This window comes from Lentzea miocenica (genome assembly GCF_033949945.1).
Classification (GTDB): domain Bacteria; phylum Actinomycetota; class Actinomycetes; order Mycobacteriales; family Pseudonocardiaceae; genus Lentzea; species Lentzea miocenica.
Window position 1 is genome coordinate 1 of record NZ_JAXAVW010000026.1, and the last position, 57671, is coordinate 57671.

Sequence of the window (57671 nt, forward strand, 5' to 3'; positions counted from 1 at the left end):
GCCTGGTTGCAGCAAGTGCTGAGGCACGACTCGTGACGGGGACCCGCCCGGAGCGCTGTTTCAAGCTAAGGACGCCTCGGCTTCGCCTTTGGGTCGGCTCGGCTTCGCCGTCGTTGCTTGCCTTTGGCTTCGCGGATGGTCAAGGCGCTGTTCGTGGCCAGGTTCGGCATGATGGGGGCGTGGCCGAGTGCCGGTCAGCGGACGCACACGGTGGTGCGGTGGAAGGTGGACCGGATCTGTGACCACGCGCCGGGTGTTCGGGGCGGTGCTGGTGTTCGTCGCGGCTGGGTTGGCGGTGGCGGCGTCGTTTTTGGCTGCTTATGCCGTGCAGGCTGAGTTGCAGGGGCGGACGTTGCGGTTCGAGGCCACTTCTTGGGTGGTTGAGCGGGATGACTTTCGTGGGGCCCTGTTGCTCGGGCCGATTGAGTACGGCGAGGCTGCTGTGGGGGCGGCGTTGGTGATGGCGTTGTCCGCCGTGCTGGCGTTTCGGGTGCCTGCGGCGCGGGTGGGGTCGTTGCTCGGGGCTGGGTTGCTGGCTGGGGTTGCCTGGTCTGCCGTTGGCAGTGTGCAGGGGGTTGTGAAGAAGCTCGCGCTGCTTGAGGCGCCGGTGCCGTTCGACGTGGAGCAAGGGCAGGGGATCACCTTGCTGGTCGTCGCGGCCGGGGTTGCTGTGGTGTCGGCGGTGTTGCATCAGGAGTTGCCGCGGCGCGAGCCGGAGCCGGAGGGGGACGGTGCGGTGATTCACCAGGTTGAGGCGGACGACAGTGATACGCCGCCTTATGGATTTCCGGTTGTTGTGGAGCCGAAGAGTGATTGATCGTCGGAAGATCGCGCCGGTCCTGCTGGTGCTGGGGGCGGGGCTGGCGGCGGCAGGGAGCTTTCAGCCCACCTATCGCACGTATTATCCGGGGTACGGCGGGCCTGATCAGCGGTTGACCACCACGTTGTGGATCGTGATCTCGGAACCGCCGCACGGCCCGGAACAGGACGCGTACAACGCCGCTGGGTGGCCGGTGATCATCGCCGCTTTGTGCATGGTGGTCGCGGCGGTGCTCGTCGTGAGGGAGCGGACGTCGTTCGTCGGGTCGCCCGTGGCGATGGGGGCCGCGGGTGCGCTGGCGGGGATCGTGTTCCTGTACGTGCTTCAGGTGCGGCGCGAGAAGGAAGTCATGGCCGCGTGGCCGGTGGAGGACGGGCAGCGACCTGAGCTGAGTTTTCTCGGCGGCACGTACCTGTTGGCGGTGGCGGCGGTGATTGGGCTCGTTGGTGCTGTGCTGGCCCAACGGAAGCGACAGGCTGAGGAACCAGACGAAGTCGACAAAGAAGCGGTGGTCGTGCATCAGCTGGACAGCGATGACGACACACCGCCGTTCGGCATTGCCATCCCCGGTGAAGAGCAGCAGGAGACGCGGTGATCGGAAGACCGACGGCGGTGGCGTTGATCGCGGCCGGGGTGGTGCTGACCGCTACGGCGATGGTGTTGCCGTGGTACTCGACCGCGTACGCCGGTGGCGTCGAGGTCGTGGTCCGGGCGTGGGGTACGGAGGTCGTGAACAAGCCTGGCGACTGGCCCGCGGGTGATCTCTCGCCCTGGTACGGCCTGCCCGTCGCCGTCACGGCCGCGCTGCTCGTCGCCGGGATCTGGATCGACCGGGCCGCGCTGGCCGGAGCCGCGGCGCAACTGGGCGCCGTCGGCATCACCACGGCGCTCCTGGTGTCGGAACGCGGTCACGCGATCGAGCAGCAGGGCGACTTCGCGATCGGGTTCGGGCTCGTGTTCCTCGTGATCGGCACGCTGACCGCCCTCGTCGGTGCCATCGCGGTGCAGCGGGAGGCGGTGGCGTGAAGCTTCTCAGCGCTGCGCTCCTGGCCGTCGCCGCCGCGGCAGCGGTCGCGGCGACGTTCCTGCCGCTCTCGGAACTGCTGATCCGCCTGGCCCCCGACCAGCCGCAGACCGCCTACGTCACCACGGGCTGGGCCACGCACTTCGGTGGCACGAAAGACGAGCACGGCCCGCTCTTCGGCGTTCCCACCGTCGTGGCCGCCGCGGTGATCCTCGCCGGCATCCGGTGGCGGAAAGTCGCTTTCGCCGGAGCGGCGGCGCTCGCCGGAGTCACCGGAATGTTGTTCGTGTATTTGCTGAACGCGATCAGCTTTCACAAGGCGGGCAACATCGCCATCGATCCGGGCCTGGAAGCGGGCTTCGGCAACGGGATCTGGGTGCTGATAGCCGCGGTGGTTCTCGCGTTTGGAGCCGTAGTAGTTCACCCCGACGACTGACCAGCGAGAAATGCCCGGCGTGCCTCACCTGTCGCGTGCGCACCGTGGGTCACTATCGGCGCATGAAGCTTTCCGGGCTGCTGAGCCGTACCAACCACGAACTTCCCGGTGTCACGGGCGTCGCGCGGGTTGATCGGCGCGTAGGCGACCTGGTGCGGCGCGTCAGTCCCGGTGACGTCGCCGTTTTCGACCTCGTCGACCTCGACCGGCGGACCGCGGAAGCGCTTGTCTCGGCCGAGGTGGTGGGCGTCGTGAACGCCTCGCCGTCGATTTCCGGCCGCTTTCCCAACCTCGGCCCGGAACTGCTGATCGAGGCCGGCATTCCGCTGATCGACAACGTCGGCGCCGTCGCGCTGCGGGAGATCAAGGAAGGCACGAAGATCCGGCTGCACGAAGGTGTCGTGTACGCCGGGGAACGCGAGCTCGCCAAGGGGATCGAGCAGAACGCCGAAAGCATCGCCGACGCGATGATCGAGGCGAAGGCCGGCATGTCGGCGCAGCTGGAAGCCTTCTCCGCCAACACCATCGAGTTCCTGCGCCGCGAACGCGCGTTGGTGCTCGACGGTGTCGGCGTGCCCGAGGTGTACGTGCCGATGCGCGACCGGCAGGTGCTCGTCGTCGCGGGCGGGCCGTCGCACGCCGAGGAGCTGCGCAAGCTCCGCAAGTACATCCGCGAGTACCGGCCGGTGCTGATCGGCGTCGACACCGGCGCGGACACGCTGCACGACGCCGGGTACAAGCCGGACATCATCGTCGGCGACCCCGACGGCATCGGCACCGCGTCACTGCGCGCGGCCGCCGAGGTGGTCGTGCCCGCGCAGACCGACGGCCACGCGCCAGGTCTGCAGCGGATCCAGGACCTCGGCATCGGCGCGGTGACGTTCCCCGCGTCGGGCAACGCGGAGGACCTCGCGTTGCTGCTCGCCGAGGCGCACGGGGCGTCGCTGGTCGTCACGGTGGGACTGCGGGCGACGCTGCGCGAGTTCCTCGACCGCGGGCACTCCGGTTCCAACCCCTCCACGTTCCTCACCCGGCTCAAGCTCGGCAGCAAGCTCGTCGACGGGGAGGCCGTCGCGACGTTGCACCGCAGCCGGGTCTCGTTGGGCGTGATCGTTCTGCTGGTGACCGCCGCGATCGCTGCCATGGCGGCGGCCCTCGCGGTGTCCGGCGTCGGTCACGTCTACGTCGACATCGTGGTCGACGGCTGGCAATCCGTCGTCAACTGGTTCAGGGGGTTCTTCTCGTGATCACGCTGCGCTACCACATAGTTTCGATCACCGCCGTGTTCCTCGCGCTGGCGGTCGGTGTCGTGCTGGGGTCGACCGCGATCAGCGGGCGGCTGTTGTCCGGGTTGAGCGACGAGAAGAACTCGTTGGCACAGCAGGTGAACGACCTGCAGAACGACCGCAACGCGTTGAACGCCAAGCTGACCGAGGCGGACAAGTTCGCCGCGTCCGTCGGGCCGCTCGCGGTCAAGGACCGGCTCACCGAACGCACGGTCGTGCTGGTGACCACGTCGGACGCGCGTCCGTCCGATCGGGACGCGCTGTCGGGTCTGCTGAAGTCCGCCGGCGCCACCGTCACCGGCGAGATCCAGCTGACCGACGCGTTCGCCGACCCGTCCCGCGGCGACCAGCTGCGCGACCTGGTGGCACGGCTGCAGCCCGCGGGTTCGCAGCTGCCCACGGCCGCTGACCCCGGCACCCGCGCGGGTGGTCTGTTCGGGACGTTGCTGCTGCTCAACCCGTCCAACAACGAGCCGCAGGCCACCGCGGACGAGGCGGCCTCCGCGCTCTCCGGGCTGTCCAACGCCGGGTTCGTGAAGGCGACCTCGGGCGTGAAGCCCGCGCAGCTCGCGATCGTGCTGACCGGCGGCGCCGCGATCGGTGACTCGGCCGCCGACCGCGCCTCCACCATCGCGCGCTTCGCCACCCAGCTCGACCGGGCCGGTGCGGGCGTCGTGCTGGCCGGGGCGAACGGGTCGGCGAACGGCACCGGCGCGATCGGTGTGGTCCGCGCGGACACCAACGCGACGTCCATCCTGTCCACGGTGGACAACTCCGACACCCCGGCCGGTCAGGTCGTCTCGGTGATGGCGTTGCGCGAACAGCTGGAGGGCCGCTCCGGTCGTTACGGCGTGGCCGGCAACGCCGAGGCGTCGTCGCCGGGCACCGCCGGCTAGTAGTCCGTCGTCCAGTCGCCGGGGAGCTGTTCGACCAGCAGCTCCAACGCTTCCGGCGTGCGGGCGCGGGCCCACAGCCACTGGCCGTCGTCCTCGCGCACGATCACGTCGTCCGCGACGAACCAGCGGGTGCCGGGACTGCGCAGCGGCAACAGCGCGAAGTTGTCCTGGAGCAGGGAGATGTCCGCCTCGGACGTCTCCCTGTCCGCTGTCTCGGCCCCGTCGCGGAACAACGCCTCCGACAGCACCATCTCCACGCAGGCGACCGAGAACCTGGGCAGCCACCGGTCCCAGTGCTCCTCCGCCTTGTTCAGCAGGTCGAGCTTGATCAGGACCTCGGGGTCGTCCCCGGCGAACGTCGTTCCCCAGGCGGCGACCGACTGGTTCTCGTCGCGGAACACCAGGACGTCGCCGTCGAGGCGCAGTTCCGACGGGGTGAGCAGGCGGTCCTGGTTGCTGGTGAGGTCGGGGCGCTTGCCGAACAACGACAGCGCCTCCTTCACCGACTCCGGCAGCCGCACGCCGAGCTGGTCCTCGGTGGCCGCGAGATCGGCCCGGTTCCAGCCGTCCCGCGCCTCGATCGGCTCCGCCCACCCGGCGGCGAATCCCTCGATGAAACGCCACGCCGCGGAGCGGTCGAGCACGGCTCTGGCGGCCTCGCCTGCCACGTCGAAGGTCACGTGACAACCATTCCTGATGCCGGCCCGTGCCGGGCGCGGATCGGGGAAACCCCTCACTGCGCCGATCGGGTGATGTGATCTGCCGGGTCGTGGTGCGCTGAGTGACCGTCGGCGTGTTAGCGTTATGGCCCGTGGATAGGGGGATTCGGCCCCCACGATTTTCACGGGAGCCCCGTTGGTGCAGCAGGCACGTACGACCAAGCACGTCTTCGTCACGGGGGGCGTCGCGTCCTCCTTGGGCAAGGGGCTCACCGCCTCCAGCCTCGGCCAGTTGCTCACTTCGCGCGGCCTGCGGGTAACGATGCAGAAGCTCGACCCGTACCTGAACGTGGACCCCGGCACGATGAACCCGTTCCAGCACGGCGAGGTCTTCGTGACCGACGACGGTGCCGAGACGGACCTCGACATCGGCCACTACGAGCGGTTCCTCGCGCGGGATCTGAGCGGCGACGCGAACGTCACCACCGGCCAGGTGTACTCCGAGGTCATCGCCAAGGAGCGGCGTGGTGAGTACCTGGGCGACACGGTCCAGGTCATCCCGCACATCACCGACGAGATCAAGCGCCGCATCAGGGCGATGGCCGAGCCGGACGCCGACGGCGTCACCCCGGACGTGGTCATCACCGAGGTCGGCGGCACCGTCGGTGACATCGAGTCGCTGCCGTTCCTCGAGGCGTGCCGCCAGGTCCGCCACGACGTCGGCCGCGACAACGTCTTCTTCCTGCACGTCAGCCTGGTGCCGTACCTGGCGCCGAGCGGCGAGCTGAAGACCAAGCCGACGCAGCACTCCGTCGCGGCGCTGCGGAACATCGGCATCCAGCCGGACGCGATCGTGTGCCGCGCGGACCGGGAGATCCCGGACGCGCTCAAGCGCAAGATCGGCCTGATGTGCGACGTCGACACCGACGCCGTCGTCGCGGCCGTGGACGCGCCGTCGATCTACGACATCCCGAAGGTCCTGCACGCCGAGGGCCTCGACGCGTACGTGGTGCGCCGCCTCGACCTGCCGTTCCGCGACGTCGACTGGACGGTGTGGGGCGACCTGCTGGACCGGGTGCACAACCCGTCGGAGACGGTGAAGATCGCGCTGGTCGGCAAGTACGTCGACCTGCCGGACGCCTACCTGTCGGTCACCGAGGCGCTGCGTGCGGGCGGTTTCGCGCACCACGCCAAGGTCGAGATCAAGTGGGTGCCGTCGGACGAGTGTCAGACGCCGGAGGGCGCGGCACGGGCGTTGTCGGGCATGGACGGGGTGCTGATCCCCGGCGGGTTCGGCGTGCGCGGCATCGAGGGCAAGCTCGGCGCGCTGAAGTACAGCCGCACGCGGGGTGTGCCGACGCTGGGCCTGTGCCTCGGCCTGCAGTGCATGGTGATCGAGGCCGCGCGCAACCTCGCGGGCATCGAGGACGCGAACTCCAGCGAGTTCGAAGAGGGCGGCACGCCGGTCATCTCCACGATGGCCGACCAGCAGGACGTCGTGGCCGGTCAGCGCGACATGGGCGGCACGATGCGCCTCGGCGCGTACATCGCCAAGCTCACGCCGGGGTCGGTCGTCGCTCAGGCGTACGGCGCGACCGAGGTGTCCGAGCGGCACCGCCACCGCTACGAGGTCAACAACGCGCACCGGGGCAAGCTCACCGAGGCCGGTCTGGTGTTCTCCGGCCTCTCGCCGGACGGCCGCCTGGTCGAGTTCGTCGAGCTGCCGTCGGACGTGCACCCGTTCTACGCGGGCACGCAGGCGCACCCGGAGCTCAAGTCGCGTCCCACGAAGCCGCACCCGCTGTTCGCGGCGTTCGTGAAGGCCGCGATCGAGTACCGGGTGGCTGACCGCCTCCCTTTGAAGACGGCCGCGGGAGCGTCACAGTGACGTCTTCTGGGACGTCCAGGCACGACTTCCGCACGGTCTCCAGCGAGGACGTGCACGTCGGACGTGTGGTCGCGCTGCGGATCGACGAGGTCGAGATGCCCGGTGGCGGCACGGCCAAGCGCGAGATCGTCGAGCACATGGGCGCGGTCGCGGTCGTGGCCGTCGACGACGCGGGCGAGGTCGTGCTGATCCACCAGTACCGGCACGCGCTCGGCAGGCACCTCTGGGAGCTGCCGGCCGGGCTGCTCGACCACGACGCGGAGGAGCCGGTCGTCGGCGCGCGCCGGGAGCTGGCCGAGGAGGTCGGGCTCGACGCGGCACGCTGGGACACGCTGGTCGACGAGGCCGCGTCACCCGGTTTCACCGACGAGGTCGTGCGCGTGTTCCTGGCGCGCGACCTGTCCGAAGTGGATCGTGAGGTGCAGGGCGAGGAGGAGGCGGATCTGGAGATCCACCGCTTCCCGCTCGACGAGGCCGTGCGGATGGTGTTCTCGGGCGAGATCGTGAACTCCTCGGCGGTCGCCGGGCTGATCGCGGCGCGTGAGGTGCTGGAGGGACGCGCTGAGCCGCGTCCGGCCGACGCACCGTTTCGCGACAAGCCGACCCGGTTCGCCGCGCGCAAGAAGTAAGTTGGGCTGATGCAGACGTTGAAGGGTGCCTTCGCACGACTGAAGGCACCCTTTGCCGTTCTCGCGCTGGGTGGCGCCGGTGCGGTGCTGTTGCTGTTCGTCGACCCGAACAAGCCGGGCAACCTGCTGCCGAAGTGCCCGTTCAACTGGCTCACCGGGCTCGACTGCCCCGGCTGCGGTGCCACGCGCATGGTGCACGCGTTGCTGCACGGCGATGTCGTCAGCGCGTTCCACTACAACGCTGTGCTGCTCGCGTTGGGCGTGCCTCTGGCCGTGTGGCTGTTCGGGCGTTGGACGAAAGATCGTTGGACTGGCGAACGGCGATCCGTGCCGAAGTCGGTCGGTGTCGCCGTTCTCGTCGTTGCCGCTGTGTGGGGCGTGGGGCGAAACCTCGCGGGGATCTAGTCGCGGAGCTTGCGGCCTTCCGCGTCCGTGCCGCCGTTGACCAGGATGATGATCCCGTCGATCAACGACCAGATGCCGCAACCACCGCAGGTCAGCAGCTGGGCGACGGCGATGCCGACGTGGCCGGTGTAGAAGCGGCCGATGCCCAGGTTGCCCAGGAACAGCTGGAGCACGCCCGCGGCGATCTTCGACTTGTCCGACAGCGGCACGCCGGTGATCGGGTCGAAGCCGTACGGGGCGGCGGGGTTCGCGTAGCCCATGCCGGGAGGAACCGCGCCGTGCGGCGGGAAGCCGGGAGGCGGCGGCGGGGCGTACTGCGGCTGCGGGCCGGTGGGCGGCGGGTAGTACGGCTGCGTGGGCTGGGGCGCGAAACCCGGTGGCGGCGGGGGCACGGCGGCGAACGGCACCGATGGCGGCGCGAGGAACGGCGGGTGCGGCTGCGGGAGGTCGCGGAACAGCTCTGCCAGCTCGACGTAGGTCTGCGCGACGGACGCGCGGTTCACCCGCTCCTGGTATTCGGAGATGTCGAGCCGTGCCAGCGCGAAGTGGTCGTTGAGCGCGGTGATCGCCTCTTCGCGCTGCTGGTTGCCGATGCGCTGCTGTTCTGGCCCGAATGCTTCTGACACGGCTCAGCACGTTATCCGATGCAGGAGATCGATATCGGGAATACGCTGCGACGATGCTGGTCGGTGTCCCAAAGGAGATCAAGAACCACGAGTACCGCGTCGCGATCACGCCCGCGGGTGTGGTCGAGCTGGTGCGCCGCGGGCACGAGGTCGTCATCGAGCACGACGCCGGGGCGGGCTCGTCGTTCCCCGACCACGAGTACACGGCGGCGGGCGCGCGCATCGCCGCGACGGCCGACGAGGTGTGGGGTCTCGCGGACCTGGTGCTGAAGGTCAAGGAGCCGATCGAGCCCGAGTACCACCGGATGCGCCGGGATCAGGTGCTCTTCACGTACCTGCACCTGGCGGCGAGCCCGGAGTGCACCAAGGCGATCGCGGACGCCGGCATCACCGCCATCGCCTACGAGACCGTGCAGCTGCCGGACGGGTCGCTGCCGTTGCTGGCGCCGATGAGCGAGATCGCCGGGCGGATGGCGGCCCAGGTGGGCGCGCACTGCCTGGAACGGGCGCAGGGCGGTCGCGGAGTGCTGCTGGGTGGTGCGCCCGGAGTCGCGGCGGGCAAGGTCGCGGTGATCGGCGCGGGCGTGGCGGGGATGAACGCGGCGACGATGGCCGTCGGCATGCAGGCCGAGGTGGTCGTGCTGGACAAGAACGTCAACCGGTTGCGGCAGATCGACTTCACCTACCGCGGGCACCTTCAGACGATCGCGTCGAACGCTTATGAGGTCGAGAAGGCCTGCCGCTGGGCCGATCTGGTGATCGGCGCGGTGCTGGTGCCGGGAGCGAAGGCGCCGAAGCTCGTCAGCGACGATCTGGTGTCCCAGATGCGGTCCGGAAGCGTGCTGGTCGACATCGCCGTTGACCAAGGTGGATGTTTCGAAAACACTCGGCCGACTACGCACGACGATCCGACGTACCGAGTGCACGACTCCGTGTTCTACTGCGTCGCCAACATGCCTGGTGCGGTACCGAACACATCGACGTACGCACTGACGAACGTGACTTTGCCGTACGTCATCGCGTTGGCTGACAAGGGTTTCGAACGTGCTGTGATGGAAGATCTCGCGCTGGCGAAGGGCGTCAACGCGCGCGATGGAGAGATTGTGCTGGAAGGGCTGGCGTGATCCCAGAACTGGTGGCGAGCTATCTCGACCACCTTGCCGTGGAACGCGGCACGGCCCGCAACACTCTCGACTCCTACACCCGTGATCTGCGCAGATACTCCGAGCACCTGGAATCCGTCGGCGTGACGGATCTGGGCGCCGTGACCGAGTTGCACGTGAGCGAGTTCCTGGCTGTGTTGCGGGAAAGTGGGCTCGCGGCGTCGTCAGCTGCACGGACGTTGGTCGCAGTGCGGGGATTGCATCGCTTCGCGCATCGTGAAGGCGTGGTGCCACATGACGTCGCGCGCGCCGTGCACCCGCCGTCACCGCCCAAGAGGCTGCCGAAAGCATTGCCCGTCAATGATGTTCTGACGTTGCTCGACACCGTCGTGAACCTGCGGGACAAGGCGTTGCTGGAGTTGCTGTACTCGACGGGTGCGCGCATCTCCGAGGTCGTCGGGCTGGACATCGATGACATCGATGCAGGTGAGCGCACCGTGCTGCTGGACGGAAAGGGTGGCAAGCAACGGCTTGTCCCGGTGGGACGGCCGGCGTTGGCCGCTGTCGACGCGTACCTGGTGCGTGCGCGTCCGGCGTTGGCGGCCAAGGGGCGTGGGACGCCTGCATTGTTCTTGAATGCACGCGGTGGACGGCTTTCCCGGCAGAGCGCGTGGACCGTTCTGAAGACCGCCGCGGAGGACGCCGGAATCACCGCCGTGGTGTCTCCACACACGTTGCGGCATTCGTTCGCCACCCATCTGTTGGAAGGGGGTGCTGACGTTCGGGTGGTTCAGGAACTCCTCGGGCACGCATCGGTTACGACCACTCAGGTGTACACACTGGTAACCGTTACGACTTTGAGGGAGGTCTACGCAACTGCTCACCCTCGAGCCACTGGAACATGAGGCTTCCACGGGTACGGTGGTCAGGTGCCGAACTTGGACGAGCCGTCCCCACAGGCCATTGATCTAGCCGCTGTGCTGCACGCGCTGAGCGACCCGACGAGGCTCGCGGTCGTGCGCCAGATCCAGTCGAGCGGGGAGAGGCTGTGCGGGGCTTTCGAGGTTGACGTAGCGAAGTCGACCCTTTCCCAGCACCTGCGCGTGTTGCGCGAAGCTGGCATCACCCGAACACGCTGCCGCGGCAACCAACGCTGGGTGTCACTGCGCCGGGACGACCTGGACCTTCTCTTCCCAGGCCTTCTCGACGTGGTCCTTTCCGCCGCTGATCGACGTACACGAGCGGATGTTCTGGCCTAACAAAGTCTTGACAAACACCGGCGAGGCGCGTTGCCGCTCGCACGGGTGCGGCCTAGGCTGCGCCCGGAGAGACGACTACGAGCAGTGAGGGAACGCCAGCCATGTCGACACCGGAGCACGCTTTCGCGCCCCGTGCCGATCTGAACCTGGCCCCGCACGCCGCGCCGGTGGACGATGTCGCTCACGAGCAGGTCGACGGCATCGGTCCGACCGGCCGCCCGCGCCGCCACATCCCGGATCCGCCGCCGCTGCTGCACCACGGCCCGGCGAAGATCCTCGCGGTGTGCAACCAGAAGGGCGGCGTCGGCAAGACGACGACGACCATCAACCTGGGCGCGGCGCTGGCCGAGTACGGCCGGCGGGTGCTGCTCGTCGACTTCGACCCGCAGGGCGCGCTCTCGGTGGGCCTCGGCGTGCACCCGCACCAGCTGGAAACCACGATCTACAACGTCATCATGGAGAACGACACCGCCGTCCCCGACGTCATCCGCAAGACCATGGTCGAGGACATGGACCTGCTGCCGAGCAACATCGACCTGTCGGCGGCCGAGATCCAGCTGGTGTCCGAGGTAGGTCGCGAACACACGCTCGTGCGCACCCTTCGTCCCGTGATCGACCACTACGACTACGTGCTGGTCGACTGCCAGCCCTCGCTCGGCCTGCTCACGGTGAACGCCCTCGCGGCCGCGGACGGAGTGCTGATCCCGCTGGAGTGCGAGTTCTTCTCGCTGCGCGGGGTGGCGCTGCTCATCGACACCATCGAGAAGGTCAAGGAACGGTTGAACCCCAAGCTCAACATCACCGGCATCCTCGCGACGATGTACGACCCGCGCACGCTGCACTCGCGTGAGGTCATGGCACGCGTCGTGGAGGCGTTCGGCGAGATCGTGTTCGACTCGGTCATCAACCGCACGGTGCGCTTCCCGGAGACCACCGTGGCGGGCGAGCCGATCACCCGCTGGGCGCCGCGATCCGCCGGCGCCAACGCCTACCGCGGGCTGGCTCGCGAGGTGATCGCCCGGTGAACCGTCGCCCTTCACTGCCGGGGGCGGCGGAGCTTTTCCGGCTGACCGCGGCTGCTCCCGTTCCCGAGGCTGCTCCGGAGGCCGTTGATCCGCCGGTTCAGCGCCGCGGGTCCGGGCGCACGAAGCACACCACGAAGATCACGGTGTACGTGTCCGACGAGGAGCTGATGGCTCTGGAGCAGGCGCGGCTGTCGTTGCGCGGCTCGCACGGGCTCGGCGTGGACCGCGGGCGCGTGGTGCGTGAGGCGATCGCGATCGTGCTGGACGACCTCGAGACGCACGGTGACGCATCGCTGCTGGTACGCAGGTTGCGCGACCAGTGACCGAGGAACCTCCCGCTGAAGTCGCTGCTGAAGTTGCCGCTGAAGTCGCCGCTCCGGACGATGGCAAGTTCAAGGTCAGGCTCACGAACTTCGAGGGCCCCTTCGACCTGCTGCTGCAGCTGATCTCGCAGCACACCCTCGACGTGACCGAGGTGGCGCTGCACACGGTCACCGACGACTTCATCGCGCACCTGCGCGGCATGGGCGAGGCGTGGGACCTCGACGAGACCACCGAGTTCCTGGTGATCGCGGCGACCCTGCTGGATCTGAAGGCCGCCCGGCTGCTGCCGACCGGCGACGTCGAGGACGAGGACGACCTGGCGCTGCTGGAAGCACGCGACCTGCTGTTCGCGCGGCTGTTGCAGTACCGGGCCTACAAGCAGGTCGCGGCGCTGTTCGCCGAACTGGAACAGGGTGCGTTCCGCCGGTATCCGCGGTCGGTGTCGCTGGAGCCGCGCTTCGAGGGACTGCTGCCCGAGGTGATGCTCGGCGTGACGCCCGGCAAGTTCGCCCTGATCGCCGCCGCCGCGTTCCGGCCGAAGCAGAAGCGGACCCTGTCGGTCGAGCACATCCACCAGCACCGGGTGTCGATCCGCGAGACGGCGGACAAGCTGCGGACCTTCCTGGTCGAGCGCGGCACGGCGTCGTTCACGGAGATCGTCGCCGACTGCACCGAGACGATGGAGGTCGTGGCGCGCTTCTTGGCGCTGCTGGAGCTGTACCGGGAGAAGTCGCTGGCCTTCGAGCAGGAGGACCCGCTCGGGCCGCTGCGGGTGACGTGGGTCGGCGGGACGTTGGAGGAAGCGCAGGCGCAGGTGCACGCCGGCCACGAGGATGAGGACTACGGCTGATGAGCGAGCCACTGGTGGGGCCGGACGCGGCGGAGATCGAGAACTCGGGACCGGCGTTCGACAACGACGGCGACAACGACACCGCCGGCGTGCCGGAATCCGCTGCGCCGACCGGCGCCGAGCCCGAGGCTGCCCAACCTGGCACCGCGGAGCCCGAACCTCTCGCCGAGCCGGCACCCGCTGCTGAGCCCGCCGACCCCGAACCTGACCTCCAGGCCGCCGCGCCCACCGAGGCCGACCCGGAGCCTCCGGCCGCCGACCCCGCGGACGCCGCCGACGCCGCCACCCTCGAGGCCCAGCTCCTCGCCGCCGCCCCCGAGGAAGCCATCGAGGACAGCGGTCTCCCGGACCTCACGAACGACCAGGAATTCGAGGCGGCGATCGAGTCCGTGCTGCTCGTGGTCGACAGCCCGATCGCCGAAGACCAGCTCAGCAGTGCCCTTGAGCAGCCGGTTAAGCGAATCAAGGAAGCACTCCGTAGACTCTCCACCCGGTACACCGAGTCCGGCAGCGGGATCGACCTGCGCAGGGCGGGGGACGGCTGGCGGTTCTACACGCGGGACCGGTACGCCCCGTTCGTGGAGAAGCTGCTGCTCGACGGCCAGCGCGCGAAACTCACCCGCGCGGCCCTGGAGACGCTCGCGGTGATCGCCTACCGGCAGCCCGTGACGAGGGCGCGGATCGCGGCGGTCCGTGGCGTCAACGTGGACGGTGTGATCCGGACCCTGGTCGCGCGGGGGCTCATCGAGGAGACGGGCACGGACAGCGACACGGGTGGGATCCTGTACCGCACGACCGAACTGTTCCTGGAGCGGTTGGGGCTGTCGTCGCTCGCCGACCTGCCCGCAATCGCGCCGCTGCTGCCCGAAGTGGATGCGATCGACGATGTCTGAGAACGAAGGCGTGCGCCTGCAGAAGGTGCTCGCGCAGGCGGGGGTCGCCTCGCGCCGTGCTTCCGAGGAACTGATCGAGCAAGGGCGGGTGTCGGTCGACGGCAAGGTCGTGCGCGAGCAGGGCCGGCGCATCGATCCCGAGACCGCCGTGGTGCACGTCGACGGCGTGCGGGTGCAGATCCGCGAGGACGTCGTCACCATCGCGCTGAACAAGCCGTTCGGCATGCTCTCCACGATGGAGGACGACCTGGGCCGGCCGTGCGTGGGCGACCTGGTGCGCAACCGCGCGGAGCGGCTGTTCCACGTCGGGCGCCTCGACGCCGAGACCGAGGGCCTGCTGCTGCTCACGAACGACGGCGAGCTCGCACATCGGCTGATGCACCCGAGCTACAACGTCAAGAAGACCTACCTCGCCGAGGTGCCCGGCCCGGTCGAGAAGGGTCTCAACAAGAAGCTGAAGGCCGGCATCGAGCTCGATGACGGCCCGGTCAAGGTCGACTCCTTCAAGCTCATCAGCGCCGTCCCCGGCAAGGCGCTCGTCGAGGTCGTGCTGCACGAGGGCCGCAAGCACATCGTGCGCCGCCTGCTCGAGCACGTCGGCTACCCGGTGCAGTCGCTGGTGCGCGTCGCGGTCGGTGACGTGTCGCTCGGCAACCAGCGTCCCGGCTCGATGCGCGTCCTGAACCGCCAGGAAGTCGGCGGCCTTTACAAGCTCGTCGGTCTCTGATCAGAATCTGAACCCGCTCGCCCCTCCGGCCCCGAGTCCGGAGGGGCGACCTGCGGTGAACCCCCATTCACCTTGCAACCGGAACGCTACGGCGATGACGTTGTAAGGGGTCGGCCATGCACTTTGAACAACACGGTGTAGACAATCGGTCACGGGGGGAGACCGACATGCCACGCACCGAACGTCCGTTGGACAGCGTTGACAGCGAACTCGGCGGTTTCGCCGCCGACCTCCGCAAGCTGAGGGACAAGGCGGGCAAACCGTCCTACCGGGCCCTCGCTTCACGCGCGCATTACTCGGCGGCGACGCTCTCCGACGCTGCCGGAGGCAAGAAACTCCCGTCGCTCGCCGTCACGCTGGCCTACGTCAAGGCCTGCGACGGCGACGTGCGGGAGTGGGAACAACGATGGCGTGCGATCGCCGCCCCGCCGGACCCGACCGGTGAAGCGCCGTACGTCGGACTCAAGGCGTTCCAGAAGGAAGACGCCGACCGGTTCTTCGGCCGCGAGAAGCTCACCGCGAAACTCGTCGAACTCACCAGCGCACGCCCGTTCGTCGGCGTTTTCGGGGCGAGCGGCTCTGGCAAGTCATCCCTGCTGCGCGCCGGCCTGCTCCCGCGCCTGACCAACTCCCTGATCTTCACGCCGGGCGTGCAGCCGCTCGACGAGTGCGCCGTCCGCCTCGCCCAGCTGACCGGGCACTCCGCCGTGGTCCTGCGCGCCGAACTCGCCGATCCGCTGGCACTGGGCCTGCTGGTCAGGCAGTACTACGAGGACCTCGTCCTGGTGATCGACCAGTTCGAGGAGGTCTTCACCGTCTGCGGCCCCGAGCAACGCGACTGGTTCGTCCAAGCCCTGGTCAACGCCCCGCACGTGGTCATCGGGGTCCGCGCCGACTTCTTCGGCCACATCGGCCGCCACCCCGAACTCGTCGAGGCACTCGACGGCGCACAGCTGCTCGTCGGCCCGATGAGCACCGACGAGCTGCGCCGCGCCATCACCGAACCGGCCCAGCACGTCGGTGCCGCCGTCGAAACGGCCCTGGTCACGCGGCTGGTGGCCGATGTCGCGGGCCAGCCGGCCGCGCTGCCGCTCGTCCAGCACGCCCTCGTCGAGACCTGGCACCGCCGGCGCGGCATGACGCTCTCGCTGGTCGGCTACGAGGAGGCCGGCGGCGTCGAGCACGCCATCGCCCGCACTGCCGAGGTCGTGTACGACCAGCTCACCGAGGACCAGCGGCACACCGCCAGGATGATCTTCCTGCGTCTGATCGCACTCGGTGAGGGCACTGAGGACACCAAACGCCGCACCACCCGCGACGGCCTCGACGCCGAGGTTCTGGAACACCTCGCGAACGCGCGTCTCGTCACCGTCACCGAGCAGCACGCCGAACTCACCCACGAAGCGTTGATCCGCTCCTGGCCACGCCTGCGCGACTGGATCGCAGAGGACCGCGAAGCGCTGCGCGTCCACCACCAGCTCACCGAGGCCGCCGCCGGGTGGGACGGCGACCGCGACCTGCTCTACAAGGGCGTTCGCCTCGCTCAGGCGGGGGAGCTCGACCCGGCGTCGCTGACCGAACCCGAGCGCGCCTTCCTCACCGCGAGCCAGGCCGACGGCCGCCGCCGCGCGCGCCGCGCCAAGATCGTGGTGAGCGCGCTGTCCGTGCTGGTGCTGCTGCTGGCCGGCACCGTCGTCTTCGCGATGGACAAGGCGCGGGAGGTGTCGCGGCAGCGAGATCTCGCCGTGGCAGGGGTGGCGGCGGCCGACGCCCGCCGGCTCGCGCTGCTGTCGACCGACACCGGCGAGGCGATCCGGCTGGCCCTCGCCGCCTACCGGGTGGCGCCCGACAACACGACCCGCGACCACCTGCTCAGCGTCGACGCCTCCGCCCGGCGGGACCGCTTCCTGCAAGGGGTGTCGTTCTCACCTCTGCTCAAGACCCGCGGTGGCCGGTTCTTCATGGACTCCGACCGCATGGTGTTCGCCACGAACCTGTGGGACCTGCGCAACCGCGAGGTCGTCCCGCGGCTGCGTCTCACCGGAAGGGTGGAGGCGGTCAGCGACGACGACCGGCGCGTGGTCGCCACCACCGAGGAAGGGGTGGTGCTGCTGGACACGAGCGATCCCGCACAGCCGCGCAAGCTCGCCCTGATCTCTTCGACGCCCATCCACGTCACGGCGGACAGCACTCTGTCCAGGTTCGTCGGAGTCGTCTCCATCCGGCCCGGCGTGCCGACGGTCTGGACCTACGACGGTTCCGGCGGCATGCGCGCGACCGAGGTCCCGGGCGAAGGACAGGTGAAGGACATGCGTCTCTCGCCGGACGGCAGGACCCTCGTGGTGCAGCGGTTCGGCCCGGGCGTCGTGGAGTTGTGGCGGTTCGACGGGGAGACGCTCCGCCGCGCGGGCGAGAACACGATCCCCGGCCTCTGGGACGACAGCTACTTCAGCCCGGACAACAGGTTTCTCCTGCTGATCGACACCGCGACGGGAACCGCGCGGGTGTGGGACGTCGCGGATCCCGCGCAGCCGGTCGACTGGGCCGAGTTCCCCGTGCCGCCGCGCACCGGCCTCACCGTCACCTTCGCCCAGGACAGCAGCCAGGTGTTGATCGGCACGGACCGGTCCGCGCACGTGCGGAGCCTGAAGAACCGGCACGAACCCGTGTCGCTCGCCGCGTTCGAGAACTTCCCGCAGGACGTCTCGGCTTTCGACTACTGGCCGGCGAAGGAGGGGTTCGTCGCGGTGACCGCGGACGCGGTGTGGCCGTTGCGCACGGACGTCGAGAAGGTGGCCAAGGCCCTGTGTCTCGGCGGGCCGCAGCTGTCCGACGAGGACTGGGCGAAGCACTTCCCGGACATCGAACGCGTGCCCGTGTGCTGATCCGGAGTTGAGGGGTGCTGAGCCGTGGGTGGCCACCTGGGGCTCGGCCACCCACGGCCACACCGGCGCCGGTTCGGGGCGCGAGCACCGGGCCTTCCCCGCAGTGTTGACGCGTTCCTGGCGACGTTAGGGCGAACGGGTTGTTCACGGTCAGGCGTTGGCCGCTGAACAAAGTTCTCTGAACAATGGCGGGATGCCGAGACGGGAACGCCCTCTCGACGAGGGCGAGAGCGGTGTGCTGCGGTTCGCGGCGGATCTGCGCCGGCTGCGGGAGCGTGCGGGCAGCCCCACCTATCGGGAGCTGAGCCGGCGGGCGCACTACTCGGCCGCGGCGCTGTCGGAGGCCGCCGGTGGGCGGAAGTTGCCGAGTCTCGCGGTGACCAAGGCCTATGCCAAGGCTTGCGACGCTGATCCGGAGGAGTGGGCGCGGCGGTGGCGGGAGGTCGCCGGGTCCGAACCGCACGCGGGCGGTGACAGTCCTTATGTGGGACTGGCGATGTTCCAGCCCGGTGACGCGCCGAAGTTCTTCGGGCGTGAGCGGTTGACGGCCGAGTTGCTGACCACGAGGAACCGCTTCACCGGGGTGTTCGGGCCGTCCGGGGTGGGGAAGTCGTCGTTGCTGCGGGCCGGGTTGATCGCCCGCACCCGCGAGCCCGTCCTGTTGTTCACGCCCGGCGCGAACCCGGTGGAGGAGTGCGCGGTCGCGCTCGCCCGGCTCACCGGTCAGGACGCGGTCGAGCTCGCCGACGAGCTGAAGGACGTGGAGGAGCTCGGCAGGAGGCACGGGCACCTCGTGGTCGTGGACCAGTTCGAGGAGCTGTTCACGTTGTGCCGCAGCGAGGAGCTGAGAACGTGGCTCATCGCGGCGCTCACGAGGTGCGCGAAGGTCGTCATCGGTGTGCGGGCCGACTACTACGGGCACTGCGCGCAACACCCCGAGTTGGTGGAGGCTCTCGCCGGCAGCCAGGTCATGGTCGGCGCGATGTCGCCGGACGAGCTGCGCCTCGCCATCACCGAACCCGCCGCGGTCGTGGGTGCCAAGGTCGAGACGGCGTTGCTGGCCAGGCTGATGGCGGACGCCGTGGGGCAGGCCGCGGTGTTGCCGTTGCTGTCGCACGCGCTCGCGGAGACGTGGCAGCACCGCCGCGGCATGACGTTGACCATCGCCGGTTACGAGGAGGTCGGCGGTCTCGAACACGCCGTCGCCCGCACCGCGCAGGAACTCTTCGACGGCTTCACCACCCGGCAACAGGCGCACGCGAAACGGATCCTGCTGCGGCTCGTGACCGCCGAGGAAACCAAACGCCGCGCGCACCCCGACGAGCTGGAAGCCGACGAGGAAGTGTTGTGGGCGCTGGCAGCGGCCCGGCTCGTGGTGATCGACCGGGACGGTGTCGAGCTCGCGCACGAGGCGTTGATCCGCGGCTGGCCGGAGTTCCAGGGCTGGGTCGAGGAGGACCGCGAGAACATCAAGGCACAGCGCGAACTCACCGAAGCCACGCAGACCTGGGAGTCGCTCGACCGGGACGCGGGCGCGCTGTTCCGGGGACGCCGGCTGGCGAACGTTCCCGAAGGCCTGTCCCTGAACGCGAGGGAGCGCGCGTTCCTCGCCGCGAGCCTGGCCGCAGAGGAAGAGGTCTCGGTGAGCGCCCGAAGACGCACCCGCCGCCAGCGCCAGCTGCTCGCCGCGCTCGCGGCCCTGATCGTCGTCGCCGCCAGCACGACCGCCTTCGCCTTGCAGGCCGGCAGAACCGCCGAGGAACAACGCGCCGCCGCGGCCGTGCTGAAGGCGGTCGGCGAGGCACAGGCGTTGCGTTCCACGAACCCCGCGCTGGCCCAGCAGGTCGCGCTGGCCGCCTACCAGCTCGTGCCGTTGTCCCAGGCGCGCAACGGTTTGCGCCAGGAGGACGTGCCCTCCCAGGTGCTCCGCGAAGCCCAGTCAGAGGTGACCGCGCTGGTGGTGGGCCCGACCCAGCAACAGGTCGCCACCGGCCACCGCGACGGCACGGTGGTGCTGACCGACCTCGCCGACCTGCCGTCCCCGCGCACCTCCCACGAGGCCGCCAGGCACGCCGGCGCCGTCACCGCACTGGCGATGGACTCGACCGGCGGCCTGGTCGCCTCCGCGGGTGAGGACGGCGCCGTCCACGTCGTCGACGTCTCCCTCGGCAAACCCCGCGAACTGGCCGTGCTCCCGGTGCGCGCCTCGGCGATCGCCTGGCAGGGCACCACTCTCGTCACCACCGATCACGACGGCGCCCTGAGCTTCTGGACCGACCTCCGCCGCGAACGCCCGCGACTGCTGGTCAGCACCCAGCTGGGCCTGGGTCCGTTGGCGGGCATGGCGTTCCGCTCCGACGGCCGGATCCTCGCCGCCGTCACCACCGGCCGCGCCGTCCATCTCGTCGACGTGGCCGACCCGCGCGACGCCAAGCTGCTGTCGCTGACCAAGGAGTTCGCCGGCGGCGCCCAGTTCGCGGGCGACGACCTGCTGATGACCACCGCCGACAACGCCGTCCACCTCTGGGACGCCACCGACCCGCGCGACCCGGTCCTGCGCGCCGAGATCCCGTCCGGCGGCGGCGACATCACCTCGGCGTGGCTCGGCGCCGACAGCGTCGCGATCGCCACCAACGACGGCCTGGTACGCCTGTGGCAGCTTCCTGACCAGGGCGAACCGGTCGAGCAGGCGTTGCTGCGCGGTCATGCGGGGCCGGTGGCGGCGGTGGGGCTCACGCCCAAGGGTGACGAGGTCGTGACGGGTGGCGCGGATCGGGCGGTGCGGCTGTGGGACGTGGACCCGCGTGATCCGGCGGTGCGGATCTGCGAGCAGGCGATTCCGCGGATGAGCCGGCAGGAGTGGGAGCGGTACTTCGGGGACATCGCGTTCACTCCGCCGTGCCGCGACTGAGCCGCACGTCCACATAGGTGGAACGATCACGAAGCAGGCGTCCGGATGGTGACCGATTAGCGGGGTGTTAGACGGCGGGCAAACCTCTGGTGGACAATCCGGCCAGGAGGCGGCATGCCACGAGGGGAACGACCGCTGGGTCCGGAGGACACCGCGTTGCTGCGGTTCGCCGGTGACCTGCGGAGACTGCGCGATCAGGCGGGCAAACCGAGCTACCGCGAGCTGGCCAGGCGGGCCAACTACTCGCCCACCGCGTTGTCCGACGCGGCCGGTGGGCGGAAGCTGCCGTCGCTGGCCCTGACGCTGGCGTTCGTCCGGGCGTGTGAAGGCGATGCCACGCCGTGGACGAAGCGCTGGCGTGAGCTGGCTGCCGAACACGCGCTGCCCCTGCACCCGAACGCGCCGTATCCCGGTGGTGTGCCGTTCACCGAGCACGATTCCAAGCGGTTCTTCGGGCGTGAGTGTCTGGTCGAGCAGGTCGTCGAGTCGGTCAAGGCGAAGCCGCTCACCGTTGTCGTCGGGCCCTCCGGATCGGGGCGGACGTCGCTGCTCCAGGCCGGCCTCCTGCCCGCCCTCGACGACGCCGTGGTGATCACGCCCGCGAAGAACGCCCTCGAGGACCTGGCACGCGTCCTCACCGAGGTTTTCGACGACGTGACCGAGGAGCAGCTCGCCGACGAGTTCCGGCAGGATCCCGACCACCTCCGGCTGCGCGTCCGGCAACACCGGCCCGGCCTCGTGCTGCTCGTCGACGACTTCGAGAAGGCGCTGGACCAGGACGACTTCGTCGCCGCCCTCGCCCGCTGCCCCCACGTGGTGCTCGCGGTCCGCGCGGACCACCGCGACCGGTTGCTCGAGAAGAGCCTGGGCGGCACCGAGATCACCATCGAGCCGATGAGCGCGGACCAGCTGCGCCGCGCGATCACCGAGCCCGCCGCCAAGATCGGCGCCACCGTCGAGACCGCCGTCATCGCCCGGCTGGTCGCCGATGCCGCGAACCAGCACGCGCTGCCGTTGGTGCAGCAGGCGCTCGTCGAGACGTGGCGGCGCAAGCGCGGTATGACGCTGTCGCTGGCGGGCTTCGAAGAGTCCGGCGGCATCGAGCACGTCGTCGCGCGGGCGGCGGAAGCCTTCTTCGAGACCCTCACCGACGACGACCGAAGAGCGGTCAGGCGCGTCTTCCTCAGGCTGGTCTCGGTGCAGCGCAACGGAAACGCGCAACGACGGAACCGCAGGCTGGACGTCGACCCTCCGCTGCTGGACCTGCTCGCCAAGGCCAGGCTGGTGACGCTCACCGAGGACGGCATCGAGCTCGCCCACGACGTGGTGCTGCGCTGGCCGCAGCTCGCCGCGTGGATCGAGGAGGAGGGCGAGAACCTCCGCACGCACCAGCAGCTCGTCACCGCGATCGAGCTGTGGGAGGCGAGCGACCGCGACCCGCTGGCGCTCTACCGGGGTGCCCGGCTGCGCAAGGCCAAGGATCTCGGCGACTTCCTGACGGTCCAGGAACGCAGGTTCGTCGACAAGAGCGTCAAACGCGAGACGCGGCGGTCGACGGCGTTGATCGCGGTGATGGCCGTGTTGCTCGCACTGGTGCCCGGCACCGTCGTCTACGCGCTGGCCAACGAGCGCAAGCTCACCGAGGCGCACGACCGGGAGCTCGGCGGCAAGGCGATCTCCGAGTCCGAGGCGTTGATGGAACAGCGCCGGCCGTACGCGGACAAGTACGCGCTGGTCGGTTACAAGGTCTACCCGTCGGCCGAGGCCGAGAAGGTGCTGCGGCTGGCGAACGCGGTCGCGCGCGGCATCCCGTTCACCGGCACGCCGAAGGACGACGCCGACGTGCTGGTCGGGCCGCGCGGTGAGCTGGCGGCGGTGACCGACGAGGACGGCACCGACCGGATGTGGGGCCTCGACGAGGACCGCGCGGTGCCCGGCAAGAGGTTCGCCGAGCACCACCGGGTCGTGAAGCTCGCCGAACGCCGTGCCGTCACGAAGGACGCCACCGGCCGGCAGCACCTGTGGTCGGTCAACGACGCGAACGACATCAACTACCTCGCACCGCTGCCCGACCGGTTCCAGGTCCTCGACATCAGCGCGGACGGCTCGCGGGTCGTCGGCAAGATCGGCGGGGCGGTCGAGCTCGGCCTGCCGACGCCGGACACCTCCGAGCGCGGGGTGCTGCTCGACCTGGGCGACCCCCGCCGGCCGCGGGAGCTGCCGATCCCGGTGCGCGACGCCGAGACCGTCGCGCTGAGCCAGGACGGCCGTGAGCTCGCGACCGCCGCCTGGGACGCGGCGGCGGGCGTCACGACGATCGAGTTCTGGAGCATCGGCGGAACTTTCGAACGTGCCGCGCCACCGTTGCTCCAGCCGGTCTACGTCCGCGGCATCACCTACAGCGGTGACGGCCGATGGCTCGCCGTCGAGCACTCACCCGAGTCGGTCGTCGAGGTGTGGCAGCGCGTGCCCAGCGGAACGCCCGTGCTGCGCGCCAAGCTCGACAGCGCGTTGCGGTACGGCGCTCGTGTCTCGTTCTCCGACGACGACCGCGTGGCCGTGGTCCGCGACAACATCTTCGAAGTGCAGCAGCTTTACACCACCGACCGCCGAGCGGACCGGCTCGTGTACGTCGTCGGGCACGGCAACTCGACGCGGGCGGTGTACCGGCCGCAGTTCCACGACTTCCTGGTGCGCGGCGGGGGCCAGGATCCGGAGCTGCTGCCGTACCAGCTCGACAGCGGCCAGATCATCAAGAAGATGTGTGAAAAAGACGGCGCACGGCTGACGGACTCCGAATGGGTGAAGAGCTTCGGCGAAGTGGAGCGCGTCAAGGTCTGCTGAAGCGCCCCGCCGGCGGGAAACAAGCCGGAGTTGAGCAAGCACGCATTGTGAAGGAGAGATCCACTCTCTAGGGTGACCGAGTGCGTGCGTTCACAAGGGGACTCCTCGGCATCGCCGGGTTTCTCGTGCTCTGGGAGCTCTTAGGACGCTCTCCGTTCATCCCTGCACACGCGCTCCCACCACCGTCCGTCGTTTTCGGTGAGCTGGTCACGCAACTGACCTCGCCGGAGTTCATGACCCATGTCGTGGCAACGGTCCTGGCGGTGCTGATCGCCATCGTGATCGCCGTCGCCATCGCGGTGCCGAGTGGACTCGTGCTCGGCAGCGTCCCCGCCGTACGCCACGCGACCCGCGCGATCATCGAGTTCCTGCGCCCGATCCCTTCTGTGGCACTGATTCCGCTCGCGCTGGTGATGCTGGGCTTCGGCCCGGAAACCAAGATCACGCTCGCCGTCTACGCGGCACTGTGGCCGATCCTGTTCAACACCATTTACGCGCTCGACGAACTGGATCCGTTGCTCGTCGACACCGCAAGGGTTTTCGGCACCCGCAGGCTGGGTGTGCTGTTCCGGGTGGCACTGCCGAGCGCGTTGCCGTTCGTCCTCACCGGAATCCGGCTCGCTGCGACGACAGCTCTGATCGTGATGGTGAGTGTGGAGCTCATGGCGGGCAGCCAGGTGGGCCTGGGGTACTTCATCATGGAGGCCCGCAGCGGGCCTGGCCGGATGGACCAGGTGCTGGTCGGCACCGTGGTCGCGGGCGCGATCGGCGTCCTGCTGAACAACGGCCTCGAGCGTGTCCGCCGGCGTTGGGTGGCCTGGTGACCAAGTTCTTTCAACGGTGGACCGTGTTCGCCGGGCTCGTCGCCGTGTGGCAGTTGCTCGGCTGGCTGGCGGACGACCCGTTCTTCCCTCCACCGTCGGAGATCCTTTCGGCGGCGTGGGAGTGGTGGGTCCTCGAGCCGCAGAACTTCACCGAGCACGTGATGCCGTCGATCGGGCGGCTGCTGCTGGGCTGGGCGATCGCGTCGGTGATCGGCGTGGCTCTCGGCCTGCTGCTGGGCCGCTCCGACCGGGCGATGGAGTACGCGGGACCACTGCTGGTGTTCCTGCGCTCGATCCCGCCGCCCGCGCTGGTGCCGGTGTTCCTGTTGCTGTTCAAGGCAGGTACGTCGATGCAGCTCGCGACGATCGTCTTCGGCGTGATCTGGCCGGTGCTGCTCAACAGCGTGGACGGTGCTCGTTCCGTCGACGTGACCAAAGTGGACACTTCCGCGGTCTTCCGGATCCCGCGCTGGCAGTGGGTTCTCGGAGTGGTGCTGCCGGCGGCCTCGCCCAAGATCTTCGCCGGCCTGCGGGTCTCTCTGTCGCTTTCGCTGGTGCTGATGGTCATCTCCGAGCTCGTGGGCACGGACAACGGCATCGGCTCACAACTCATGCAGGCACAGCGCGAGTTCGACTACACGCGCATGTGGGCGGGGATCGTCCTGTTGGGCGTCCTCGGCTACGGACTCAACACCGCACTTCTGGCGGTGGAACGCAGAGCGTTGGCGTGGCAACCGAGGAGTCGGGATGAGCAACATGCTTGAGGTGGCCGACCTAGGCCACACCTACGGCGACTATGAGGCCATCGGTGGCCTCACATTCACCGTGCGCGCCGGCGAGCTGGTGTGCGTGGTGGGTCCGTCGGGGTGTGGCAAGTCGACACTGCTGCGCACGATCTCCGGGCTCGTCGCGCCATCGCGCGGCGACGTGTCCCTCAACGGGTCCCACCTCGCGGTGGTGTTCCAGGACTACTCCCGCTCGCTGTTCCCCTGGCTCTCGGTGCAGGGCAACGTCGAGTTCCCGCTTCAGTCCCTGCCGCGCGCCGAGCGTCGTGCGCGCGCCGCGGAGGCGTTGGAATGGGTCGGTCTCGGTGCGGCCGCCCGCAAGCGGCCTGCCCAGCTTTCCGGTGGCATGCAACAGCGTGTGGCGATCGCGCGTGCTCTGGCGTACCGGCCCGCGCTGTTGTTGATGGACGAGCCGTTCGCCTCGGTGGACGCGCAGACGCGGTTCGAGCTGGAGGACCTGTTGCTGCGCGTGCGTCGTGAGCACGACACGACCGTTCTAGTGGTCACGCACGACATCGACGAGTCGGTGTACCTGGGAGACCGGATCCTCGTCCTGAGCGGCTCTCCTGCCCGGCTGGTGGCCGATCTGGAGGTGCCGTTGCCCGCCGAGCGGAACCAGGTGACGACGCGGACCGACGACGCCTTCGTGGCGCTGCGGTCCAAGGTGGCACGGCTGCTGAACGTCGGCGGGAAGCCCGCCATGGACGTCGACAAGTGGGCCGCCGCCGAGCGCGAGTCGCTCAGCGAGACCGTCTCTTCCTGACGGACCGTGACCGAAGTCCCGCTCTGACTGGGAAATCTGGGAAGAACTGGGAAAAAGATCAAGGCGCAGTTGAGCCCCGGACCGCCGTCGCGGTCCGGGGCTCAACTGCGTTCTGCGCGCCTGGCCTCGCAGGAGGGAGGAGGAGGCCAGACACAGCGGGAAGGTCGTGCAAAAGCCTTTCAGGGCCCGGTGACACAGCGGGCGCCCCGCGCTCGGGGGCAGAGCTCAGGGCGCCCGCCGGCCGTTCCCCCGTGAACCGCCAGGAACGTTCGAGAACTCAGAAGTGGATGTCCACGTTGTTGCCGTTGCCGACGCCACCGTCGAGCACGTCGATGTCGCCGACGTTGACGTCACCGATGACCTGGCCGAGGTCGTGGTGCACGTCGCCGACCTGCGCGACGTTCTGGACCACGTTGTCGGTCACGTCAACCACGTCCGCGACGTCCACGTGACCGGCGTCGACCGAGCCGATGACGTCCTTGACCAGCACGTCGGTGTCCACGACGTCCTTCACTAGGACGTCGGTGTCGATGTCCTTGACCAGCACGTCGGCGACGTCGTGCACGTTGCCGAGACCGTCGATGCCGTCGATGCCCGCGATGTCGGTGACCTTGGTGACGACCGCGTTGTCGGAGGCGATGTCCGAGACGTTCGAGATGTTCGGGACGACGTCGGTGGCCTGCGAAAGCGTGGCGTCGAGGGTGCTCGACACGTCGCCCAGGCCGGAGAAGTCGGAGACCAGCGCGGTGAGAGCGGAGGGGGCCGCGATGTCGGCGACGCCGGCGGCGCCTTCCGCGTTGCCCGCGATCTGCAGCAGGCTGTCGACGGCGGGCAGCTCGCTGCCGCCGAGGACGTCTTCGAGGACGTCGACGTTCGGGACGGAGGCGGCGTCGAGGACCAGCGGCAGGATGTCGTGCACGTCGTCGGCGGTGATGTCGCTGAGACCCGCGGCCTCGAGGCAGCCCAGCGGGTCCTGCTGGAACGCCTCACGTGCGTCCAGGTCGGTCAGCAGGCCGAGGGTGAAGTCGTGCAGGGTGGTCGGCTCAGCTGCCTGCACCGTGGTGCCGCCGGTCTCGACGGTGGTGTCACCGGCCTGCGCCGTGGTCGGGCCGGTCTGCACGGTGGTGGTCTCGGTCTGCTGCATGGAACTCGAGCTCCTGGGTGGATCGGGGGATGTCGTGTTGAACCGTATGGATGAACGACATCCCCCTGCATCGGGAGTTGGCCCCAGATCGTGACGAAATGAGATCCCTAGGGGGTCCGCTTCACTCGTTAGGGGAGCGGGGGACTCACCCCACAGGGGGAGATATTTGCCCTCACGGTCCGACGTAGTTCTCCGCGAAGGTGGCGCGGTAAGCCGGTGACTCGGCCAGGTGCTCCAGCCGGGCCTGGGCCAACCGTCCGAAGAACGGCGAGCTCACGTCGGTGTGGATCATGTTCACCATCCACTGGGAGAACTCCTGTGCCCGCCAGACCCGGCGCAGGCAGTCGTCGGAGTAGGTCTTGAGCCCGGTCTCGGATCCGGTCGCGTAGAAGTCCGTCAGTGCACGTCCGAACGTTGCGGCGTCGTTCATCGCGAGGTTCATGCCCTTGGCGCCGACCGGAGTGATGATGTGGGCTGCGTCACCCAGCAGGTACAGCCGGCCGTAGGACATCGGCTCCACCACGTGGCTGCGCATGTCGAGCACGCGCTTTTCGATGATCTTCCCCTCGGTCAGGGACCACGTGGAGTCGTGCAGTGCGAAGCGCTTGTGCAGTGCCTCCCAGACCTGTTCGTCGGACCAGTCTGACGAATTGGTTCCCACCGGCACCTGGAGGTAGAAGCGAGAAATGGAAGGTGATCGCAACATGTGGCCGGCGAAGCCGTCCTCGTGCAGCGCGTAAATGATGGCTTTAGTCGACGGAGGGGCCTCCGCGAGAATGGCGAGCCACTCAATTCCGTGCTGGTGCGAGAATTCCGTCAGCACCCCCTCGGGAATGGCCGGCCGGCACACGCCGTGGAACCCGTCACACCCGGCGACGAAGTCGCTCGTGACAGTCTCGCGAACCCCATCGGCGCTGGTGAAGGCCACGGACGGCGTAGAAGACGTCAGATCCCGCAACTCCACGTCGCTGACCGAGAACCGGATGTCACCCCCGGCGTCCAGGAATGCCCCGATGAGGTCCTTGACGACTTCCTGCTGGGGGTAGACGTAGTGCTGGCGGTCGCCATACAGGTCGCTGTAGGCCACCTGGAACGCCTGGCCGCTCACGCGGAATTCACACGTTCCGTGACGGTCTGCTTCCATCAGCAAACGATCTGCCAGACCGAGTGACTCCAACATGGTTACAGAGCGATGCTCCAGGACTCCTGCCCGTGGTCGTGTTTCCACATGGGTGCGACTAGCTTTTTCCAGCACGACACAGTCGATACCTGACTGCTGGATCAAGTTTGCCAAGGTCAGACCGGCCGGCCCCGCGCCGACGATCGTTACAGCGCTCTTCAACTGGGTTCTCCTAGCCCTAGGCCTGCTGTGCTTAGATGCTCACCGCAGGTAGTGGACTGGAACCTGCTCGTGTCGGTCAACTGGGGTCTTTTGGAGCAGCATCACTACTCTGAGTGGTTGACCGTCGCGATCTCCCCGCAACGACGACACCGCTCCGACAGGAGAGTGCTCCCGATGACTCGAAGAGTCCGCCGCATCGCCGTCCGTGGCATCGCCCTTGCCACGCTGCTCGCCACCGTGGCGAGTTGTGGCCTGCTCGGCGGCAAAGAGACCCCGCCCGCCGCCGACGCGAACGGCAACGGCCAGGTCGAGAAGGCCAAGATCACCCTGGGGGTTCTGCCGATCCTCGACGTGGCATCCGTCCACGTGGCGATCAAGAAGGGCTACTTCAAGGCCGAGGGTCTCGAGGTCGACCTCAAGGTGATCCAGGGTGGCGCTCAGGCGATCCCCGGCCTGATCGCCAAGGAGCTGGACTTCACGTTCGGCAACTGGGTCTCGTTCTTCGCCGCCCAGTCGAAGGACGCGGCCAAGGCGGTCGACGGCATCAAGCTCATCGCCGATGGCTACCAGGCGAAACCCGACATGTTCCTGATCTTGGCGGCCGGTGACTCCGCCATCAAGGGCCCCGCGGACCTGGCGGGCAAGACCATCGCGATCAACACGTTCAAGAACATCGCCGAGCTGACCGCGAAGGCGACGCTCGAGGCCGCGAACGTGGACGTGAACTCGGTCAAGTTCAAGGAGATGCCGTTCCCGGACATGCAGGCGGCGGTCCAGAACAAGACCGTTGACGCGGCCTTCATGGTCGAGCCGTTCATCACCCGCGCGCAGCGGGTCGCCGGCCAGATCAAGGTGCTGGACGCGGCGTCGGGCCCGACCGACAACATCCCGATCGCGGGCTACGCGACCAGCGGCCAGTTCGCCAAGAACAACCCCAAGACGGTGGCCGCCTTCCAGCGCGCGATGGCCAAGGGTCAGGCCGACGCCGCGGATCGCCCCACGGTCGAGCCGCTGCTCGTCGAGTACGCCAAGGTCGACAAGGAAACCGCAGGTCTTGTCCACTTCGGTGCCTTCCCGACCACGCTGGACCAGACGCGGCTGCAGCGTGTCGTCCAGCTGATGCAGCGGTACGGGATGCTGGACAAGGAGCTCGACGTCAAGCCGATGCTCATCCAGCCCTCCGGTAGTTGACGAACAGCGCGGGCAACTGTGATCGCGCCGTGATCGCGGTTGCCCGCGCTCGTCGTTTCCACCAGATGAATTATCGCTTAGGGGCCGTTTAGCGGCGCAGGTCAAAGTTGTTGATTCTCGAACCAGCTGTTTTGTCGTCCGAACGGCGGTATGAGAACAGCGCGTTTTACTCCAAGATCCACCAGGTTTGCAGCTATTAAACGGGGCGGGGAGTGTTGACGGTGCGCGGTCGTGAGGACCAGCGAGGCATCGACCGGTTCCGCCTACGCAACTGGCGGCTGCGGAGCAAGCTCGCGGTGGTGTTGTTGGTTCCGGCGCTGAGCACCGCGACTCTCGCGGGTCTGCGCCTGAACACCCAGCTCGACGACGTCGAACTCTTCGGCACCGTCCAGCGCGAACTTGCGGTGAGCCACCAGGCGGCGAAGGTGGAGAACGCGCTTCAGGTAGAGCGCGACTGGGCGGTTCAGTGTGTGGCTGCAGGCAGGCAGAACGCGTGTCCCGAACACGCCGCCCGCACCGGCCTCACGGACAACGAACTCGGCAAGTACCGAGACGCGGGCGCGACGGCCACGGCCCTGAGCGCGCCCCTCAACGAGGCGTTCACCAAGTCGCTGCAGTCCATGGACGGTCTGGCGGCCCTGCGCGTCACGTTGCTGAGCACCAAGTACCCCGACATCGCCGTGGTCGGTGCGTACAACCAGATCATCGCGTCGCTCAGCCAGGTGCACCGCGCCGCGATCTCCAGCCTGAGCGAGCCCGAGATCGTTCCGCTGGCCACCGCCGCGGAGGCGCTCTACGTCGCGCAGGAAGAACTCGGGCAGCAGAACGCGCTCCTCACGTCCACCGCGCTGCGCAAGGGTTTCGCGCCCGGTGCCGCGGACGAGCTGCGGGCAGCGCAGTCCCGGTTGGACGCGGCGTTCAACGAGTTCAACGACGTGGCCTCACCGGCGAACCGGCAGAAGTTCCAGGACGTCGTGTCCGGTGCGTCCGTGGACGGTCGCAACCGGCTGGTGAAGCTCGCGCTCGCGCAGGACGCCGAGCGCAAGCCGGTGTCCATCACGGACGCCGAGGTCCTCAAGATCGGTGAGGACACCGCGAACCTGGTCCGCGAGGTCGCGACCGAGCTGGAGAGCCAGGCCGACGCGACGACCACTCGCCTCGCGGGTCAGGCTCGTTCGGACGCCTGGCGTGACGCGGCACTGGTCGCGATCTCGCTGCTGATCGCGTTCGGTCTGATGGCGATGGTCGCGCAGTCGATGCTGCGCCCGCTGCGCATCCTGCGCCGCAGCGCCCTCGACGTGGCGCGCAACCAGCTGCCCGACGCGATTCGCCGCATTCGTTCGCACCGCGAGCCGGAACGTGCCGCCGAAGAGGCGATCGTCCCGGTGCCGATCAACACGACCGAGGAGGTCGGCCAGGTCGCGCGGGCGTTCGACCTCGTGCAGCGCGAAGCCGTCCGCCTCGCCGTCGAGCAGGTGGCCCTGCGCGCGAACGTCAACGACATGTTCATCAACCTGTCGCGGCGCTCGCAGGCGTTGGTGGAGCGGCAGATCAGCGTCATCGACCGGCTGGAGCAGGACGAGCAGGACCCCGACCACCTCGCGTCGTTGTTCGAGCTCGACCACCTCGCCACGCAGATGCGCCGCAACAGCGAGAACCTCCTGGTGCTCTCCGGCACGACGGTCAACCGCCGCGTCACCCGCCCGGTCGCGGTCGCCGAGGTGCTCGGCGCCGCGGTGTCCGAGGTCGAGAAGTACGCGCGCGTCCAGATCGCGCCGACGCCGGACCTGATGGTGCAGGGCCGCGTGGTCAACGACCTCGCGCACCTCGTCGCCGAGCTGCTCGACAACGCGACGGCGTTCTCCAAGCCGACGACCAAGGTCACCGTGCGCACGATAGAGACCCGCAAGGGCGAGATCGCGATCCGCATCCACGACCGCGGTGTCGGCATGCAGGAGGACGACATCGTCGAGTCCAACGCGAAGCTCGCCGAGCCGCCGGAGGTCGACGTCTCGGTGGCCCGCGAGATGGGCCTGTACGTGGTCGGCCAGCTGGCGAAGCGCCACGAGATCCGCGTGACGCTGGCGAACAACGACGACATCGAGGGCGGTGTCACCGCGCAGGTGATCCTGCCGGTCTCGTTGCTGCACAAGGGCGCTGTGCCCGTGCTGCCGCTGCCCGTCGCGCCTCCCACCGCCACCGAGTCCACCGGCGAGGGCCTCTCCGGTGTGCCGAAGTGGACGCCGGAGCACCCGGTCCACACGTCGGCGCCCGCCACCGCGGACGACAACTCCGGCCGGCACCGCATCGAGCAGACGTCCGCGGACGGTCTGTTCACCGCGCGGATCGAGGCGGACGAGAAGGCCGCGGAGGACGGTTACTCCTACGAGCCGCCGATCGAGCGCCCGGCCGATCCCGCCACCGAGATCTTCCCTGCGATCTCCGACGCCGACCTGGAGATCACCCACGACGAGCTGTCGCGGTGGTTCCAGACCCCGGCGGCGGAGGTACCAGCCGCACGATCCACAATGGACGTTCCGTCAGCGGAGCCGGAGCGAGCAGAGGAAGAAGCGGAGAGCACGACGGTGAACGGCCTGCCCAAGCGGCAGCGTTCAGCGGAAACCGTGAAGATCGAGGCACCAACGGCGGTGCCCCGCGCGGTCGCCGACTTCGCCGAGTCCGACTGGGGAACGGCGGATGAGGGCTGGCGCGCTGCCGGCGCGCTCGGCACCGGTGAAACCGCGCAGACGACGGAGAACGGTCTGCCCAAGCGCGTTCCGAAGGCACGCCTGGTGCCCGGTTCGCTGCCGAAGCCGTCGTCACCGGCACCTCAGCTGGCCTCCGCGAGCATCCCCGGCCGATCGGCCGACCGGTTGCGCCAGCGGTTCGCCACCTACCAGAAGGGCGTCCAGATGGGCCGCGAGTCGCTCTTCGACTCCGCCGTCGGAGGCATCCCCGTGATCGCAGAAAGGGAACGCCAGTGACCACCGCGACTGAGGAACTGGACAACTTCAGCTGGCTGGTCGAGGACTTCGTCAGCAGGGTCGCCGGTGTCGCGCACGCGATCGTCGTCTCCGCGGACGGCCTGTTGCTCGCTTCTTCTGACCGCCTGCCGCACGACCGTGCGGAGCAGCTCGCCGCTGTGTCCTCCGGCCTGGTTTCACTGAACCTCGGCGCGGCGCGCTGTTTCGAAGCGGGTGAGGTGAAGCAGACTGTCGTCGAGATGGAGCGGGGCTATCTTTTCCTGATGTCCATCAGCGACGGGTCGTGTTTGGCCGTGCTCGCCGCACCCAACTGCGACATCGGGCTCATCGGTTACGCGATGACCCGCCTGGTGGAGCGGGTCGGTCTCCAGCTCACCCCGGAGATCCGTGCCCAGCTGCACGTTTCCATGCGCGCCTGAGTAGAGAGAAGTTCCCATGAGCAACGGTGCTCCGGGTCGTCCGGGGTCACCTGGGGTCGATCTGACCGCGATGTCGGCGAAGATCGTCGTCGCGGGCGGGTTCGGCGTCGGCAAGACGACGTTCGTCGGCTCGGTTTCCGAGATCACCCCGCTGACCACCGAAGCCGTGATGACCCAGGCATCGGTCGGAGTCGACGACCTGTCCGCGGTTCCTGACAAGGTCACCACCACGGTGGCCATGGACTTCGGCCGGGTGTCGCTCGACAAGGACCTGATCCTGTACCTGTTCGGCACGCCAGGACAGCACCGGTTCTGGTTCATGTGGGACGACCTGGTGCGCGGCGCGATCGGCGCCGTCGTCATGGTCGACACCCGCCGGATCGACGAGGCGTTCGCGCCCATCGACTTCTTCGAGGACCGCGATCTGCCTTACGTGATCGCGGTGAACTGCTTCGACGGACTGATGCACCACCGTGCGGAAGAGATTCGGGACGCGCTGACGATTCCGTCGTCGGTGCCGATAATCCCGTGCGACGCCCGCAACCGGCAGTCGACGAAGCAGATCCTGATCGCGTTGGTCGAACACGCGCTGCGCCAGCCTTCGTTCGCCTAGTCGTTCCGCACTCCTGACCCCCTTCCGGATCATCACTTCCAGAAGGGGGTCAAGAGTTATTCCGCCATCTGGCGGCGATCTGTTCGGGGGTGCGGGACGGCCAGGAACATCAGTAGTAGGGCGCATTTCCGCTTGCCGCAGGGCCTGTCGTTCGGCCACGGCACCGGATCACCTACGAAGTCTCTGGACCGTGTCAGCGCCGGTTCACACTTGACTCTTCTTGTGCCGCAACGCCGCAGCGATACAGTCGGGGAGCAATTACCCTGCATTGCGAGGAGATTCCTGTGTTCCTGCGCAAAACAATTGCTGTGGTCGCCAGCGTTGCCGCCCTCTCGGCCGGTCTCGTCGGAACCGCGCAAGCTGCGGCCCGCAACGTCACGTACAACTCCAGCAACACCGGTCAGTTCCAGGCTGCCATCGACAAGGGTGCGCAGGTGTGGAACGCCAGCGTGGCGAACGTGAAGCTGGTCAAGGTGGCCGGCTCCGCGAACATCACCGTGAGCGTGGACAACCAGTGGCCCCGTGCCTACGTGTCCAGCCTCGGCCGCGGCCGTTGGGTCATGGGCACCCAGGCGGTGAACGAAGGACATGACACCGTCCGCATCTCGGCCCACGAGTTCGGGCACCTGCTCGGTCTGCCCGACCGCAGGACGGGTCTCTGCACCGACCTGATGTCCGGGGCCAGTGCCGGCACGTCGTGCAAGAACCCGAACCCGAGTGCCAAGGAGAAGGCCGAGGTCGAGGCGAACTTCCGCTCGGCCGTAACTGTTCAGGCCACGACGTTCGAGGACGCTGCCTAGCTAGTCGGTTCGTGAGTGGTTGTGGTCTCCCTGACGGCCACAACCACTCACGACACCACCAGGTCCACGCCGAGCGCGTGAAGCTCGTCCGGATCGCCGGGCCCGCCGATCACGTGCACGCCCGCCGACCGCAGCAGCGGCACCATCAACGCCAGCCCCTGCCGCGCCAGCCGTTCCGAGGGCGGCCTGGCCAGCCGCACACCCCACACCGGACTGCGGTCCACAGTGGACAGCCCCGCGAAGCCGCCGCCGAACTCGTGCAGCAGGACGTGCACGCCCATGTCGTGCAGCACCTCTAGGTTCTCCTCGCCGTCGGGCATCGACCGCACGTCCAGCGCCAGGAACAGCGAAGAGGCAGGGAACGCGCAGGCCCGCATGGTCGAGCGCACGTGCGCCGCCAGGTCCGGATCCCGTGACTGGTCGCGGGAAAGCCTGACCAGCACCGGTTCCCCGCGCGAACACGCGTCGTGCAGCACCAGCTGCCCCACGCGCGCGGCCAGGCCGAGCGCGTCCGCGTAGGTGACGACCTCGTCGTGCCGGGTCGCACCCCACCGCAGTGAGGCCTCGACGAAGGCCAGCGAGCCCGAGACCCACGACACCGGCGAGTACTCCACGGAGATCTCGCCGTTCTCGAAGGCACCGGGCATCGCCGCGATCCGTGCGAACCGGGTCCGATCGGCGAAGTCGGCCTCGTGGTCGTAGATCGCCCACTGTCTCTTGCCGCCGGTCTCGGCCCGCCGCAACGTCGAATGCGCCCGCCGCAGCACCGCCGTCGGATCCACGCCGGCCCCCGAGGTGTGCACGAAACCGATCGACGTCGACACCGCGACGCCCGTGCCCTCCAGGTACACCGGCTCGGACAGCTCCTCGTCGATCATCGCGGCCAGTGCGGCGACGTCGGGCGATCCGTGGATCAGCACGACGAACTCGTCGCCACCGACCCGTGCCACCACGGCGTCCGGGAGCACGGCCCGCAACCGCCGCGCGACCTCCACCAGCACCGCGTCGCCCGCCGCGTAACCGAGGCCGTCGTTGACGATCGTCAGGCTGTCGACGTCCAGGTATCCCAGCGTGTGCGGCTCGCCGCTCGCGAGCGCCGACTCCAGCTTGTCGGTGAACGAGGCGCGGTTCGGCAGCCCGGTCAGCAGGTCCGTCAACGACTGGTGCCGCAACCACTCCTGCAACATCCGCTGCTCGGTCACGTCCTCGATCAGCGCGACGTGGAACTTCGGCAGCCCGTCCGACCCGCGCAGCACCGACAGCACGACGTTGGCCCACACCGTGTCGCCGTTGCTGCGAGTGAGTTCCCGCTCGCGCCGGTCGGTGTCCACAGAGGACGCGATCATCCGTGCGCAGGCGGCCGCCAGCGCGATCCCGTCCGCCTCGGTGAAGAGCTCCTTGGGCATTTCCTCGTGGCCGAGGATGGTGGCCAGCGACTCGTTCGCCTCCACCACCGTGCCGTGCAGGTCGAAGATCGCGATGCCCACCGCCGTCGTCGCGAAGACCTGGGCGAACCGGGTCTCGCTGTCGTGCAGGTCGCGTTGCGCGTCCTCGACGGCCTTCAGCAGCGCGTTCTTGACCTTCTCCTGCTCGGCGAACAGCTGGTCGCGCGTCGCCCGCACGTACCCGGCCGCGAGCGCGCCGAGCGCCTCGGCGGGGAGTTCCGGTGCGAGCACCTCCAGCGTGCGCCGCAACGAGTCCGGGCCGGTGAAGCGCTTGCGCACCAGCCATTCGCCGATGGCCAGCGCCGCCTGCCCAGCACTCAGCCGGGCGACGTGCTCATCGAGGTGCTGCGTCAGCTTTCGCCGTGACATCGGCGAATACGCGCTCTCGATGAGAACAGCCGCCCAGCGCTGTGCCAGTGGCGAGGCGGGCATCAGGGCTTGCGGCCGACCGCGGCGTAGATGTTCGCCTTCGTCGGGTCCACGCCGACGTCCTCGGGGGTCTCCGGCCGCCACTGCGGCGTGAAGACGATGCCGGGCTCCACGATCTCCAAGCCCGCCAGCATGTCCGTCACCTGGGCCTTGGTCCGCGGTGTGATCGGCTCCGCGGTCTTGGCGAAGATCTCCTTACCGGCGGCCATCTCCGCGGGCATGCTGTCCGCGGTGAAGTGCGACAGCGCCAGGTACGAACCGGACGAGAGCGCCTCCACGTACCTCGACAACACGCCCCAGGGGTCGTCGGAGTCCGGGATGAACTGCAGCACGCCGACGACGAGAAGCCCGATCGGCTGCGAGAAGTCCAGCAGCTCCCGCGCCTGCGCCACCACCTTCTCCGGCTCGCGCAGATCGGCCAGCAACGCGGTCACGTTCGGCTCGTCGGCCAGCATCAGCTCGGCGTGCGTGATCGCGACGGGTTCGAAGTCGACGTACACGACCTTAGAGTCGGGAGCGACCTCGTGCGCCACCTCGTGCACGTTGCCGACCGTCGGGATGCCCGAACCGAGGTCCAGGAACTGCCGGACACCGAGATCCGCCAGTTCCAGGACGGCCCGGCGCAGATAGGCGCGGTTGAGCCGCGCCATGCCGCGCACCGGGAGGACCCTGATCAGCGCTTCCGCTGTCGCGCGGTCCGCTTCGAAGTTGTGTCCACCGCCGAGCAGGTAGTCGTAGATCCGAGCGGAACTCGGAACGTCGACGTTCACGCCTTCCGGGACCCAGCTGACTCGATCGACCACAGCGGCACACACCTCTCGCGATGCGAATTCGGAGCGTCGACAACCCTACTGGCCGCGGGTGTAGGCCGAACGAATGAATTCCATCATCACTCGAATGTGAGTCAGAGGATAAACCAATCGGTGCAACCACCGGAGAACCGGAACTTCACCGGTCCGCGTGGCGCGACCCCCATCACGAACATCCCCAGTTCGTCGACCGCTGCCGTTTCGTGGTCGCCGGACGGCGTCACCAGCGTGACGGATCCGGACGCCGGCATCAGCTGCCCGGTGACGCCGGCCGCCGACGCCTCCACCTGCAACGACACGCCGTCCGCGTCGAACACGAGCTGCCGTGCCGTGGACGTCGACCGCGCACGGGCGAACAGCGTGTCGTCCAGCACGGAGTCGTACGACGTGATCAGCAGCAGCTCTTCATCGATGTTCCGCCAGGTGAACGCGGCCTTCGCGGCCTCGACGAACTCCGGCGGTACGTCCTCGGAAGGTGTGCTCAACGCATCGCGCAAGGCGTCGAGCAGTACCTCGTCACTGTCCCAGTCGTGCCGCACCCAGCACACCTCCTCTCTGCTGTGACTTCATCAGTGGCGATCCCAGGAACGCCGAGAGCGCCGTGGTCCTGCGCAACTTCTCCAGGCAGCGGATCCGCGTCGGGCCGATGCTGCCGACCGGCATCGCGAGCTCTTCGCTCACGACCTGGTAGCTCGGCGGCGGATCGGTCATCAGCTTCGTCAGCAACCGCTTGCACTGGTCGGTTAGCTCGGCGAACCCGTCCCGCAACGCCTGCCGCCGCTCCACCGCCAGCAGGTCCGACTCCACGTCCGCGTCCGTCTGTTCCGACTCCAGCGCGTCGGACTCGGACAACGGGTCGTAGAGGTGCGTTCGCTGCTGCACGCGCAGCACGCGCAGACACTCGTTGCGGGTGGTCGTCATGATCCAGCCGGGCAGTGCCTCCGGCTCGCGCAGCCGTCCGATCTGCTCCACGAGCCGCAGCCACAGCGTCTGGTTCACGTCGGCCGCATCCGCTGGGCGCAGCCGGTGCTTGTAGATCACCGACACCACCAGGGGCGTGTAACGGTCCACGATCTCGTTCCACGCCGACTGGTCGCCCTCGGCCGCCGCGCTCACGAGCGCGGCGATCGGGGATGCAGAGGTCACGTCGACTCCTTGCGGTCACAACTGGCGGAGGCCGAGGTTGCCTCCCAGATACAACTATTTGACGAAAACTCCGTAGCCGGGATGGAAGTCCGGCCCGGTCAACAGTTTGTCACGTGCTTGAGCTGCGGTGATGCCCTCCGCGGCCATGGTGGCGGCGATCCGGCCGGTGACCAGGGGAGCGGCGAAGGACGTGCCGTACCAGTACGCCCACAGCGCGAACGGCGTAGCGGCGGCCTCGCCCGGCAGGTGCCACTCGCCCTTGAGGTAGGTCGAGGCGCGGTTGCCGATCGCGCAGGCGTCCACCCAGTGGCCCCAGTTCGAGTAGAACGCGGGCCCGATGGAACCGTCCCGCTTCTGCTCGGCGGCGGCGACGGCGGTGACCCCGCACAGCGCGGCCGGCCAGCTCGGCCGTTGCGTGCCCTGGTTGCCGGCCGAGGCGACCACGACGACGTCCGCGGGCAGGCCCTCGATCGCGCGCCGCAGCGGTTCGGACGCCACGTCGTCCTCGGTGAAGCAGCCCAGCGACAGGTTCAGCACGTTGATCTTCTTCTGGCCCAGCTCCGCGATCTTGCGGACGAGCCGTTCCTCGTCGCCGAACCCGTTCTGGTCGAGCGCGACCTCCGGGTCGAACGAGACGCCGGGCGCCGCGTTCTGGATCACGCCCGCGACGAACGTGCCGTGCCCGCCCTGCAACGCGAACTGGTCGCCGCTGCTGTAGGCGGGGTCGACGTCGTCCGCCTCCTTGGCGTAGCGCTCGGCGAACCAGTCGGAGTGGTCGCTGTCGGCGCCGGAGGAGATGCCGGTGTCGATGATGCCGACCCGGACGTCCCTGAGGCGGTCGTCGGACTTGGGCGCGGAGATCGGTTCGGCGGGATACGGCCGGTCGCCCGGGTTGCCCATGACGAGGCCGCCGTGGCCGACGATCACGTGGTGCGGCTGCACGAGCGGCACGCGCTCGTTCGGCCAGTTCCGCTGGTCGCGCAACAGGCGCACAATGCGCGGAATGTCCTCGGCGTTGTTCGGCAACGTCAATCGCGCCAATCCGGCGAAACCTTCGCCGGGCCGGGCGATGATGTTGTTTTCACGAAGCTTTTCGACCACGCGTTGTTGATCGTCGGTGCCGACGAGCAGCTGACCGGGTCGATAAAGGAATTCACGCCCGCGTTCGGCGTGGAAGCTGATGTTCTTGTCGTCGGCGATGAGCTGCAGAAAAGCTCTTTGGTAAAGCTCCGCGCTTTCTGGCGTTTTCGACACCACGGCCTCACTAAAGCAGCGTTGACGGGCACCCCGACCGAGCTTGATCAAGCTACCACAGCGGATAAAGTGGTGCTGTGACCGACTTTTCTGCGGAGGACGCGCTGGAGGCCCGCCAGCGCAACCCGCGCGCGGCCGTGGAGATGGCCCGCGCGGTGCTCCGCACGACGGAAGATCGCGCGGAATGGTCGATCGCCGAACGCGCGATCGGCCTCGCGTTGCGCGAGATGCACGACTTCCCCGGCGCGGCGCGGCATCTGCGCCGTTCGATCAAGATCGCGTCCGCCGCTTCACTGCCCCGTCTGTCCGCTTTGGCGCAGATGAGCCTGGCCTGGGTGCTCGCCTACACGGGCAAGCAGAAGCAGGCGTTGAAGGCGCTCGACGACGCGATGCCGGAGCTGACCGGCGCCGACTCGGTGGCCGCCCTGATGCAGCGCGGCGTCGTCTTCCACTACCTGACCCGCTACGACGACGCGCAGCGCGACTACACCGCGGCCATCGCCGGCGCCCGCCGCGTCGGAGACCAACTCGTCGAGGCGCGCGCTCTGAACAACCGCGGCCTCGTGCGCGCGTACGTGGGCAACATGCGTGAGGCGTCGGCGGACTTCGAGCTGGCGGCGTCCCTGCTGGGGGAGCTCGGCCAGGAGCTCGGTGTCGCCGACGTGCACTGGAACGCCGGCATCATGGCGACCCGCGGCGGCGACGTCCCTGCCGCGCTGACCTTGTTCGACAAGGCGGAGGAGGTGCACCGGCGGCTCGACGTGATGCGCCCGGTGCTGCTGGTGAACCGGCTGGAGCTGCTCGTCTCGGTGCCGTTGCTGGACGAGGCCCGCGCGGCGGCCGACCGGGCGATCGTCGAGCTGAAGGCGCTGAAGAACCCGCTGGGCGTCTCGGAGGCCCTGTACTTCCGTGCGCGGATCGCCCTGCTGGACGACGACCCCGACGCGGCCAACGGCTTCGCCGCCGAGGCACGCCGCCGGTTCCGCCGCGAGCAACGCCTGCTGTGGGCCGCCGGTGCCAGGTACCTGGAGCTGCACGCCGCCGTGCTGCGCGGCGACCGGACCCGCCCGCTGCGGCTGGCGTTGTCGCGGGTCGCTTCCGAGCTCGACGCGATGGACTGGCGGTTGCCAGCTCTGGAAGCCCGCATCGACGCCGGTCTGGTCGCCGCCGACCTCGGCCATCGCGCTCGTGCCGTCGCCGAACTGTCCGCTGCCGCCGCGTCGCGGTTGCGCGGCCCGGCTGGCTTGCGGGTGCGCGGCTGGTACGCGGAGGCGTTGCGGCGCAAGCTCTCCGGTGACGTGCGCGGGACTTCGTCGGCGTTGCGCCGGGGCATCGGGCTGCTGGACGAGTACCGGGTGTCCCTGGGCGCGGCCGAGCTGCGGGCGTCGACCGGCGTGCAGGGCCAGGCGCTGGCGTTGGAGGGGCTGCGACTGGCCGTCGCTTCGGGAAACGCGGCGCGCGTGCTGTCGTGGACCGAGAGCTGGCGGGCGGGCGCGTTGCGGATGAAGTCCGTCTCGCCGCCGGACGATCCTCGCCTGGAGGACGCGCTGGCATCGTTGCGTGCGATGTCCGCGGACGTCGAATCCGCTGTGCTGGCAGGAAAACCGGCCAATGCCCTGCGCGTCCAGCTGGTCCGCGCCGAGCAACGCGTCCGCGACCTCACCCGGCAGACCTCCGGTGAGGTGGCGGTGTTCAAGCCGCCGCCGGTCGCGTCACTCGCGTCGGCTCTGGGTACCGCCGCGCTGATCGAGTTCGTCGAGTACGACGGCGTGCTGATGGCCGTGGTGCTGGCCGGCGGCCGCGCGTCTTTGCACTCTTTGGGTGCCGTGGAAGGCGTGGTCCGCGAGATCCGGCTGCTGCGCTTCGCCCTGCACCGGCTCGTGACTTTGCCGCCGCAGCTGCCGAACCTCGCCGTGGCCCGCTCTTCCGCCTCGCACGCCGCGTCGTTGCTGGCTCGGCGCCTGCTGGACCCGCTGGCCGCGCGGATCGACGGCCGCCCGCTGGTAGTGGTGCCGACGGGTGCCTTGAACGGCCTGCCGTGGGCGGTGCTGAACCGCCAGGTGACCGTCGCGCCTTCTGCTTCCGTGTGGCTGCGCGCGTGTTCTGTCGCCGACGCTTCCGGTGAGTCGGTGCTGGCCGCCGGACCGCGGATGGCCGCCGCCCCCGCCGAGATCAAGGCCATCAGTGCGCACGTGCCGGGCCGCGTTCTCGTTGACGCGGAAGCAACCGTGAGCGCCGTGGCGTCCGCAATGGACGGTGCCGCACTCGCCCACATCGCCGCGCACGGTTCGTTCCGCGTGGACAACCCGCTGTTCTCTGCGTTGGAGTTGGCCGACGGGCCGTTGACCGTCTACGACATCGAACGCCTGCATACGCCGCCGACCGTCGTGGTGCTGTCGGCGTGCGACACCGGCCAGTCCGCGGTCCGGCCCGGCGACGAGTTGATGGGCTTCACCGCAGCGCTGCTCGGGCTCGGCACCCGGACGTTGATCGCGCCCGTGGTGCCGGTGCCGACCGACGGCACGGCGCCGGTGATGGTGGAGCTGCACCAGAAACTGGCGGCAGGTATGGCTCCGGCTGAGGCTCTGGCGGCGGTGCAACGGGCCGCTGCGGACGACGCTGCTTACGCCGCGGCAGTGGGGTTCGTCTGCTTCGGCGCGGGTTAGGCCCGATGCCGGTCGGTTAGGGGGTATGCGCAGACTGTGGTCCTCGACGAGCCGCGTGTCGCGCATTCCAGAGGCGATGCCGATCTGGATGTTCGCGCTCTCCTGGCTGGCCGGGCGTGTGCAAGTACTACCAACTCATGATCATCGAGCGCGTAACTACTACCAACCGAGCTGTTCGCGGCCTTGAGAGCGTTCCCACGACCGGGCTTTGGCGGCCGCGTCGACCACAGTGAGGTCAGACGCCGCCCGCTCCACCTCAAAGTCTGCGACAAGGCACCTGACCAGCCGTAATGGCCTAACCGACCGGCATCGGGGTCAGGCCTGGAGCCAGGCCAGCAGCGCCCGGTTGCCGGTGGCTGCTTCGATCGCCTGTGCGCGTTGGCCGACCTGCACCAGCTTGACCGCCGCTTCGACGCCCTTGGCGATCTCCAGGTCGTGGTGCCGTACGACGTCGAGCCACAGCATCACGGCGTGGTCGAGCAGGCCGTCGTTGATGAAGAGGTCAGCGATGTCCATTCGCTGCCACACGTTCAGGTTCGACTCCCTGACCTTCTCCACCACGACGTCCGCGTGCGTTGATCCGCTGAGGTCGAGCAGCGTACCGACGCAGTCGTCCACCTCGTGGCTGCCCAGTGACCGCAGGAACGCGTCCAGCGCGACCTCGGCGGCCTTCTCCGGATGCCCGACCCGGTGCAGGATCGGTGCGAACCGCCGCGCGACGTCCAGGTCGTGTTGCCCGACCACGATCCGCAGGTGGTCGTACAGCCGTTGCGCTTCCTTGGGGACCTTCTTGGCGATCATGCCGTCGAGGCAGATCACCGCGGACATGGCGTCGAGCGGTTCGGTGAGCAGCGTGCCGACGAGGTGTTCGGCCTGGGTGGCGTGCCCGGCTTTGAAGAGCGCCGCCGCCGCTGTGGCGCGGTGCACGGGCAGCCCGTTCGCGACTTGGGTGTGCACGTCGTCAGGGTTGATCCCCAGTTCCAGCATGGCGGCGATCAGCCCGGCTGACTGCCGCTCGTCATCACACCTGGCCACCTCCAGCCGGTGGACGATGCTCGCCGGGTCGATCGGCCCCTCGGCCAGTCGCACGAGGTCGTACGGGTTGAGCGACAGGCGGTCCGTGATCAGATTCAGCACGTCCGGCGGTACCGGAGCCAGAAGTTCGCAGGCGCGGACGAACTGGTCGTTGTCCGCGGTCGGGCGAGTGACGACGGAGTACGCGAGTTCGCGCATCAGGCGACGATCGAAGAACATCATCAGCTGGGCGACGGTCAGCACATGGTCCGGCGTCAACGATCGGGCGCGGCCGATGACCGCGTTGAACGCGAGTTCGCCCCGGTGTGTCAGCAGGGCGTTGGCCGCCGTGATCCACTGATACCTGCTGATGGAGGACTGCGCGAGGATTCGTTCGGCCAGCCACATCGCTTCGTCCGGACAGTCCAGTTCCACCGCGTGGGTGCAGAGGACGTGCCAGCCGAACGGGGTGGTGTCCGAGAGCGCGCCGAAGTGCGGGACGTGCGGACTGCCCGGCCGGACCGACTCGTCGACCTTCAGTCGTCGCACGAGATCGCGCAGCAAGCGGCGGGCGGGCTCGCGGCGGTCGATGTCGAACCCCAGCGTGTCGATCACCGCGATGCCGAGGGTGTAGCTGTCGGTGGTCTTCATGAGCCGCAGCAGGAGTTCTTCCGCGAGGTCGGCGCCGTTCGGGAGGATCTCGGCGAGTCCCGTCGCGATGGCGGCCAGCGCGTACGAGCGGCGGACGTCCGCGTGCTCCTGCATCCACGTCGCGGCGTGCTCCGGCGATTCGAGGTGTCCGAGCGCCACCGCGCAGCCGATCCGCACCACGTCCGGCAGGTCGTCGTTGTTCCGCATGTCCCGCAGCGCAGGGACGAACAGGTGGGCGATCGCCTCGTTGTCGAGTCCGGCCAGCACGCGGCCGATCACCAGACCGTCCTCCCACGGGTTCTCCCTGACCCCGTTGGCGAGCAACAACTTCACGAGACGGTCGACTACCTCGTCCGCACGTCCCGAGGTGATGGAGACGTCCTCGGCCAGCAGTCGCCCGGCCAGCAGCGCGTGTTTGACGCCGCCTTCCAGCAGTCGCGCGATCACGAGGTCCAGGTCGTGGCCGGGTTCGCGGCCCCACAACGCGAACGTGAAGAGCACCGAGTTCTCGTTGGCGGGCTGGGTGCCCAGTTCGACCCACTCGTCGAGGTTCGGGAAGTCGGCGGGGATCCTCGCCGCCCGCGCTCGTGCGGCGAGGAACTCCGCGAAGGAGTGGTGCAGGAACCGCAACCCGCTGTCGCCGTGCACGAACAGCCCGGTGCTCGTCAGCACCGCCAGCATGTCCTCGGGCCTCGTTGAGTGGTCCCACAACAACGCGACTTCGAGCAGGGGTTGTTCGGATTCCAGGCGGCTCACGGCGAGTTGTTCGACGAGGTCCTGGCGGCGTTCGTAGAGCCACTCGATCTGTTGAACGCGACCTGGGTCGTCGGCGTGGGCTTTGCGGAGTTCCGCGAGGGTGTTGCGGCCGCTGGCCTGGTCGTCGAGCAGGTAGCTCATGAACCGCTCGTAGAGATCCGCGCGGTTGTGGGGGAGTTTGCGGTGGGGTTCCAGGGTGTTCGCGATGGCCGCGATCGTGGCGAGCAGCGGGTTGCGGACGAGTTCGCGCAGGCGGCCGTCGTGGACCTGGCTGACGAACTCGGCGGCGCGGTCCTTCGAGTTCGTCGGGTTCTGGGCGCGGAACCAGGCTGAGGCGAAGTCCTGCAGTTCGACCGGGCCGAACGGCTGGATGGTGAAGAGGTCGATGTCCTGGCCGTGCAGCTTCTGCAGTTCGTCTGGCGGGAGTGGGCGGGTGGTGATGACCAGGCGGTGCCCGCTGCCCCGGCGCATGCGGCTGACCAGGGCGTCGATCACGCGGTCGCGGCGTTCCGGTTCGGCGATCTCGTCGAGGCCGTCCACGAAGACCAGCCAGCGGGCGCCCAGTGCGCGCTTGGCGAAGAGTTCTGGTTTGAGCGTGGCGTTGAGGCGGCTGCTGCGGACGGCGTTGGCGAGCAGTTCACTCCACGGCAGGTCGTCCGCCAGCGCCTTGGCCGCGATTCGCAGGGGCATCACGGGTTCCGGCAACGGCGGGTCGGCGCTGGCCTCGAGCCACTCGGTGGCGAGGCGCTGCACGTACATCTGGCCGAGGGTGGACTTGCCGGCGCCGGGTTCGCCGGTGATCAGGAGGTGTTTGCCGCGCGCCAGGACCTCGCGGATCGGGACAGGGCGGTCGCCCTGCCTGCGTTCGGTCTCGCGGACGCTCTGCTGGACGTAGACGCGGGTCAGTTCGGGCTGCCGCACGCCCAGGAGGCGGTAGGGGAGTGTTTCTGCCGCGTCGCGTTGCACGTGCAGGAGGTCTTCGAGTTCTTCGGTGAGGTCCGGGCGATCCTGCCACGACGTCAGCGGCGGGTGCGACACCTCGTCACCGTGCAGGTGCAGCTCGCCGATCTCGTGCGCCTGGACGACGTGGCCGTGCACGGTGCTGCGCTGGACCTCGTTGTGCATGAGCAACGTTCTACCGCACGGCCGTTGCACACACACGGCACCTACGAAAGCGGTGGACGCCTTCCAACGACCGCCTTTTCGGTTGGACCTGAACCAAAACCGTGTTGGTCGCGGCGGAATTCGGCTTACCTTCGTGCGCATGCCAGCTAGAACTTCCACCGTGCGCGGCCGCGAGTTTGGTGCGGCGGTTCGCGCTGTTGTCGACTCGACCGGAATGTCGCACCGCGCCATTGCGGAACTGTTGGGATGGGATCCGCAGAAGCTCTCGGACCTGTTGACGGGGAAGGGCGGGGTCAACGAGATCGACTTCGCCCGGCTGCTGGGTCTTTGCCGTGTGCCGGAGGAGGAGTTCGACCACCTCATGGCGCTGTTGAAGGTGTCGCGGGAGAAGGGCTGGTGGCAGCACTACAAGGGCTTGCTGCCGGTCAAGATGCGGACGCTGATCGAGCACGAGACCGTGGCGAGCGAGATCCACAGCTGGCACCTGACACTGGTGCCTGGCCTGTTGCAGATTCCCGACTACATCCGGCCGCTGTTCGAGGTCTGGCCGAAAGCAGACCCCAAGGACATCGACAAGCGTGTGGAGGCGCGAGTCGGTAGGCAGCGGATTCTGGAGCCGGGACGCAAGTTCTTCTTTTACGTGCACGAACAGGCGTTGCTGCTACCTGTCGGCGGCGAAACCGTGTGGCGGGACCAGCTTCACCACCTGCTGAGGTTGTCGGTGCGGCCGTACGTCTCGATTCGGGTGGTTCCGACGCGGATCGGCGCGCACGCCGGAACCATGGGTGAGTTCAGCCTGATGAAGTTCAAGAAGATCTCGCCGGTCGTGTACACGGACACGATGAACTCCGGCCTCTTCATGGAGGACCACGCGTCGGTCGATCTCTACTCGGAGGTCCTCAAGTCCTTGGCGGGTGTGGCTCTGGATGAGGAAGAATCGAGGAGTCTGATCACCGACATCGTCTCCTGAGGAGGCCACGCCATGTGGCGCAAGAGCAGCTACAGCCCTGACGGCAACAACTGCGTGGAGATCGGTGCGGGAGTGGGTGTCCGTGACAGCAAGGCGCCCACTGCGCCACACCTCCCGGTGTCCCCGGCGGGCTGGGAGGCGTTCCTCGACGCCACCAAGGGAGATCAGTTCGGCCGCGCGTAGTCGAGGCATACCGGAACGTCGGCGTTTCGCTTATGGTTGCTCGTCATGACAACGAGGTCGTGGTGGGGCTGGGGCAACGTCGAGGACGCCGTCACCCCCGATGAACGCCGTGCGCTGGTCGACCGGGTCCGGGCGGTGCTGCCGGACGCGGACCTGACGTTCCACTCGCCGCCGGACCCGGCCTCGCTGGAGGTGCCGGAGTCCCGCGTCCAGCCGCCTGGTGACCTCTACTCGACCGGCCTGATCGATCGGCTCAGTCACGCGCGCGGTCAGGCTTACCGCGATGTCACGCGCAACCTCGCCGGGGACGTCGGGTCGTTGCCGGATGCCGTTGCCCGGCCGCGCACTGAGCAGGACGTGGTCGACGTGCTGGACTGGTGCGGGTCGCACGACGTCGCGGTGATTCCGTTCGGCGGCGGCACTTCCGTCGTGGGCGGGGTGGAGCCGCGTGACCTCGAGCGGGTGGTGACGCTGGACCTCTTGGCGCTGGACCAGGTGCTGGAGGTCGATCCGGTCAGCCGGGCCGCGCGCATCCAGGCGGGAGTGCTGGGGCCGTCGCTGGAAGCTCAGTTGAAGCAGCACGACCTGACGCTGCGGCACTTCCCGCAGTCGTTCGAGTTCTCGACGCTCGGCGGCTGGCTCGCTACCCGCGCCGGCGGCCACTACGCCACGCTCTGCACGCACATCGACGACCTGACCGAGTCGCTCAGGGTCGTTACACCACAAGGGATCAGCGAGTCGCGGCGGTTGCCGGGCTCAGGGGCGGGGCCGTCGCCGGATCGCTTTTTCCTGGGTTCCGAAGGCACGTTGGGGGTGATCACCGAGGCGTGGATGAGGTTGCAGTCGCCGCCGGTCCATCGCGCTGGGGCCTCGGTGCGGTTCGCGTCGTGGGAGCGGGCCGTTGAGGCGACACGGTTGATCGCGCAGTCCGGGTTGTATCCGGCGAACTGCCGTTTGCTGGACCCGGCGGAGGCGTTCCTCAACGCCGGTTCCGCACAGGCCGTGCTGGTGCTGGCGTTCGAGTCCGCCGATCACCCGGTCGACGGGAAACTCGCGCGGGCGTTGGAGTTCTGCGGCGCGGGCGAGGTCGTGGAGGGTGCGGCGCAACAGTGGCGGAAGTCGTTCCTGCGCATGCCTTACCAACGTGACGCGATGGCGCAGCACGGGATGATCACCGAGACGTTCGAGACGGCGTGCACCTGGGACCGGTTCCCCGAACTGCACGCGTCCGTTGTGGAGGCGGCGACCAAGGCGTTGCGGGAGGTGTGCGGCATCGGCGTCGTCACGTGCCGCTTCACCCACGTCTACCCGGACGGCCCCGCGCCCTACTACGGCATCTACGCGCCCGGCCGGTGGGGCAGCCTCACCGCGCAGTGGGACGAGATCAAGGCCGCGGTGTCCGAGGCGTTGATCTCATCGGGCGGCACGATCACCCACCACCACGCCGTCGGCCGCGACCACATGCCCTGGTACACGCGGCAACGTCCGGACGTCTTCGGCGCGGCGCTGTCCGGCGCCAAGGCCGCGCTCGACCCTCAGGGCCTGCTCAACCCCGGTGTCCTCACCACACGATCGACCTGAGGATCAGTGCCGCGATGAACACGACCGTGAACGCCAGGTCCAGCCCGAACCCGCCGAACCGCAGCGGCGGCAGCACCTTGCGCACCGGCGCCAGCACTGGCTCGGTGAGGCCGTGGGTCACCCGGCGCACCTTCCACACCCAGTCACCCCGCGCCTGGAACGTGACCGCCCAGTCCACGATCATCCGGCCGATCATCACGAGGATGAACAACGTCAAGAGCCACCCGAGCACGAAGCCGACAACGCCGAACAAGATGGCCTCCTCATATGTCCTGTACGTCCATGAAGCCACACGAATCTGAGAGGCGCCTGGCAACTCGCTGAGACAGTATTCAGGGTGTGGCGTACGACGAAGGCCTGGCGCACCGCCTGGGCGACGCATTGGGAGCACTACCGGGCATCGGCACGAAGAAGATGTTCGGCAGCCTGGTGTTCATGTGGAACGGAAACATGCTGGTAGGCGTGCTGGGCCCCGACCTGATCGCACGCGTCGGTCCCGAGGCGCAGGCCGACGCGCTGGCCCAGCCGGGCGCGCGCGTCTTCGACTTCACCGGCCGGCCGATGAACGGCTGGGTGGTGGTCGACGGCGGCGCGGTGTCGGAGGACACAGCGCTGGACGACTGGATCGCGCGGTGCCGCGAGTTCGTGGAAGCGCTGCCGCCGAAATGACGCTCCTGGATCGCGTTCGCGCCGCGATGGACAACTACCGGTACGTCACCGAGACCTCGGCGTTGGGCGGAGTGGTGTTCGAGTGTGACGGTGACCCGCTCGTGGGCGTGGTGAACGACGAAGTGATCATCCGCGTGGAGGGTGGCGGTTGGGCCGCCGTGACCGGGGACCTCGCCGAGTGGATCGAGCGCTCGTCCGAGGTGGTCATCGCGGAATGGGTCGTGCGCTGGCACGAGGAGCTGGGCGCGGACAGCATCGCGGCGTCGCGGGCCATGCTCGGCCTGGTCCACCACGAGCCGGACCGCGAGCAGCTGCAACGGCTTCTGCTCGACCACACGTGCCACCCCGAACTGCGTCAGCTCGCCGTCACCTGCCTGGGACACGTCGGCCGGCTCGACGGCGAGGTGCTGCCCGAGGTCGTCCCACGCCTGCGAGAACTGCTCGACGACCCCGACATCGGCGGAGCCGCCGAGAACGCGCTCGGGGACATCGAGCACTTCAGCCGTCGCTGACCTCAGCACCGCACCCCAGCGGGCCTCCCGTTCCAGGGTGCGGCATGACGTACCACCTGATCGAGCCCGAGGTCGCGGGCGGCTGGGGCGACGAGTTCGAGATCGATCGCACGACGGACGTCGTCACGCGGGTGCACTACGAAGTGGCCGACTGGCTCGGTGACTGCATCGTCACCACGCAGCCGGCGTGCTGCCGGACCTGGTGTGGCTCAAGGTGCACGGCGAGCCCGGGGTGGACGACCTCGGGCTCGCCGACAACGGCACTGATCTCGTCGTCAGCCAGCCGGTGATGGATCTGTTCCTGGCGGACGGCTTCAACAGCGTCGGCGCCGACGGCTACGACATCGCGTCCGCCGAGGTGTGGGTCAGAACCGCACCAGCGGACCTCCCGTGAAGAACTCGTAGACGAAGTTCACGAAGAAGAACCCGAAGAACGCCACGTTCAACGACAGAATCACGTAGTGCCACCAAGACGGCCGGGCCGGCCGCGGTAGCCGGGAGTTCAGGTACATCAACGCGAACGGGAACATCAGCGCGCCCAGGTTCGACATGTTCGCCGAGATCTGCACGAGTTCCACCGGCAGCGCGAGGTGCAGCGCGCCGGCGATGATCACCAGCACCAGCAGCATGAACGGGTAGTAGAAGCGGCGCGGGTCGTCCTCGATCCGCTTGCGCAGCCGGGGTGAGACGGCGTGCGCGGCGTCGGTGAAGTTGCGCACCAGGGCCTCGAAGATGCCGAGCTGCGTGGAGAACAGCACCAGCACACCCACCACCAGCATCAGGTAGAACATGCCCTGGCCGTACAGCAATCCCAGCTGCTCGGCCGAGAACGTCGGCACGTTCGCCGCCGTGGGCTGCTGGCCGGTCACCGCGACGATGTGTGCCATCAGCACGGTCGGCAGCAGCATGCCGAGCATCGCGCCGACGAAGAACACCGCCCACTGGTCGATCAGCAGCAGCCGGTACCAGCGCTTCCACAGCGACGCGTTCGCCGGGGTGTCCACAAAGGTCACGCCTACCGGGCGCAGCTCCTGCTTGCCGCCGCGCATGCCTGAGATGAACCCGACGCGGTGCCCCATGCCGTAACCCTTGTCGCGGTAGTGGCTCATCGCGTACCAGTTCAGCCCGGACGCCAGCGCGGTGAACCCGGCGAGGCCGCCCAGCTGCGTCGCCGTGATGCCCGCGGGTGGCGCGGCCGGGGTCACGAGGCCGCGAACTCCCTCCGACCACCCGGAGAACGGCACGATCGCGACCGTCACGACGATCAGGACCAGCAGCAGCGTGCCGACGAGCACCCAGTTCGTCAGTTCCAGGGCACGGGACACCTTGCGGGCGGCCGCGGTGATCAGGAAGACCACCACGAGCAGCCCGATCGCTAGCAGCCGCACGTACTCGATCTCGTCGGGCCGGTAGCCGCGGCCCGCGATCAACGCGAACAGTCCCTGTCCGGCGCCCGCCGCCCAGCCGCCGAAGATGAAGGCGAAGTAGAACACCGCCAGCGAGACCGGGACCCAGAACTTCCAGCCGGGTGGCACGCGTCCCCAGCCGACGACCGGTGACTCGCCCGTCGCCACGACGTAGCGGGCGATCTCCACGTTGTAGAACGTCTGCAGCAACGCCGACACCGTGATCACCCAGCCGATGCCGACGAAACCGAACTTGCCGACCGCCTGCGGGCCGAGCAGCCACTCGCCGCTGCCGATCGAGATGCCGAGCGCGATCAGGCTCGGGCCGATGACGAACTGGACCACCTGCAGCGGGCCCAGTCTGCGAACTTTGAAGACGTCCTCGGGTTCTGGCAGGTCGGCTACGTCCAGCGGCGGCCTGCTGACTCCGATTTGCATCGACGACACTGTCGACCTCCCGACACGTCGGGGAACGGAACCTCCTACTCTCCCGACGTGCCAGGCGATCGGTCAACAGTTCAGCCGGCCGCGTTCACCGCGTCGTCCGCGAACACCCAGCCGTGCCCGATGGCGTCCGCGCCCCATGTCTCGACCAGTGGACCGCCGGTCCGGTGCGTCACGGTCACCGAGCCGGGCGCGAGAGGCGTCGCCGACGCTTCCAGCCGGCGTTCCAGCTCGCCCGGACCCCACGACGCGGGATCGGTCAGCGTGCCGAACTGAGCGTCCGCGTTGGACAGTCCGGGGTTGCGTTCCAGCATCAGCGCTACCACACCGGCCACCGCGGGGCCGGAGAAACTGGTGCCGCTCATGAAGAGGTACTGGAACGGCGAGGCGGAAGCGTTGTCCGGGGTCGCCTTCGACGCGCACGTGCGGACGTTCGTCGACGACGCGACCTGGCCGTCCTTGTAGAGCTGGGCACACGGGTACGGCAGCAGCAGGTACCGGCCCTCGGATACGACGTCGAGGTACTGGCCCGCCTTCTGGCGTGAGGAGAACCCGGTCACGTACACCTCGGACACACCGGTCTCCGGCACGTCGTCCAGCCACCACGTCTTGTCGGGGTAGTCGCTCCACTGCCGGGTCCAGCCGCCCGCGCCCACCGACACGACCGGCTCGTACGCGGCGGGGAAGCCCATGCCCGCGTCACCCTCGTTGCCCGCCGACGCGACCACCACGACACCCGCCTTGACCGCCGCGTCCAGCGCCGCCTTCTCGACGGCGTCGAGGCCTGCGCCGCCGAGCGACTCGTTGATCACGATCGGCTGGCGCGGGTTGGCCTTCTTGAGCGACGTCACGTAGTCGACACCGGCGTTGATGGCGCTGCCGAAACAGCCGATCGGCTCGCACACCTTGACCGGGATGACCTTGGCTCCCGGCGCCACGCCGGGGATCCAGCGAGTACCCGGTGAACCGGTCGCGTAGCCGGTGCCCCAGCCGCCCTCGTCGGTGTCGTCGGCGAAGCGGTGCCCGGTGATCGTCGCGGAGACCGCCATGCCGTGCGGATCGCTGCCCGAGTCCCACTGGTTGGCGTTGGGGTTGCCCAGGACACCCACGAACGCACGGGCCTTGTCGGTGAGGATGTCGCTCTCGACGAAGTAGTCACGCCAGTTCGGGTAGAAGCCGGAGTCGAGCACGGCCACCCACACGCCTGTTCCGGTCTGGGACACGTTCTCCAGGTTCATCTGGTCGTGCCAGTACGGATCGTTCGGCAACGGCGCCGCGGCCGGGTCCGAGAGGGCGGCGAGCTTGCGGATCGGGTCCGCGCTCACCGAGGTCACGAACGGCAGCGCGCGCACCGCCGCGACCTTCGAGCTCGGAATGGCGGCGGCCGCACCGCCGAAGTTGCGGTACGCCACGTGCACCTGGGCACCGGCGGCCTTGAGCTGGTCGACCTGGGTGGCGGTCAGCGGTGACGCGCTGCCGACGAGGTATCCGGACGGCGCCGCAGGGGCGGCCGTCGCGGCAACGCCCCAGGTGATCAGCACCAGGGCGGCGGCGGCCGTGAGGAGACGTCTCATGTGGACTCCCTGGATCAGCCCCGACCCGCAGACGGTTATACGCCGAACAGTCGGCGCCCGAAAGGCTCACCCGGGGGGGAAACCGACTTTCGGACGTGTCGAGTGACCGATCCGCTACGTAGCGTCCGCTCGGTATTCCGAGAGGGGAACGAACGTGCGAAGAGCATTGGCGGGAGCAGCGGCGCTCGCGCTCATCACGGCGGGCCTGGTCACGCCCGCCGTCGCGGTACCGGCGCAGCAGCCGGATCCGCAGGTGAAGCAGCAGTCCGACGAGCAGCCCCACGAGCTGGAGATCAAGCGCCGTGCGTTGAAGCAGCAGGCCTTGGCCGAGGTGCTGACCGGCGAGGCGAAGACCGAGAAGCGCGGTACCAGCACCGTCGCGAAGGTCGGCAAGAAGCAGAACAAGGACCAGTACGTCGAGCTCAAGCGCGAGAAGACCGACAAGATCTTCGTGATCCTCGCGGAGTTCGGCAACGAGCGGCACCCGGACTACCCGGACCGCGACACGAACCCGAACACGCCGGGCCCGCAGCGGTTCGACGGGCCGGTGCACAACCAGATCCCCGAGCCCGACAGGGCCGTCGACAACACGACGATCTGGCACCCGGACTTCAGCCGGCAGTACTTCCAGGACCTGTACTTCTCCCGCAAGAAGGACGCCAACTCCGTCGCGAACTTCTACGACAAGCAGTCCTCCGGGCGGTACACGGTCAACGGCACCGTCACGGACTGGGTGAAGGTCCAGTACAACGAGGCCCGCTACGGCCGCAGCAACGGTTACCCGTGCGGCGACAACATCTGCAACAACTCGCGTGAGCTGATCAAGGACGCGGTCACGCAGTGGGTCGCCGACCAGAAGGCCGCGGGCAAGACCACCGCGCAGATCAAGGCGGCGCTGGCCGAGTACGACCAGTGGGACCGCTACGACTACGACGCCGACGGTGACTTCAACGAGGCCGACGGCTACATCGACCACTTCCAGATCGTGCACGCCGGTGGTGACCAGGCCGACGGCGACCCGTTGCAGGGCGAGGACGCGCTCTGGAGCCACCGCGGGTACGCGTTCAAGAACTACGCGACCGGCCCTGGCACCAACAAGCTCGGTGGCGCGCAGATCGGTGACACCGGCATCTGGGTCGGCGACTACACCGTGCAGCCCGAGAACGGCGGCGTCAGCGTGTTCGCGCACGAGTTCGGCCACGACCTCGGTCTGCCGGACCACTACGACACCGCGGGCGGCACGAACGGCGTCAACTGGTGGTCGATCATGGCCCAGAACCGGGTGAACGCACCCGGCGAGGCGCCGGGCGAGCGCGCCAACGAGTTCTCCGCGTGGGACAAGCTGCAGCTCGGCTGGCTCGACTACGAGGTCGCGGTCGCCGGCCAGGAACGCGTCTTCGAACTCGGCCCGCACGAGTACAACTCGGCGAAGGCCCAGGGGCTCGTCGTGGTGCTGCCGGACATCTCCAAGTCGTTCGACTACGGCACCCCCTTCGCGGGCAGCAAGATGTGGTGGAGCGAGAAGGGCAACGACCTCGACAACTCCATGACGGTCCCGCTGGACCTGCGCGGCAAGACGTCGGCGTCGCTGTCGTTGAAGGCCCGCTACGACATCGAGGTCGACTACGACTACCTCTACGTCGAAGCGTCCAATGAGGACGGCAGCTGGACCCAGCTCGACGGCGTGGCGAACGGCGCACCCTTCCAGCGCGACTCGGCCGACGCGCCCGCTCTGAGCGCGTCGTCCGGTGGCCAGTGGGTCGACCTCACCGTTCCGCTGGACGCGTACGCCGGCAAGAACACCAAGCTGCGTCTCGCCTACCGCACCGACGGGGCCCTTGCGCTGCAAGGCTTCTTCGCCGACTCGATCACCGTGACCGCCGATGGCGCCCCGGTGCTGACGGACGGCGGTGAGACCGCCGGCGTGTGGGCCACGCGTGGGTTCCGCACGACCGAGGGCAAGGAAACGAAGACGTTCGACCAGTTCTACATCGCGTCGAACCGGACCTACGAGTCGTACGGCAAGTACAACAAGACCGGCCCCTACCGCTACAGCTTCCCGGACAAGCCCGACTACGTGGAGCACTTCCCGTACCAGGACGGCCTGCTCGTGTCGCTGTGGAACACCTCGCTGCTCGACAACAACGTCAGCGAACACCCCGGTGAGGGCCTGATCCTGCCGATCGACGCCAACCCGGCACCCCTCTACAACCTGGAGGGCCAGCGCTGGTCGGCGACCGTCAGCGGTTACGACGCGCCGTTCTCGCTGCAGAAGTCGGACTCCTTCACGTTGCACGTCAACGGCAAGGCTTCTTACGTCCGCGGCGCGGCGGCCCAGCCGACGTTCGACGACACGAAGCAGTACTGGTACGCGGAACAGCCCAACGCAGGGGTGAAGCTGCCCGCCGTCGGCGTCGGTCTTCGCGTTGTCCGGCAGTCCGGCACGTCGATGACGGTGAAGTTGTTCAAGACTGCCTGAATGCCCTTCCGGGTAGGCTTGGTCAGTGACCGCTGCTGCAGACATGCTGGCCGTCGCCGTCGAAGAGGCGCGCATGGGACTCGCCGAGGGCGGGATCCCCATCGGCGCGGCGCTCTTCGACGGCGACGGCCGTCTGCTGGGCCGGGGCCACAACCGCCGCGTGCAGGACGGCGACGCCTCCATGCACGCGGAGACCTCGGCCTTCCGCAACGCCGGCCGCCAGCGCGGCTACCGCGGCACCACGATGGTCACGACCCTCTCGCCGTGCTGGTACTGCAGCGGCCTGGTCCGCCAGTTCGGCATTTCCAACGTGCTGATCGGCGAGGCGGCGACGTTCTACGGCGGCCACGACTGGCTCGCCGAACACGGCGTCGGCATCACCGTCGTGGACGATCCCGCGCTGGTCCAGCTGATGACGTCGTTCATCTCGGAGCACCCCGAACTCTGGTACGAGGACATCGGCCAGGATTGATGCTCTGCCCTGGATCGCGCTCCAGGTCGTAGCGTGGACGCATGGCTTCTGTGCTGATCACCGGCGCGAACAAGGGCCTCGGCCTGGAGACCGCCCGCCAGCTCGTCCTCGCCGGCCACACCGTGTGGCTGGGCAGCCGCGACCTGTCGCTCGGCCAGGCGGCCGCCTCTTCGATCGGCGCGCGGCCCGTCCAGCTCGACGTCACGTCCGACTCGTCGGTGGCCACGGCGGCTGAGGCCGTGGGGTCGTTGGACGTGCTGGTCAACAACGCGGGTATCGCTCCGGAGTGGACTGACGAGGGCGTGGTCGGGGCCGGTGAGGTCACCGCCGACCTGATGCGGGAGACGTTCGAGGTCAACCTGTTCGGGATGGTCCGCGTTCTGCACGCATTTCTGCCGTTGTTGGAGCGCTCGGCCGCGCCGGTTGTGGTGAACGTCAGCAGCCGCCTGGCCTCGCTGGCCACTGCCGCGGCTGGTAGCGGGTATCCCGGGGTTGCCTACCCGGTGTCGAAGGCCGCGGTCAACATGGTGACGGTGCAGTACGCGAAGGCGTTCCCGGCGATGCGGATCAACGCGGTCGAGCCGGGGTTCACGGCTACTGACTTGAACCAGAGGACTGGGCGGCAGACCGTGGAGCAGGGTGCCGAGATCATCGTGCGGATGGCGCAGGTCGGGCCGGACGGGCCGACCGGTGGGTATTTCGACGCTCAGGGCACGCTGCCCTGGTAGCACTTGCGGCGCGCCGCGCGACCTGTAGGGCATGAAGGCCAAGAAGCCGATGTCACCGTGGACCATGCCGTTGGTCTCTGCGGCGATTCTGCTGCTCACGGGCGCGGTGCTGGTGGCGTTGTGGCTGTGGGTGAGCAAGCAGAGCTGGACCGATCCGGAGAAGCGGACGGCCGCGCAGCTCGACGTGGTGAAGGTGGCGTCCGGCATCGCGCTGGGCGGCGGTGGCCTGTTCACGCTCTACCTGGCGACGCGCAGGCAACGCACCCAGGAAGAGGCTCAGGCGGATACGAACGCGGACAACGGAGCACGGCGGATCACCGAGCTGTATTCGAAAGCCGTGCAGCAGCTCGGTGACGCCAAGGCTCCCGTTCGGCTGGGCGGTCTGTACGCGCTGGAGCGGTTGGGTCAGCAGGAGGAGGAGACCCGGCGGACCATCATCAAGGTCCTGTGCGCCTACCTGCGCATGCCGTACACCCCGCCATCAGACCGGACCATCAAAACAGGTGGCGTGCGGCGGCCGCTCCTGCGGAACTCGCGGATCAGGACGAGCATCCAGGCTCCGCGCGGCCCAGGTGCCTCAGCCGCGCTGGTGGAGGCGCGGCTGGAGCTGGACGTGCGGCTCACCGCCCAGCGGATCCTCGCCGATCGCCTGGGGCCCGGTGAGGACTGCTGGGGAGTGCACCACATCGACCTGAGCGGAGCAGTGCTCGTCGACTTCGACGTGAACGGCTTTCGCTTCGCCTCGGCCAGGTTCGACCAGGCGACCTTCCTCGGAAACGCGCGGTTGTCAGCGGAGTACGCCGGGCTCGCGTCGTTCAACAGGACGTCGTTCACCGGTTCGGTGTCCTTCGCCGAGGCGGCGTTTGAGCATGATGCACATTTCGCAGGGGCGGCGTTCGGAGGCAGGACGTGGTTCGCCGACGCCTCGTTCGCGGGTTCGGCGGTGTTCGCGGGGGTGTCGTTCCTCGAAGTCGACTTCAGCAGGGCTTCGTTCAGCGGCACC

At 68.5% G+C, this 57671-nt stretch carries 53 protein-coding genes (1 of these 53 running past the window's edge); 40 read left to right on the forward strand and 13 right to left on the reverse strand.

What is annotated here, in order from left to right:
• Nucleotides 1-238 precede the first annotated feature (238 nt).
• From SK803_RS28965 to SK803_RS28990, 6 genes are all read left to right on the forward strand, one after another.
• Entirely contained in the window at nucleotides 239-817 is a 579-nt protein-coding gene (locus SK803_RS28965; RefSeq protein ID WP_319969293.1) for a hypothetical protein, read from the forward strand.
• Nucleotides 810-1415 carry a hypothetical protein gene (locus SK803_RS28970; RefSeq protein WP_319969294.1) on the forward strand — a complete coding sequence of 202 codons (606 nt, stop codon included), beginning with the start codon at nucleotides 810-812 and terminating at the stop codon, nucleotides 1413-1415. Before SK803_RS28965 ends, SK803_RS28970 begins: the two co-directional genes overlap by 8 nt.
• Complete coding sequence (locus SK803_RS28975) at nucleotides 1412-1846, forward strand: hypothetical protein (protein WP_319969295.1); 435 nt, start codon at nucleotides 1412-1414, stop codon at nucleotides 1844-1846. The genes SK803_RS28970 and SK803_RS28975 overlap by 4 nt, the downstream gene beginning before the upstream one ends.
• Nucleotides 1843-2280 carry a hypothetical protein gene (locus tag SK803_RS28980; RefSeq protein WP_319969296.1) on the forward strand — a complete coding sequence of 146 codons (438 nt, stop codon included), beginning with the start codon at nucleotides 1843-1845 and terminating at the stop codon, nucleotides 2278-2280. Before SK803_RS28975 ends, SK803_RS28980 begins: the two co-directional genes overlap by 4 nt.
• Before the next feature lie 62 nt (nucleotides 2281-2342).
• A complete protein-coding gene (gene steA / locus SK803_RS28985; RefSeq protein WP_319969297.1) occupies nucleotides 2343-3527 on the forward strand; it encodes a putative cytokinetic ring protein SteA in 1185 nt (394 codons plus the stop codon).
• Entirely contained in the window at nucleotides 3524-4462 is a 939-nt protein-coding gene (locus SK803_RS28990; protein ID WP_319969298.1) for a copper transporter, read from the forward strand. Before steA ends, SK803_RS28990 begins: the two co-directional genes overlap by 4 nt.
• On the opposite strand, the gene SK803_RS28995 is transcribed toward SK803_RS28990, so the two are convergent.
• Nucleotides 4459-5142: a hypothetical protein gene (locus tag SK803_RS28995; RefSeq protein ID WP_319969299.1), complete on the reverse strand. Its 684-nt coding sequence runs from the start codon at nucleotides 5140-5142 to the stop codon at nucleotides 4459-4461. The genes SK803_RS28990 and SK803_RS28995 overlap by 4 nt on opposite strands.
• 178 nt (nucleotides 5143-5320) lie before the next feature.
• Here SK803_RS28995 and SK803_RS29000 point away from each other — a divergent pair, with 178 nt between their 5' ends.
• The 3 genes from SK803_RS29000 to SK803_RS29010 are packed head-to-tail and all read left to right on the forward strand — an operon-like array spanning nucleotide 5321 to nucleotide 8043.
• Complete coding sequence (locus SK803_RS29000) at nucleotides 5321-7009, forward strand: CTP synthase (RefSeq protein WP_406601594.1); 1689 nt, start codon at nucleotides 5321-5323, stop codon at nucleotides 7007-7009.
• Nucleotides 7006-7638 carry an NUDIX hydrolase gene (locus SK803_RS29005; protein WP_319969301.1) on the forward strand — a complete coding sequence of 211 codons (633 nt, stop codon included), beginning with the start codon at nucleotides 7006-7008 and terminating at the stop codon, nucleotides 7636-7638. The genes SK803_RS29000 and SK803_RS29005 overlap by 4 nt, the downstream gene beginning before the upstream one ends.
• Before the next feature lie 9 nt (nucleotides 7639-7647).
• Entirely contained in the window at nucleotides 7648-8043 is a 396-nt protein-coding gene (locus tag SK803_RS29010; RefSeq protein ID WP_319969302.1) for a DUF2752 domain-containing protein, read from the forward strand.
• Here SK803_RS29010 and SK803_RS29015 read toward each other — a convergent pair.
• Entirely contained in the window at nucleotides 8040-8669 is a 630-nt protein-coding gene (locus SK803_RS29015; RefSeq protein WP_319969303.1) for an NINE protein, read from the reverse strand. The genes SK803_RS29010 and SK803_RS29015 overlap by 4 nt on opposite strands.
• A gap of 53 nt (nucleotides 8670-8722) precedes the next feature.
• Between SK803_RS29015 and ald the strand changes: the two genes are divergently transcribed.
• The 14 genes from ald (at nucleotide 8723) to SK803_RS29085 (ending at nucleotide 25862) form a co-directional block, all read left to right on the forward strand.
• Nucleotides 8723-9793, forward strand: coding sequence for an alanine dehydrogenase (gene ald / locus SK803_RS29020; protein WP_319969304.1), 1071 nt, complete (start codon nucleotides 8723-8725; stop codon nucleotides 9791-9793).
• Nucleotides 9794-9801: 8 nt separating this feature from the next.
• Nucleotides 9802-10677, forward strand: a complete 876-nt coding sequence (gene xerD, locus SK803_RS29025; protein ID WP_455032250.1) for a site-specific tyrosine recombinase XerD — start codon at nucleotides 9802-9804, stop codon at nucleotides 10675-10677.
• A 24-nt stretch (nucleotides 10678-10701) separates the two neighbouring features.
• The gene (locus tag SK803_RS29030; RefSeq protein ID WP_319969305.1) at nucleotides 10702-11031 is read left to right on the forward strand and encodes an ArsR/SmtB family transcription factor; all 330 of its coding nucleotides are present in this window, start codon (nucleotides 10702-10704) and stop codon (nucleotides 11029-11031) included.
• Nucleotides 11032-11132: 101 nt separating this feature from the next.
• Entirely contained in the window at nucleotides 11133-12056 is a 924-nt protein-coding gene (locus SK803_RS29035) for a ParA family protein (protein ID WP_319969306.1), read from the forward strand.
• Complete coding sequence (locus SK803_RS29040) at nucleotides 12053-12379, forward strand: hypothetical protein (RefSeq protein WP_319969307.1); 327 nt, start codon at nucleotides 12053-12055, stop codon at nucleotides 12377-12379. Before SK803_RS29035 ends, SK803_RS29040 begins: the two co-directional genes overlap by 4 nt.
• The gene (locus SK803_RS29045) at nucleotides 12376-13230 is read left to right on the forward strand and encodes a segregation and condensation protein A (RefSeq protein WP_319969308.1); all 855 of its coding nucleotides are present in this window, start codon (nucleotides 12376-12378) and stop codon (nucleotides 13228-13230) included. Before SK803_RS29040 ends, SK803_RS29045 begins: the two co-directional genes overlap by 4 nt.
• Nucleotides 13230-14123 carry an SMC-Scp complex subunit ScpB gene (gene scpB / locus SK803_RS29050; RefSeq protein ID WP_319969309.1) on the forward strand — a complete coding sequence of 298 codons (894 nt, stop codon included), beginning with the start codon at nucleotides 13230-13232 and terminating at the stop codon, nucleotides 14121-14123. The genes SK803_RS29045 and scpB overlap by 1 nt, the downstream gene beginning before the upstream one ends.
• Entirely contained in the window at nucleotides 14116-14850 is a 735-nt protein-coding gene (locus tag SK803_RS29055; RefSeq protein WP_319969310.1) for a pseudouridine synthase, read from the forward strand. The genes scpB and SK803_RS29055 overlap by 8 nt, the downstream gene beginning before the upstream one ends.
• Nucleotides 14851-15017: 167 nt before the next feature.
• A complete protein-coding gene (locus SK803_RS29060; protein WP_319969311.1) occupies nucleotides 15018-17735 on the forward strand; it encodes an nSTAND1 domain-containing NTPase in 2718 nt (905 codons plus the stop codon).
• A gap of 193 nt (nucleotides 17736-17928) precedes the next feature.
• A complete protein-coding gene (locus tag SK803_RS29065; RefSeq protein WP_319969312.1) occupies nucleotides 17929-20646 on the forward strand; it encodes an nSTAND1 domain-containing NTPase in 2718 nt (905 codons plus the stop codon).
• A 114-nt stretch (nucleotides 20647-20760) separates the two neighbouring features.
• Entirely contained in the window at nucleotides 20761-23490 is a 2730-nt protein-coding gene (locus SK803_RS29070; protein WP_319969313.1) for an nSTAND1 domain-containing NTPase, read from the forward strand.
• Nucleotides 23491-23570: 80 nt separating this feature from the next.
• Nucleotides 23571-24314, forward strand: coding sequence for an ABC transporter permease (locus SK803_RS29075; RefSeq protein WP_319969314.1), 744 nt, complete (start codon nucleotides 23571-23573; stop codon nucleotides 24312-24314).
• Nucleotides 24311-25078, forward strand: coding sequence for an ABC transporter permease (locus SK803_RS29080; RefSeq protein ID WP_319969315.1), 768 nt, complete (start codon nucleotides 24311-24313; stop codon nucleotides 25076-25078). Before SK803_RS29075 ends, SK803_RS29080 begins: the two co-directional genes overlap by 4 nt.
• Nucleotides 25062-25862, forward strand: coding sequence for an ABC transporter ATP-binding protein (locus tag SK803_RS29085; RefSeq protein ID WP_319969316.1), 801 nt, complete (start codon nucleotides 25062-25064; stop codon nucleotides 25860-25862). The genes SK803_RS29080 and SK803_RS29085 overlap by 17 nt, the downstream gene beginning before the upstream one ends.
• A 277-nt stretch (nucleotides 25863-26139) precedes the next feature.
• Here SK803_RS29085 and SK803_RS29090 read toward each other — a convergent pair whose 3' ends face one another.
• Together SK803_RS29090 and SK803_RS29095 are read right to left on the reverse strand one after the other, a co-directional pair.
• Entirely contained in the window at nucleotides 26140-27006 is an 867-nt protein-coding gene (locus SK803_RS29090) for an IniB N-terminal domain-containing protein (RefSeq protein ID WP_319969317.1), read from the reverse strand.
• Nucleotides 27007-27178: 172 nt separating this feature from the next.
• Nucleotides 27179-28348, reverse strand: a complete 1170-nt coding sequence (locus SK803_RS29095; RefSeq protein ID WP_319969318.1) for a 4-hydroxybenzoate 3-monooxygenase — start codon at nucleotides 28346-28348, stop codon at nucleotides 27179-27181.
• 174 nt (nucleotides 28349-28522) lie between these two features.
• Between SK803_RS29095 and SK803_RS29100 the strand changes: the two genes are divergently transcribed.
• The 5 genes from SK803_RS29100 (at nucleotide 28523) to SK803_RS29120 (ending at nucleotide 34355) form a co-directional block, all read left to right on the forward strand.
• Entirely contained in the window at nucleotides 28523-29539 is a 1017-nt protein-coding gene (locus SK803_RS29100) for an ABC transporter substrate-binding protein (protein ID WP_319969319.1), read from the forward strand.
• 221 nt (nucleotides 29540-29760) lie between these two features.
• Complete coding sequence (locus tag SK803_RS29105; protein WP_319969320.1) at nucleotides 29761-32523, forward strand: sensor histidine kinase; 2763 nt, start codon at nucleotides 29761-29763, stop codon at nucleotides 32521-32523.
• Nucleotides 32520-32942, forward strand: a complete 423-nt coding sequence (locus SK803_RS29110; RefSeq protein WP_030468876.1) for a roadblock/LC7 domain-containing protein — start codon at nucleotides 32520-32522, stop codon at nucleotides 32940-32942. Before SK803_RS29105 ends, SK803_RS29110 begins: the two co-directional genes overlap by 4 nt.
• A 16-nt stretch (nucleotides 32943-32958) precedes the next feature.
• Nucleotides 32959-33555: a GTP-binding protein gene (locus tag SK803_RS29115; RefSeq protein ID WP_319969321.1), complete on the forward strand. Its 597-nt coding sequence runs from the start codon at nucleotides 32959-32961 to the stop codon at nucleotides 33553-33555.
• 284 nt (nucleotides 33556-33839) lie between these two features.
• On the forward strand, nucleotides 33840-34355 hold the full coding sequence (locus SK803_RS29120; RefSeq protein ID WP_319969322.1) for a snapalysin family zinc-dependent metalloprotease: 516 nt from the start codon (nucleotides 33840-33842) through the stop codon (nucleotides 34353-34355).
• Between the two features lie 47 nt (nucleotides 34356-34402).
• Here the strand turns inward: SK803_RS29120 and SK803_RS29125 are convergent, their stop codons facing one another.
• From SK803_RS29125 to SK803_RS29145, 5 genes are all read right to left on the reverse strand, one after another.
• The gene (locus tag SK803_RS29125) at nucleotides 34403-36232 is read right to left on the reverse strand and encodes a diguanylate cyclase domain-containing protein (protein ID WP_319969323.1); all 1830 of its coding nucleotides are present in this window, start codon (nucleotides 36230-36232) and stop codon (nucleotides 34403-34405) included.
• Nucleotides 36232-37032 (reverse strand): SAM-dependent methyltransferase, encoded by an 801-nt coding sequence (locus SK803_RS29130; RefSeq protein ID WP_319969324.1) that lies wholly within the window; start codon nucleotides 37030-37032, stop codon nucleotides 36232-36234. Before SK803_RS29130 ends, SK803_RS29125 begins: the two co-directional genes overlap by 1 nt.
• Nucleotides 37033-37133: 101 nt before the next feature.
• Nucleotides 37134-37577: a hypothetical protein gene (locus SK803_RS29135; protein WP_319969325.1), complete on the reverse strand. Its 444-nt coding sequence runs from the start codon at nucleotides 37575-37577 to the stop codon at nucleotides 37134-37136.
• Nucleotides 37555-38184: an RNA polymerase sigma factor gene (locus SK803_RS29140; protein ID WP_319969326.1), complete on the reverse strand. Its 630-nt coding sequence runs from the start codon at nucleotides 38182-38184 to the stop codon at nucleotides 37555-37557. The genes SK803_RS29135 and SK803_RS29140 overlap by 23 nt, the downstream gene beginning before the upstream one ends.
• 54 nt (nucleotides 38185-38238) lie before the next feature.
• On the reverse strand, nucleotides 38239-39135 hold the full coding sequence (locus SK803_RS29145) for a S8 family peptidase (protein ID WP_319969327.1): 897 nt from the start codon (nucleotides 39133-39135) through the stop codon (nucleotides 38239-38241).
• On the opposite strand from SK803_RS29145, the gene SK803_RS29150 reads away from it, so the two are divergent.
• Both SK803_RS29150 and SK803_RS29155 read left to right on the forward strand, forming a co-directional pair.
• Entirely contained in the window at nucleotides 39097-39519 is a 423-nt protein-coding gene (locus SK803_RS29150) for a hypothetical protein (protein ID WP_319969328.1), read from the forward strand. The two genes, SK803_RS29145 and SK803_RS29150, sit on opposite strands and share 39 nt — an antisense overlap.
• On the forward strand, nucleotides 39516-42104 hold the full coding sequence (locus tag SK803_RS29155) for a CHAT domain-containing protein (protein ID WP_319969329.1): 2589 nt from the start codon (nucleotides 39516-39518) through the stop codon (nucleotides 42102-42104). Before SK803_RS29150 ends, SK803_RS29155 begins: the two co-directional genes overlap by 4 nt.
• A 315-nt stretch (nucleotides 42105-42419) precedes the next feature.
• Here the strand turns inward: SK803_RS29155 and SK803_RS29160 are convergent, their stop codons facing one another.
• Entirely contained in the window at nucleotides 42420-45650 is a 3231-nt protein-coding gene (locus SK803_RS29160) for an NACHT domain-containing protein (protein WP_319969330.1), read from the reverse strand.
• A gap of 139 nt (nucleotides 45651-45789) precedes the next feature.
• On the opposite strand from SK803_RS29160, the gene SK803_RS29165 reads away from it, so the two are divergent.
• The 3 genes from SK803_RS29165 to SK803_RS29175 are packed head-to-tail and all read left to right on the forward strand — an operon-like array spanning nucleotide 45790 to nucleotide 48384.
• The gene (locus SK803_RS29165) at nucleotides 45790-46620 is read left to right on the forward strand and encodes a helix-turn-helix domain-containing protein (protein ID WP_319969331.1); all 831 of its coding nucleotides are present in this window, start codon (nucleotides 45790-45792) and stop codon (nucleotides 46618-46620) included.
• 12 nt (nucleotides 46621-46632) lie between these two features.
• Nucleotides 46633-46803: a DUF397 domain-containing protein gene (locus SK803_RS29170; RefSeq protein WP_319969332.1), complete on the forward strand. Its 171-nt coding sequence runs from the start codon at nucleotides 46633-46635 to the stop codon at nucleotides 46801-46803.
• A 45-nt stretch (nucleotides 46804-46848) separates the two neighbouring features.
• Nucleotides 46849-48384 carry an FAD-binding oxidoreductase gene (locus tag SK803_RS29175; RefSeq protein WP_319969333.1) on the forward strand — a complete coding sequence of 512 codons (1536 nt, stop codon included), beginning with the start codon at nucleotides 46849-46851 and terminating at the stop codon, nucleotides 48382-48384.
• On the opposite strand, the gene SK803_RS29180 is transcribed toward SK803_RS29175, so the two are convergent.
• Entirely contained in the window at nucleotides 48365-48637 is a 273-nt protein-coding gene (locus tag SK803_RS29180; protein ID WP_319969334.1) for a YggT family protein, read from the reverse strand. The genes SK803_RS29175 and SK803_RS29180 overlap by 20 nt on opposite strands.
• Before the next feature lie 86 nt (nucleotides 48638-48723).
• Between SK803_RS29180 and SK803_RS29185 the strand changes: the two genes are divergently transcribed.
• The 3 genes from SK803_RS29185 (at nucleotide 48724) to SK803_RS29195 (ending at nucleotide 49959) form a co-directional block, all read left to right on the forward strand.
• Entirely contained in the window at nucleotides 48724-49053 is a 330-nt protein-coding gene (locus tag SK803_RS29185; RefSeq protein WP_319969335.1) for a TfoX/Sxy family protein, read from the forward strand.
• Nucleotides 49050-49565 carry a hypothetical protein gene (locus SK803_RS29190; protein ID WP_319969336.1) on the forward strand — a complete coding sequence of 172 codons (516 nt, stop codon included), beginning with the start codon at nucleotides 49050-49052 and terminating at the stop codon, nucleotides 49563-49565. Before SK803_RS29185 ends, SK803_RS29190 begins: the two co-directional genes overlap by 4 nt.
• 187 nt (nucleotides 49566-49752) lie before the next feature.
• Nucleotides 49753-49959 carry a hypothetical protein gene (locus SK803_RS29195; protein ID WP_319969337.1) on the forward strand — a complete coding sequence of 69 codons (207 nt, stop codon included), beginning with the start codon at nucleotides 49753-49755 and terminating at the stop codon, nucleotides 49957-49959.
• Here the strand turns inward: SK803_RS29195 and SK803_RS29200 are convergent.
• Together SK803_RS29200 and SK803_RS29205 are read right to left on the reverse strand one after the other, a co-directional pair.
• On the reverse strand, nucleotides 49931-51409 hold the full coding sequence (locus tag SK803_RS29200; RefSeq protein WP_319969338.1) for an Nramp family divalent metal transporter: 1479 nt from the start codon (nucleotides 51407-51409) through the stop codon (nucleotides 49931-49933). The two genes, SK803_RS29195 and SK803_RS29200, sit on opposite strands and share 29 nt — an antisense overlap.
• A gap of 80 nt (nucleotides 51410-51489) precedes the next feature.
• A complete protein-coding gene (locus SK803_RS29205) occupies nucleotides 51490-52989 on the reverse strand; it encodes a S8 family peptidase (protein WP_319969339.1) in 1500 nt (499 codons plus the stop codon).
• Nucleotides 52990-53143: 154 nt separating this feature from the next.
• Here SK803_RS29205 and SK803_RS29210 point away from each other — a divergent pair, with 154 nt between their 5' ends.
• The 4 genes in view from SK803_RS29210 to SK803_RS29225 are tightly spaced (at most 43 nt apart) and all read left to right on the forward strand, a layout consistent with a single transcriptional unit that may run on beyond the window.
• A complete protein-coding gene (locus SK803_RS29210; protein ID WP_319969340.1) occupies nucleotides 53144-55468 on the forward strand; it encodes an immune inhibitor A domain-containing protein in 2325 nt (774 codons plus the stop codon).
• A gap of 43 nt (nucleotides 55469-55511) precedes the next feature.
• Nucleotides 55512-55940, forward strand: a complete 429-nt coding sequence (locus tag SK803_RS29215; RefSeq protein WP_319969424.1) for a nucleoside deaminase — start codon at nucleotides 55512-55514, stop codon at nucleotides 55938-55940.
• 41 nt (nucleotides 55941-55981) lie between these two features.
• Nucleotides 55982-56668, forward strand: a complete 687-nt coding sequence (locus SK803_RS29220) for an SDR family NAD(P)-dependent oxidoreductase (RefSeq protein WP_319969341.1) — start codon at nucleotides 55982-55984, stop codon at nucleotides 56666-56668.
• 31 nt (nucleotides 56669-56699) lie between these two features.
• Nucleotides 56700-57671, forward strand: partial view of a pentapeptide repeat-containing protein gene (locus SK803_RS29225; RefSeq protein ID WP_319969342.1) — the 5' portion only. Its footprint extends 189 nt past the window's final position; 972 of the gene's 1161 nt are visible here — the first part of the coding sequence; the start codon lies at nucleotides 56700-56702; its stop codon lies off the right edge, out of view.

Excerpts from the sequence above, each read along its gene's own strand:
- SK803_RS29165 (WP_319969331.1), top strand. The coding sequence starts at position 45,790 with ATGCCAGCTAGAACTTCCACCGTGCGCGGCCGCGAGTTTGGTGCGGCG.
- SK803_RS29100 (WP_319969319.1), top strand. The coding sequence starts at position 28,523 with ATGACTCGAAGAGTCCGCCGCATCGCCGTCCGTGGCATCGCCCTTGCC.
- SK803_RS29035 (WP_319969306.1), top strand. The coding sequence starts at position 11,133 with ATGTCGACACCGGAGCACGCTTTCGCGCCCCGTGCCGATCTGAACCTG.
- ald (WP_319969304.1), top strand. The coding sequence starts at position 8,723 with ATGCTGGTCGGTGTCCCAAAGGAGATCAAGAACCACGAGTACCGCGTC.
- SK803_RS29085 (WP_319969316.1), top strand. The coding sequence starts at position 25,062 with ATGAGCAACATGCTTGAGGTGGCCGACCTAGGCCACACCTACGGCGAC.
- SK803_RS29160 (WP_319969330.1), bottom strand. The coding sequence starts at position 45,650 with ATGCACAACGAGGTCCAGCGCAGCACCGTGCACGGCCACGTCGTCCAG.
- SK803_RS29070 (WP_319969313.1), top strand. The coding sequence starts at position 20,761 with ATGCCACGAGGGGAACGACCGCTGGGTCCGGAGGACACCGCGTTGCTG.
- SK803_RS29220 (WP_319969341.1), top strand. The coding sequence starts at position 55,982 with ATGGCTTCTGTGCTGATCACCGGCGCGAACAAGGGCCTCGGCCTGGAG.
- steA (WP_319969297.1), top strand. The coding sequence starts at position 2,343 with ATGAAGCTTTCCGGGCTGCTGAGCCGTACCAACCACGAACTTCCCGGT.
- SK803_RS29205 (WP_319969339.1), bottom strand. The coding sequence starts at position 52,989 with ATGAGACGTCTCCTCACGGCCGCCGCCGCCCTGGTGCTGATCACCTGG.
- SK803_RS29200 (WP_319969338.1), bottom strand. The coding sequence starts at position 51,409 with ATGCAAATCGGAGTCAGCAGGCCGCCGCTGGACGTAGCCGACCTGCCA.
- SK803_RS29090 (WP_319969317.1), bottom strand. The coding sequence starts at position 27,006 with ATGCAGCAGACCGAGACCACCACCGTGCAGACCGGCCCGACCACGGCG.
- SK803_RS29115 (WP_319969321.1), top strand. The coding sequence starts at position 32,959 with ATGAGCAACGGTGCTCCGGGTCGTCCGGGGTCACCTGGGGTCGATCTG.
- SK803_RS29215 (WP_319969424.1), top strand. The coding sequence starts at position 55,512 with ATGCTGGCCGTCGCCGTCGAAGAGGCGCGCATGGGACTCGCCGAGGGC.
- SK803_RS29055 (WP_319969310.1), top strand. The coding sequence starts at position 14,116 with ATGTCTGAGAACGAAGGCGTGCGCCTGCAGAAGGTGCTCGCGCAGGCG.
- SK803_RS29060 (WP_319969311.1), top strand. The coding sequence starts at position 15,018 with ATGCCACGCACCGAACGTCCGTTGGACAGCGTTGACAGCGAACTCGGC.
- SK803_RS29065 (WP_319969312.1), top strand. The coding sequence starts at position 17,929 with ATGCCGAGACGGGAACGCCCTCTCGACGAGGGCGAGAGCGGTGTGCTG.
- SK803_RS29175 (WP_319969333.1), top strand. The coding sequence starts at position 46,849 with ATGACAACGAGGTCGTGGTGGGGCTGGGGCAACGTCGAGGACGCCGTC.
- SK803_RS29010 (WP_319969302.1), top strand. The coding sequence starts at position 7,648 with ATGCAGACGTTGAAGGGTGCCTTCGCACGACTGAAGGCACCCTTTGCC.
- SK803_RS29125 (WP_319969323.1), bottom strand. The coding sequence starts at position 36,232 with ATGCCCGCCTCGCCACTGGCACAGCGCTGGGCGGCTGTTCTCATCGAG.
- SK803_RS29170 (WP_319969332.1), top strand. The coding sequence starts at position 46,633 with ATGTGGCGCAAGAGCAGCTACAGCCCTGACGGCAACAACTGCGTGGAG.
- SK803_RS29190 (WP_319969336.1), top strand. The coding sequence starts at position 49,050 with ATGACGCTCCTGGATCGCGTTCGCGCCGCGATGGACAACTACCGGTAC.
- scpB (WP_319969309.1), top strand. The coding sequence starts at position 13,230 with ATGAGCGAGCCACTGGTGGGGCCGGACGCGGCGGAGATCGAGAACTCG.